Below are 57,671 nucleotides of genomic sequence, written 5' to 3'. Positions count from 1 at the left end.
GAGCAGGGTCCGGAAGTCGGCAGCATGGTTGAACACCTCGCCCACGGCCAGCGGGGTGGTGGTGTGGTGGCGGATCAGGCGGAAGGCTTCCTGGTGTTCGGCGGGTGTGCTGTCCTCCAGCCAGAACAGGTCGTAGGGCTCCAGGGCCTTGCCGAGCTTGGCCGCCTGGATCGGCGTCATCCGGTGGTGGCCGTCGTGCAGCAGCGGAAGGTCAGGGCCGAACTCGTTGCGTACAGCCTCGAAGACGGTGGGCAAGTGGTGCAGGTAGGCGCGGGTGTTCCAGACCTCCTCGGGGGGACGGCTGCCCCGCCCGGCCGGTTCGTGGTCATAGCGCACGCCGCTGGCCTGGGGTTGTGCCGCCACTCCGTACAGCGCGCTGATGCCGGGGACGGAGCTCTGGATCCGTACGGCCTGGTGGCCTTCCTCGATGTGCCGGCGCACCGAGTCGAACAGTTCCGGCAGGTCGCGGCCGGAGGCGTGGCCGTAGGTCATCAGCCCGGTGCGGGAGGCGCCGCCGAGCAGCTGGTAGACGGGCATGCCCGCGGCCTTGCCCTTGATGTCCCACAGCGCCATGTCGACGGCTGCGATGGCCGCCATCGTCACCGGGCCGCGTCGCCAGTACGCGCCGCGGTAGAGGTACTGCCAGGTGTGCTCGATGCGGTGCGGGTCGCGGCCGATGAGCAACTGGGCCACATGGTCGCGCAGGTAGGAGGCGACGGCGAGTTCGCGGCCGTTGAGGGTGGCGTCGCCGAGGCCGGTGATGCCCTCGTCGGTGGTGATTCTGAGGGTGACGAAGTTGCGGGTGGGACTGGTGACGATGATGTCGGCCGAGGTGATGCGCATGTCTACCTTCTGGGTTGTGGGGAGCGGCGGATCCGGTTCACGGCGGTCAGGACCGCCGGATCCTCCCCCCAGGCCGGGCTGATCACGGAGAGGAGCGCCGCCAGGCGACGGTTCTCGCCCGCCAAGGCGCAGGCACGGGCCAGAGCGGGGGCGGCAGAGTCGGGCAGGGCTGCGGGATCGGGTGCCGTGAGCACGTATTCGGCCCAGGCCGCCGCGCAGCGCAGGGCGGGTTCGGGGTCATGTCCGGCGGCCTGTTCGGCACGGACCACCGGCAGGAGGCGGGCGCGCAGTTTGGTGCTGCCGTCCATGGCGATCTGGGCGAGGCGGTGGGCGATCCGCGGATTGCGGAACCGGGCCAGCAACTGCCCGCGGTAGGCGGGGATGCCGAGCCGGTCGTCGTCCAGGTGGCGGGCGGCGGCGTCCCACAGCTCGTCCACCGCCCGCGCGCAGCCGGGATCGCGGATGGCCTCGGCCACCGTTTCGTGGCCCCGGGCGAGGCCCAGGTAGGCGAGCAGCGAATGCGCCCCGTTCAGCAGCCACAGCTTGCGCCGTTCATAGGGGCCGATGTCGTCGACGAACAGGGCACCCGCCCGCTCCCACGGCGGGCGCCCGGCCGGGAAGCGGCCGGCCAGGACCCAGCTGTGGAACGGCTCGGTGACCACCGTGTTCAGGTCGCGCAGACCCAGGTGGGCCGAGGCCAGGTCGGAGTCGATGTCAGTGGTGGCCGGTGTGATGCGGTCGACCGACGTGCTGACGAAGCTGACCTGGGCGTCGATCCAGTCGGCCAGCTCCCCGTCGAGGGCGGCGGCGAGGCTGCGGACCGCCCGGTGCGTCAACGCTCCGTTGCCGGGCAGGTTGTCGCAGGGGATGACCGCCACGCCACCGGCTCCGGCACGGCGGCGCGCGGACAGAGCGTCGAGCAGGCGTGCGGGGGCCGTGACCAGAGCGCCGTCCGTCCCTCTGCGCAGGGTCCGCAGATCGTGCCGTACGGGCGCCGCGGACACGTCCAACTCGCCGTCGGCGCCCAGGTGGTAGCCCGCCTCGGTGACCGTCAGCGTGACCGCGGCAATCTGCGGGGACGCCGCGAGCACACGCAGCCGCATCCGGTCGGCGCCGTCGTGCGCCTCGGTGATGGAGCCCACCACCTCGACACGGTCCTGCGCGGCGGAGCGCTCGATCACCGAGTACAGGCCGTCCTGTGCCGCCAGCGCGTGTGCGGCGGCCGGGCGGCGACCGGTGAAGGCCGCGATGCCCCACTGGCGCTCATGGTCGGCCCGGTGGGTGTACCAGGCCTGGTGTGCGCGGTGGAAGGCGCCGAGCCCCAGATGGATGATCCGCACCGGGGCCCGCGAAGGGGCCCCGGCCGTCGTCTGGTTGAGCACGTGCATGCGGGGGCTACTCCTGCGGATAGGTGACCCCGCCGCCGCCCTGCACGGAGGGCAGAATGAGCAGGCTCTGGTAATGGTGCATGGCGATGCCGGCGAAGTACTGCTCGTCCGGGGCGTAGGCGGCGTAGACCTTGGCCAGTTCGGCCTCCATGTAGGTGCGGCCCTCTTCCCAGAAGGTGACCGTCTGCGGGTCGCCGCCACCGGTGAGGTCCTTGGTCTCGACGCCGACCACCACCGATTCCGGCTTGCCGATCTGGCGGGCGTAGGCGACCTCGTGGGCCGCGCGCGCGATGATCCCGCCGGGGCCGTCGGCGTGGTCGACGTAGTCCATCAGCGAGACGTAGTCGCTGAGATCCTGCACGTGGTCGCTGAGCGGGGCGGTCCTGCCGTGCCAGGTGACGGCGGTGCAGCAGGCGGTGGAGGAGTCGAACCAGCTGGGGATGGCGGGCCCGAACAGCAGCGGCTGGCCGGAGGCGTCGCGCAGGTGGACGAGCTCTTCCAGCAGGTCGAGCCAGACGACGGGGATGTCGCCCGAGTCCGGCTCCTTCCACTGCGGCAGGATGTAGGGCTCGATGTCGACGTTCACGCCGTCGAAGCGCGCGTCCGCGGGGGCGGCCAGGTTGTAGTCGAGAACCTTCTGGAACTCGCGGACGGCGTGGTCCTGGTACTGCGGCAGGACGCCCAGGTACGGCGGGACGGTGCCGGCGGCGACGACCGCCTGGACGTGATAGCCGCGGCCGCGCGCCCAGCGGATGAACGAGGCCACCTGCGGGCGCGCCTCGCGCAGCATGTCCTTGCCCTGGTAGTCGTCCACACCGAGGTAGAGGGTCCGGACAGGGGCCGAGCCGGGGAAGGTGGTGGTGTCGTCCATCATCCTCCCGAGCCGGTCGCGGGCGGCGGTGTCGAACACCGCCGGGTAGGAGTTCTGCTCCCACACCCACATGGCGCGGTCCTGGTCGTAGTTCTGCCGCGGGGCGGGCGTCGCGCCGCCGAGCGAGACATAGGTGGAGGTCGAGGTGCCAACCCGGCCGCTCCGGTCGGTGGCCCGTGCCTCAAGGCCGGCGAAGCCGGGGGTCAGGGAGCGCACGTCGAGCAGCGCGGCGTACCGGTTCGGCGAGCCGGGGACCCGTGAGGCCGACTTCCAGGAACCGCCGTTGGCCCGCACCTGCACGCTGCGCAGTCCCTTTCCGGAGGCCACCTCGATGACGGAGCGCAGGGTGGTGCCGTGGAGCTTGTCGGACATGCGCGGGGAGACGATGCGCACGGCCGGCTTGGCGGCGGCGGGGTTGTGGACGTCGACCGACAGGAACGAGGACCACTGCGTGTACAGCGTCTGGTTGTTCTTGCCGTATGCGGCAAGGCCGAGGGTGCCGTCCTTGTCGCTGATGTCCACGGTGGCCGACCAAGTGCCGTTGTCCGGATCGGTGGTGACCGGGACGGTCTGCTGCGCGTCGACGACGAGCTTCAGGTCGCTGGTCTCGGCGTAGCGGCCGTGCACGGTCATCGTGCGGCCCCGGACGGTGGTCCCGTCGCCGGGTGACTCGATGGAGATCACGGGAGTGGTGGCCGCGTGGCTGGTGCCGGCCGGTACCAGCCACACAGCGGTCGTACAGGCAAGAGCCAGTCCCAGGCTCCAGAGCTTTCTGCCTCTGCGCACGGTGATACTCCGTTCTCTTGGTGGGAGGAGTTGGTTCAGAGCTGCGAGGCGCGGTCGGCGCGGTGGACGACCGTGCCGGCGACCATCGTCTGCAGGACGCGGAAGTCGTCGTCCAGGAGCACCAGATCGGCGGCCGCGCCGGCCGTCAGGCTGCCCCGGTCCGCGAGGCCGGCGAGTTCCGCGGGGTTGGCCGCCGCCAGCGACAGGAGGTCCTCGTCACTCAGCGGGGTGTGCGTGCGCGCCCAGCGCACGCAGTCCAGCAAGCAGGCCGCCGATCCGGCCAGCAGTGTGCTGCCGGCCAGGACGAGGTCGCCCTCGTCGGTGACGCTCACCCGGCCGCCGACCGCCGTGGTGTAGGTGCCGGGCGGGGAACCCGCCAGGGCCGCCGAGTCGCTGACCAGGAAGGAACGTGGTATCCCCTTGGCACGGACCATCGCGGTGAGGGCGTCGGCGGGCAGATGGTGTCCGTCGGCTATGAACGAGGCGGACAGCCGGTCGTCGGCGAGTTGCGACCAGATCTGATTGGGGTGGCGCGGCAGCAGTGGCTGGATACCGTTGCCCAGATGGGTGGACAGCGACGCCCCGGCCGCCGCCGCACGGTGGATCCGGTCGGGTTCGGCCGCACAGTGCCCGATCGACACCCGGACTCCGGCGCGCGTCGCGGCCTCGATGTACGCGGTCGCCCCCGTACGCTCCGGCGCCAGGGTCACGATGCGCAGCAGTCCGTCGGACGCGGCGACCCAGCGGGCCAGTTCGGCGGTGTCGGGGTCGCGCAGATGCCGTGCGTCATGCGCGCCGCGTGCCCCGTCCGCCGCGGACAGATAGGGCCCTTCGACATGGATGCCGGCGACGGAGTGGGCGAGCAGCGGATCGGAGCGCACGGCGGCCGCGATGGTTTCCAGCGCGTGGACGATCTTGTCTTCCCCGGCGGTGATGACGGTGGGGAAGAACGTCGTGGTCCCCGCGGCCCAGAGGGCCTCGGCGAGCCGGTGAACGGTGTCGACGGTGATGTCGTCGGCGTTGATGTCGTGGCCGCCGTAGCCGTTGACCTGGAGATCCACCAGGCCGGGGAGCAGAATGGGCAGGCGTTCCGGCCCGTTTGGTCCACCGTGTTCGACCGAGCGGATGCGCCCATGGGCGTCGGTGATCACGCGGGCGGTGCGCCCGTCGAGGAGTCGTCCGTGCATCAGCCCTTGACCGCCCCCGCCACCAGGCCCGAACTCATCCGGGAGTGGACCGACATGAACAGCGCGATCACCGGTACGGCGATCAGGGCGGAGCCGGCCATGACGCCGCCCCAGTCGGTGGCGGAGGTCTCGCTGCTGAAGCTGCGCAACCACAGCGGCAGCGTCGCGTGGTCCGTCTTCGTCATGACGATGAGGGCCAGGTTGTACTCGTTCCAGGTGTGCAGGAACGCGAAGACCGACGAGGTGACCAGCCCCGGTCCCAGCAGGGGCAGGGTGACGCGGAAGAACGCGCCCACCCGGCTGCAGCCGTCGACCATGGCCGCCTCCTCCAGCTCCGCGGGAATGTTGTCGATGAAGCCGCGCAGCAGCCACATCGTGAACGGCACGTTCCCGCCCAGACACAGCAGCGACAGGCCGGTGACGGTGCTGAGCAGATCCCAGTCGTCCAGCATCCGGAACTGGGAGATGAACAGCGCCTCGGCCGGCAGCATCTGCACGACGATCACCAGCATGACCAGTGCGCCGCGGCCCTTGAAACGGAACCGGCTGGCGGCCACCGCCGCCATGAACCCGAAGAGCACGGCGAGGACGACCACCACCGAGGTGACGGCGGCGCTCATCCGCAGGGCCGACCAGAACTTGTCGTCCTGGAGGACCCCGGAGAAGTGCTCGAAGGTGCCGGGGAACGGAACGAACTTCGGGGTGAGGCCGAACAGTTCGGATGTCGGCACGAACGCGGTGTTGACCATCCAGTACACCGGGAAGACCCACACCAGGGAGGCCAGGACCGCGAGTGCGTTGAGCGCGGAGCGTCGACGGGTGCGCCGCCTTTGCGCGCTGGTCAGAGCCTTGGGCCCGTCGACGGGAGAGGGCGGGGGCTTGGCCGGGCCGCTGGTGCGGGTCATGGTGGATGCGCTCATCGGTCCGTCGCCTCCTTTTGCTGCTTGAGCAGCGTGGCGATGTACTTCCAGGTCAGCAGCAAGGTGAGCAGCAGAACGACGGTCGCCAGAGCGGAGGCGACACCGTAGTTGCCCTGGCCGATGCCGAGCCGGTAGACGGCAGTGCCCAGCAGGTTGGTGTCCTCGGTGGAGCCGCCGCTCTGCTGCAGGACGTAGATCTGGGTGAACACCCGCAGGTCCCAGACGATCTGCAGCAGTCCGACGATCATGATGACGGGCAGCACCAGCGGCAGGGTCACGCTTCTGAAACGGCGCCAAGCGGAAGCCCCGTCCAGGGAGGCCGCCTCCATGACCTCGGCGGGCACCTGGCTCAGGCCCGCATAGCTCATGAACGCCACCAGCGGGATGCTCATCCAGATCACGATCAGCGCGGCCACCGTGAACAACCCCATCGGTTCCGCTGTCCAGGCATGCCCCTCCATCCCGGACATGCCCAGGTGGGACAGCAGCCAGTTGACGACGCCGTAGCGGCTGTCGAACAGCCACTGCCACACGGTCATGGTGACCATGACGGGCATGGCCCACACCAGGAGCAGGCAGACCTGCAACATCAGCCGGGCCCACCGGCTGATCGCCGTCATCAACGCGGCAAGGCCCACTCCGACCACCATGGTCAGGCTCATGCAGACGAGGCAGAACGCGACGGAGCGGACGAGGACCTTGAGCATCGCCGGGTCGCTGAGCACGGTCCTGTAGTTGTCCAGCCCCACCCATGCGGGCGGCTGACCGAACTGCTGGCGCAGCCCGAACTCCTGGAAAGACATGAGGAGCTGCCGGACCAGTGGATAGCCGAGGGCCACAATGACGGCCAAGAACATCGGCGCCGCCAGCAGATACGGCGTCACGGAGGTTCTGGGCCGGCGCCGGCCGGGCGGCGCGGGTACGTCCTTCGGGGCGGTGGTCATTTCTTGTTCAGGACTTCCTCGATCTTGCCGTCCGTGGCTTTGGCCAGCTTCCCGGCGGATCCGCCGCGGGCCAGCTGTGCCCAGAAGTCGGCCGGGATGTTGTTGCCCTGGACCACCGCCCAGTTCTCCGCGGACGGGGTGAGCACGGAACTCGCGGCGATCTGCTGCTGCAGCTGCCCGCTGGCCATCCCCTCGGGGACCGCGTCGGCGTAGGCGATGTTGCCCGGGATCCATCCCTGTGCGGCGACCCGGGTCTGGAACTCCTTGCTGTAGATCAGCTTCAGCGCGTCCTGCGACAGTGACTTGACCTGCGACTTCGCCGAGATGCCGATGCTGGAGCCGCCGGAGAAGGAGTGGCCCACACCGCCCGGCTCGACCGGCGGGATCGCCATCACCGCGGTGTTCTTCTTCATCTCCGCCGAGATGTTCTGCTCGGCGAAGGTGCGGCCGGACATGATCGCGACCTCGCCGTTGTTGTACGGGACCCAGGGCGCCGCACCCTGTTCGGAGGAGTCCTGCGCTCCCAGAGCAGCGGTCTTCCACAACTGCTGCAACATGTCGAACCCCGCCTTGGCCTGGGGAGTGTCGAGCGTGCCCTTCCAGGTGCCGTCGGAGTTCCGCTTGGCGTAGTTGGCGCCGTGGGAGAAGATCCATGCCTCCATGAAGTGGTTGTCGGCGGCCGGCAGGTAGATGCCCTGGAAGTTCTTGCGCTTGTCGGGGTTGGCCGCCTTCACCTTCTGCGCGGCACCGACCAGCTCGCCCAGCGTCTCGGGCGGAGCCACGTGCGCCTTTTCGAACAGGTCCTTGCGGTAGTAGATGACGCTCGCCCCGCCGTACAGCGGCAGCGCGTACTTCTTTCCGCCCGATGTGCCCGCCTTGACGAAGCTGGGGATCAGCTTCTCGCCGCCGAGCTCCTGGTAGATGGGGCTCAGATCGGCGAAGGCACCGATGCCGGCGAAGGTCGACGACGTCGTGTTGCCGATCTCGACGATGTCGGGTGTTTCCTTCTCACTGGCCATCGAGGTCTGCAGCTTGGCGACGATGTCGTCCCACTGCTGGATCTCGATCTTGAGAGTGGAGCCGGGGTGCTGCTTCTCGAACTGGGACGTGAGGTAGTCCTGCGCGGGCTGCGGGATCGAGTCCTTCATGAACCACACCCGCACGGTGCCCTTCTCAGGGCCGCCGGACAGGGAATCGCTACCGCTGCCGGAGCCGGTCGAACAACCGGCCACCAGCAGTCCGGCGGCCGCGGCCGCCGCCGTCGTTCTGACAATCTTTGCGTCCATCGCTGGTCTCCATCGGTGAAAGGCGGTGAGTGGGCGTGCCGCCCTACAGAGCGGCGCTGATCTGCTCCAGGACAGTGATCGGAGCCAGCAGGGTCTCGGTGGACAGCGGCGGCCTGCCGGTCTCCAGCATCTGCAGGAAGACCTTCAGGCCCGGCTCCACGTAGTCGGCGTTCAGCTCGATGTCGCGGCTGACCAGCCCGTTCCGGCCCACGATCTCGACGTGGAACGGCACCCGCCCGGCCTCGGTGGGGGTGACCATCTGCAGCGTGACCAGCACACCTGCCGGGCTGCGGTACCGGGCCACGACGGTGCCCGCCACCCGTTCCACCTCCACCGGTCCGGGGGCGCCCGGGGCCAGGCGCTGGGCGAGGTCGGCGGCATGAATGCCGTAGAAGAAGATCCCGCTGTGTTCGCTGTCCGGGTCGGCCGGGCCGGTCACGGTGACGGTCTGGAGGTCACCGATGCCGGTGGCGGCCTCCTCGGCCCGGTCGGCGTCGGGTACCCACCGCACCGCCGAATACGAGGTCATCGGCGCCCCACCACGATCGGCCGCCTCGATGATCGCCTGCGCGTCCCGGACGCCCGCAGCCAGCGGCTTGTCCACCCAGACCGGCTTGCCCGCCTCCAGGTACGGCACCGCCTCCGCCCGGTGCGCGGCACCGTCGCGGTTGGTGACGATCAGGGCGTCGACGGAGTCGATCAGCTCGGCCGAGGTGGCCACGACGGGCAGGCCGCCGCCCAGCGCGGCAAGTTCCCGGTTGCGTTCGTCGTCGGGGCCGACGAGGGCGACCACCCGGACCCGCGGGGAGATCGCCTTGACGTTGAGGCAGTGCAGGATCTCCTCGGCGTGGCTGTTCTCGGTGCCGACGATCGCGATGCGCAGTGTTTCGCTCATGGTTCAGCTCTCCTGGAGGTCGACGGGGCGGCCGGTGCGGGCGGATTCGTAGACGGCCAGGACGACCGCGAGCGAGCGGCGTGCCGCCGCGAGCGTGACGCCGGGTTCGCGACCGGTACGGATCGCGGCCACGAAGTCCTCGTACTGGGCCAGGTGCGCGTTGTCGACCAGGCTCCAGCCGTCGCGCAGCGGCTCCCCGGACAGCGGCGGCGCGGGGACGTGGTCCGAGGAGTGGAAGTACTCCAGCCGGTCGTCGGCCATCACCGCGGTTCCCCGGTCGCCGTGGACCGACAGCCGGACCGGAAGACCGGGATAGGCGGCGGTGCTGGCCAGCAGCAGTCCCACCGCGCCGTTCTCGAACCGGATGGTGGCCGCCGCCAGGTCCTCCACCTCGATGTCCTGGTGGGCCACCCGACCGGTCTGCGCGCTGACCTGCACCGGCTTGCCCAGCATCCACAGCAGCAGGTCCAGGGCGTGGATGCCCTGGTTCATCAGGGCGCCGCCGCCGTCGACCGCCGCCGTGCCGCGCCAGTCACCGGATTCGTAGTAGGCCTGCGGGCGGAAGAACGCCGACTCGGCGATCCCGGAGGTGGTGCGTCCCAGCCGTCCCGCGTCCACGGCGTCCTTGATGAACGCGGCCGGCGGCTGGAAGCGGCGCTGGCTTATGACGGACACCGTGCGGCCGCTGCGACGCTGGGCGGCAATGATCCGATCGGCCGCGTCCAGCGCGATGTCCACGGGTTTTTCGATGAGTACGTGCTTGCCCGCGTTCAGTGCCTCGATCGCCGCGTCCGCGTGCAGGGCACTGGGCAGACACACGGCGACCGCGTCGATCTCCTCGGCGGCGTACGCCTCGGCGGCGTCGGCATAGGCGCGGGAACTGTGCTCCTCGGCCAGCGCCGTGGCCTTGTCCAGGTCGCTGTCGATGACGGCGGCGAGTTCGGTCCGGGGATCGCTCTCGTGGAGCGTGCTGATCAACCGGGCATGTACGGCACCGATGACACCGGCGCCCAGCAAGGCGAAACGCATGGTTGTTCCGTCACTTTCGAGAGGTACTGAGGTTTGCGCGGCTCACGCACAGGGCGTTGGAGGGGAGGGGCGGAGGGAGGAGGCCGGGGGCGCCGACCAGGCGATGCCCGTACCACCGGCGTCGGCGGACTGCTGAGCCAGCAGCGCCAGCCGGGTGGCCAGAAGGCTGTGACCGGTGGAGATGTCGGGCGCCTCGCCCTGTGCCAGGGCTCGCAGGGGGAGTTGGGCGGGCCGAAAGCCCCCGGGCAGTTCGACGTCGTGCGTGGCATCGTCGTCGGTGGTCACCACCAGGCGGCGACGGGCCCACAGCAGGTCGGCGGTGCCGCGGGTGCCGACCAGCCGCATCCGGTAGTCGCCGTGCACCGCGGAGGCCGCCGGGGTCATCCAGCTGACCTCGGTCGTGACCAGGACATCCGCGCCCGTGAGGGTCGCGACGCCGTAGGGGGCGAAGTCCGTCGTCCCCGGCACCGTGCCGGCGACGTTTCCCCGCACGGTGCCGGTGGTGAGGCCGGTGAAGCACAGGGCGGCATCGATGTCGTGGACGACCAGGTCGGCCAGGATGCCTCCGTAGCGGGCCCGGTCGAAGAACCAGCCGGGCCGCCGGGGCCGGTTGAGCTTGTGCGGCGCGGAGGACAGCACGCCGGTGATCTTCCCGAGGGTATCCGCCCGCACCAGGTCGAGCGCGGCGAGCGTCTCCGGGTAGTAGCGCTTCTCCAGCATCAGCACCACCTGACGCCCGCTGCGCCGGGCCGCCGAGGCGATGGCATCGACCTCGTCGAGGGTGGTGCACAAGGGCTTGTCCGCCAGCACGTGGCAGCCGGCGTCCAGCGCGTCGACGACGATCCGGCCCCGGTCGCCGTAGACGCCTGCCGTCACGACCACATCGGCGCGCACCTCATCGAACATCCGGCGGTGATCGGTGAAGACACGCGCCCCGTACGGCGCAGCGCACTTTTCGGCCAACTCGCGCACCGGATCGGCGACGGCGATCAACTGCAGATCCGGGGACCGGCTCACTTCGTCGAGCACGTAGTCGACATGAGGATGGGCTGCACCTGCAACAACGATCCGTGTCATGGCCCGAACTGAAACATGCAACCGTTTGCACCGTCAACGGGTTACGCAGAGAAAGTTCTGCCGTGACGCATCCGTCACCTCGGCGCGGGTCCCGTGGTGGCGCGGATCACCAGGTGGGTGGCGACGGTCAGCCGTTCCGGTTCCGTGTGCCCCGTCTCCAGCATGCGCACCAGGAGGTCGGCCGCCGCGGTTCCCGCGGTGGCCGACGCGGCCGACACGCTGGTCATGGCCGGTGTGGTGAGGGCGGCGAGTGTGTCGTCACAGCCCATGAGGCCGAAGTCGTCGGGCACGCTGATACCCCGCAGCTCCAGGCCGGCCAGTACCCCCTGGGAGACCACGTCGTCGAACGCGACCGCTGCCGTCGCCCCCGATTCCACCAGCGCGGATACCGCGTCCCGGCCCGCCGCGTAGCTGGGGCGTCCGACCTCGACGATCTCGACGTGCACGCCCACGTCGGCGGCTGCCTGCCGGATGGCAGCCCGGCGCTGCTGGTCGGACCAGGAATCGCGGGGGCCGGCCAGATAGGAGATCGTGCGGTGCCCCAGCCGCTTGAGGTGCACGACCCCCTCGATCATCCCGCCCGAGGAGTCGATGAGCACCCGGGGGATTCCCTCGATGTCCCGGTTGACCAGGACGGTCGGGCGGCCGGCGGCCAACTCCCTTACCACCTCTGCCTCAAGCCGTGAGGAGGCCAGGATGAACCCGTCCACCTGCGGGCTGAACCGGGCGGCCAGTTTGGCCTCCCGGGCGGCGGACTCGTCCGAGTCCCCGAGGAAGACGGCGAGGTCGGCCTGCTCGGCCCGCGCCTGCACCGTGCGCACCATGGGAGGGAAGAACGGGTTCGCCACGTCGGGCACGACCATGGCGATGTTGCCGAACCGCCCGGTCGACAGTGCCCGTGCCGCGGGGTTGACCATGTAGCCGAGCCGCTCGGCGACGGCCCGGACGTGGTCGACGGTCTCGCGGCTGAGCAGGTCGGGACGGCTGAAAGCGCGTGACACCGTGGAGCGTGAGACCTCGGCGGCGACGGCCACGTCGCCGATGGTGATTCCGGAGGAAGAGCGTGGTCGAGTCGACATGCGCACACCTTAAGGGGCTATGCCTCTTGACGTGCAAACGGTTGCACTCCAGACTCCCGGTCATGTCACTAAACGACCTTGATGACAGACTGAAGGTGTTCCCGGACAGGCAGGCGCTCGGCGAGACGGCTGCTGCGGAAATTGCGTACCGGCTCCGCCTGACCTTGGCCGAAAAGCACTATGCGCGCATGATTTTCGCCGCGGCGCCCAGCCAGACCGAGACGCTCGCCGCTCTGATCCGCCAGCCGGGCATCGACTGGAACCGCGTCACGGCCTTCCATATGGACGAGTACCTCGACCTGCGGCCCGAGGCGCCGGAACGCTTCGGCAACTGGTTGCGCACGGCCCTGTTCGACCGGCTTCCCTTCGCAGCCGTCCACTACATCGACACGACCGGCGCAGAGCCCCCCCAAGCCTCCGCCGACCGCTACGCACAGCTTCTGCTGGAAGACCCGATCGACATCGTCTGCCTGGGAATCGGCGTGAACGGCCACCTGGCGTTCAACGATCCGCCCGTGGCGGACTTCGCCGACCCCCAGGCGGTCAAACCGGTCTCCCTCGACCAGGCATGCCGCGAGCAGCAAGTCGCCGACGGCTGCTTTCCCGCCCTTGCCGATGTGCCCGCGACCGCGATCACGGTCACGATCCCGACGCTCATGAACGCCGCCCACCTGTTCTGCATGGTTCCCGGCGCACTCAAGGCCGACGCGGTGCGGGCGACGGTGCGGGAGCCCCAGACCGTCCAGTGGCCCAGTACCATCCTGCGCACCCACCCGTCGTGCACCATCTACACGGACGTCCACGCGGCCGCACTGCTCGGCCAGGACATCCCCGCCGCACCGTAGCGCCCCTCGCCTGCGCGGCCCCGAGGCCGCCGGGCCTGCTGTGCCGTCCCCCGGATCCTCGGCTGTGCCCTGCACGGCAGGGTGCAGCCGACGCAGATGCCCGGCCCCACCGGTGCGTCGGCCGCTCGTGCCCTCGCGTGCGTCCGGGCAACGGGCAGGACCGTGCAGTCCCGTGTACCGCCCCCACGCTCAGGAGACCGGTTGTGCCTGTCATTCCCTATCCCCGCCCGCGTTCGATGACCACGCGGGCGGGCGGCGCCGCGTTCGACGCCCCCGTGGTCGTGGCCGTGGACAACTCCCTTCCGGCACAGGGCTATCGACTGCGCACCGGACCGGCCGGCACCGAGCTCCACCACCGTGACCCGGCCGGTCTGCGCTACGGCCTGCAGACCCTCGATCAGCTGCGAGCCGACCAGGACTTTCCCGAGACCGGCTACGAGATCGCCGACCACCCCGACTTCGCCGTCCGCGGCTTCATGCTCGACATCAGCCGCGACCGGGTACCGACCCGCCGCACCCTGGAGCGATGGCTGTCCCTGCTGTCCCTGGCCCGCTTCAACCAGCTCGAACTCTACTGCGAACACACCTACGCCTACCGAGACCACCAAGAGGTCTGGCAGGACGCCTCCCCGCTCACCGCCGAAGACCTTCGATGGCTCGACGCCCGTTGCGCGGCGCACGGCATCGACCTGGTCGCGAACCAGAACACCTTCGGCCACATGGAGCGCTTCCTGCGCCACAGCGCCTATGCCCACCGGGCTGAGAACCCGGACGGGTTCGAGCGCGGCGGGGCCCACTGCCCACCCGGCACGCTGGCACCCACGGCGGACAACGCCGCTTTCGTCACAGCCCTGTTGGAGGAAATGACCGGCAGCCTCCGCACCAGGCGTGTCAACATCGGAGCCGACGAGCCGTTCGAACTCGGCACCGGACACTCCCGTGAACAGACCGCTCGCGACGGCGTCGGCGACGTCTACCTGACCCACCTGGAGCGCATCGCGCGGCCCTGGCTGGACGCCGGGTACACCGTGCAGTTCTGGGCCGACGTCTTCGCCGAGCACCCCGAACTGATGGACCGTGTGCCGCAAGGAGCCGTACCCGTCATCTGGCAGTACGACTCACCGCGGCAAGCCGCCGATGTCATCGCTGCCGACGCCGAGGAACTGAGGTCCTGGCAGCGCACGGGCTCGGACGTGGACCAGCTGCGCGACGGCTTCCGCGGGCGGGCCGAAGTGCTGCGCGAGGCCGGAATCGCGTTCTGGGTCGCTCCCGGCGCCGGCAACTGGAACTCGCTGATCGGCAGGCTCGACAACGCCGTGGAGAACATGACCGACGCGGCGGAAGCGGGACTCGAACACGGAGCCGAGGGCTACCTGCTCACCTCCTGGGGCGACCAGGGCATGTGGGACCCGCCGTCGGTCACTTTCGGGCCTGCCGTCTTCGGCGGCGCCGTCAGCTGGTGTCTTCGGAGCAATCGCGACCTCGACATCGCCGCCGTCCTCAACGAGCACGTGCTGCTGGACGCAACCGGCCTCGGCGGAAGCGTGCTCGACCGCCTGGGCCGCATCGCCCGCGCCCTCAACTCCCCGCTCCTCAACGCCTCCCCGCTCACCCGCGCCCTGCTGCCGGACCCCACCTGCCCGATGCGAACCTACCCGTCGCCGCAGGACCTCGACGCCGCCGACAGGACACTTGCCGCCTGCCGCCTCGACCTCTCCGCCGCCGAGCCCGCGGCCGGCGACGGCGATGTGCTGCTCCGTGAACTCGACCACGCCATCGCCCTCGCACAATTCGCGGTGCGGCTGCTCCGGGCTCGCGCCCAGGCACGTGCCGAGGCCAGCGCGATCGACCCCACCACGGCCCATCGCCTCCTCCGGGAACTCGAACCACTCCTTGCCGAACAGCGTTCCTGCTGGCTCCTGCGCTCCCGGCCAGGAGGTCTCGACGACAGCATCGCCCGCTTCGGCCGTCTCCGGCGCCAGCTGCAGGTGGCTGCCCGGCAATGACCGTCTCAGCGCGCCGACGGATCCTTGCGGCGAGCGCCGACGGGGCTTTCGGTGTCCGGACGGGTGGGGCCCCCGGCTGTCGCGTCGGGTATGCGCCGGGTTCCATGGCCCCGGTGGGCTCGTGTTGCTCGCAGGGGCGGGAAGGTGCTGGTCAGCCGGGGTCCGGGAGGGCTCGCAGCCGATTCGGGGCGCGGGTGGGCAGACCGGTCCAGGGCCGGAGTCCGGCGGGCGGAGGACGCGGCGAGGGGGCCGGCGGCGACGAGCCGGGCGGCGGCGGAGCAGAGGCGGGTTCGCGGGCGGCGGGCCCGGTCGCCCGCGCCGCGGGTTCCGCCGCCGCCGTCTTCTTCCGCTCCCGCGCGTGCTCCTTCGTCGCGGCCCGCTCCTCGGCGGTGAACCCGTCGTACTCCTCGATGACCGTGCCGGAGTTCTCGGCGGGCGACGCGACGCGCTTCGCCACGCATATCGGGCATCCCTTCCTCCGTGATCGCCAGGAAGGAGCCCTTCCGGAACCGTTGACACCGTGAAACAGCCCGAGTAGCGTCACTGATCATCAGGTTGATAATACGTATTATCAACCGATGGCTCATCAGCTTTCGGAGGAGTTCCGTGTCAAGGATCACGCAGCGTGACATCGCCCGCCTCGCCGGCGTGAGCCAGGCGGTGGTCTCGCTCGTGCTGAACAACAGGACCGACGCGACGACCCGCATCGCGCCCGAGACCCGGCAGCGCGTCCTCGACGCGATCCGGGAGACCGGGTACGCGGCCGACCCGGTGGCCCGCCGAATGGTGCGTCAGCACAACCAGATCCTCGGCGTATTCACCTACGAATCGGTGTTCCCGAGCACCAGTGCCGACTTCTACTACCCGTTCCTGCGCGGCATTGAGGAGTGCGCCGAGCAGCTCAGGTGCGACCTGCTGCTGTTCACCAGCGCCCCGGTCACCGACGGGCGGCGCAAGGTGTTCCACGAGAACAACCGGCTGCGGATCGCCGACGGCTGCCTCCTGCTCGGCCGGGACATACCGCACGACGAGCTGGCCCGGCTGAACAGCGAGAACTACCCGTTCGTGGCAGTCGGCCGACGCGACGACGCAGGCGGCCCCGTGCCCTGCGTGGGCGCGGACTACGCCGCCGCCACCCGGAAGCTGGTCGAGCGGGCCCGGCGGCTCGGACACCGGGAGTTCGCCTACGTCGGGGCGGGGGAGGGAGCGGAGTCCGCCGACGACCGGATGAACGGGTTCCGCGCCGGTACCCGAGGGAGCGGCCGACACGAGCGGACAGCCGGCCGGTCCGCGGGGGAGACCCTGGACGCGCTGCTCGCCGCCGGGGTGACCACCGCCGTGGTCGAGGGTTACGACGACGGGGTCGCGCTGATCCGGGCGGCCCGGGAGCGCGGCGTCGACGTGCCCGGTGACCTGTCGGTCGTGGTGACCGGCGTACCGGCCGATTCGGCGGACACCGACATCGCGTGCACCGGCTTCCGCATTCCGCGTCGGGAGATGGGCTGGCAGTCGGTGGAACTCCTCGCCGCCCTGCTGGAGGACGAGCCAACCACCATGCTCCAGCGGCTTCTGCCGTGCCACTTCGTCGAGGGGCAGACCCTCGGCGAACCGAGAAAGGACCTTTCTTGACTGAGATACGCAGCGATGTGCTGGTGGTCGGCGGAGGGCTGGGCGGTGTCGCCGCGGCGCTCGCCGCGGCCCGCGCAGGCCGGACCGTGGTGCTGACCGAGGAGTTCGACTGGCTCGGCGGGCAGCTCACCAGCCAGGCAGTGCCGCCGGACGAGCATTCCTGGGTGGAGCAGTTCGGCGTCACGGCCGGCTACCGGGCCCTGCGCGACGGCATCCGCGACTACTACCGCCGGCACTACCCGCTCACCGAACGGGCCAGGGCCCGCCTCGACCTGAACCCCGGCGGGGGCTGGGTGAGCAAGCTCTGCCACGAACCGCAGGTTGCGGTGGCGGTCATCTCGGCGATGCTCGCGCCCTACCGCGCCTGCGGGCGGCTCACCGTCCTCCAGCCGTACCGGCCGACCGCCGCCGACACCGACGGCGACCGGGTGACCGCGGTGACCCTGACTCACCGCGACACCGGCGAGAAGATCCACGCCACCGCCCCCTACGTGCTGGACGCCACCGAGACCGGCGAACTGCTGCCGCTCACCGGCACCGAGTACGTCACCGGCTTCGAGTCCGCCGCCGACACCGGCGAGCCGAGTGCCCCGCAGGTCGCCCAGCCGCTGAACATGCAGGCCGTATCGGTGTGTTTCGCCCTGGACCACGTCGACGGCGACCACACCATCGACAAGCCCGCGGACTACGACTTCTGGCGGTCCTACCAGCCCGACTTCTGGGGTGGGCCGCTGTTGTCCTGGCAGTACCCGCACCCCAGGACGCTGGAGCTCGTCAGGCACGACTTCAGCCCCAACCCCGACGACGACCCCCTGGCGGTCAACGCCGACCAGCGGGTCAACCCCGGCAACGCCAATCTGTGGACGTTCCGCCGGATCGCCGCCCGGGGCACCTTCACCGACGGCGCCTATTCCAGCGACATCACCCTGGTCAACTGGCCGATGATCGATTACCTCGAAGGCCCGGTCCTCGATGTTCCCGACGCCGCCGACCATCTGCGCCGGGCCAGGGAGCTGAGCTTCGCCTTCCTGTACTGGATGCAGACCGAGGCGCCCCGCCCGGACGGCGGCACCGGATTCCCGGGGCTGCGGCTGCGCGGCGACATCACCGGCGGCACCGACGGCCTGGCCCAGGCCCCGTACATCCGCGAGGCTCGCCGGATCAGGGCCGACTACACCGTCGTCGAGCAGGACCTCTCGCTCGCCGTCCGCGGGGAGCGCGGCGCCGTGCGGTACCCGGACAGCGTCGGCCTCGGCATGTACCGGATCGACCTGCACCCCTCGACGGGCGGCGACAACTACATCGACGTCGGCTGCAGCCCGTTCGAGATCCCGCTGGGCGCGCTGCTCCCGCAGCGGGTCGAGAACCTCCTGCCCGCCGGCAAGAACATCGGCACCACCCACATCACCAACGGCGCCTACCGGGTCCACCCGGTCGAGTGGAACATCGGGGAGGCCGCCGGCACGCTCGCCGCCTTCTGCCTCGCTCACGGCACCCGCCCCCGCGCGGTCCGGGAGACCCCCGAACTGCTCTCGGCCTTCCAGGACCAGCTCACCGCAGCCGGCGTCGAGCTGCGCTGGCCCGACATCACCGGCTACTAGTGCCGCCCCCGGCAATGTCTGCCCCGTCCCGCCGCCCGGCACCTCCCCGAGCCCCCGACTTCGTCCGAGCAGGGGAGACCCCATCCGAGGGCTTCCGGCCGCCCTGCGATCACACGCACCGGGCACCGCCTCTTCCGGGCAGACATTGCCGGTCACGGCACCAGGCCCCCATGCACCACCGAGGGAGAACACCATGTTGATACGAAGAGGGTTGGCCACGGTCGCCGCTGCGATGTCCGCAACGCTTGTACTGTCCGCGTGCAGTGGAGGCGGCTCGAAGGGCGACGGCGGTCCGGTGACCCTGCGGATGACGGTCTGGACATCCAACAAGCCGCACCTGAAGCTCTTCGACGAGATCGCCGCCGCGTACAAGAAGAACCACCCCGAGATCAAGGACATCAAGTTCGACCCGCTGCCGTTCGAGACCTACAGCACGGCGCTCACCACCCAGATGACCGGCGGCAACGCCCCCGACCTCGCGTGGGTCTTCGAGACGGACGCGGCCGACTTCGTCGGCTCCGGAGCCCTGGTGCCGCTCGACGACACCCTGAAGCAGACCAGCGGATACCAGTACGACGACCTGCTCCCGAGCACCACCGAGCTCTGGAAGAACGACGACAAGCTGTACGCGTACCCGTTCTCCACCTCGCCGTTCGGTGTCTTCGTCAACCGCGACCTGCTGAAGGAGGCCGGCCAGAAGACGCCGGACCAGCTCATCGGCGCGGGCAAGTGGGACTGGCCGACCGTGCTCGCCGAGGGCGCCGAGGTGCACCGCTCCACCGGCAAGGCCGGCATGGTGATCCGTGACTTCGAATACAAGGAATGGGGCAACCTGGCCACCTTCTGGGGCGGCTGGAAGGCCGAGCCCTGGAGCGCCGACGGCAAGACCTGCACCTTCAACAGCAAGCCGATGGTCGACGCGATGACCGCCCTGCACAAGGGGATCTTCGAGGACAAGGCGATGCCGGGCCCCGGCGAGGCCGCCGACTTCTTCACCGGCGACGCGGCGATGACCATCACCCAGATCAGCCGGGCGTCGCTGTTGGAGGGCGCCAAGTTCGCCTGGGACCTGGTGCCGCTGCCGGCCGGGCCGAGCGGCGACTACTCGGTGATCGGCCAGGCCGGCATCGGCGTGGTCAAGCAGGGCGGCCACACCGAGGAGGCGAAGGACTTCCTCGCCTACTTCACCAACCCGCAGAACTCCGCCAGGCTCGCCGCCTACTTCCCGCCGCCCCGGGCGTCCCAGCTCACCGCGGAGAACCTGGCCAGGACCAACCCGCTGCTGAAGAACGACCAGCTCGACAGCGTGGTCGTCGGCGGCGTCAAGAACGGTGTGGTCAAGCCGGGCCACACCGGCCAGGCCGAAATCGCCCAGCAGGTCCGTGCCGGACTGGACCCGCTGTGGGAGCCGAAGGCCGACGTCGAGGGCGTTCTCGGCGACGTGTGCGACAGCATCTCCCAACTGCTGGAGAAGTGACCATGTCCGTCTCCCCGCGAACAGCGGTGGCGGACCCGCCCAAGAGCGGATCCGCCACCGCAGGGCAGCCGACGCGACGTCCGTTCTGGACCCGGCGCCGACGCGACCAGCTCGCCGGTCTCGCGTTCATCTCCCCCCAGCTCCTCGGCAGCGCCGTGTTCGTGCTGCTGCCCATCGCCCTGGTCGTCCGGTTCAGCCTGCACGAGTGGAACGTGCTGGCCGGCGAGTTCCACTACACCGGCGGCGACAACTACACCAAGCTCCTGGACGACGCCAACCTGCCCCAGGTGCTGAAGTCCACGGCCCTGTTCTCGGTCGGCCTGGTGGTGCTCAACCTCTGCCTGGCCCTCCTGCTCGCCGTCCTGCTCAACCAGAAGCTGCGCGGGATGACGGTGTTCCGCACGCTGTTCTTCTCTCCCGTCGTGGTTTCGCTGGTCGCCTGGACCATCGTGTGGGGCTTCCTGCTCCAGGCCAACGGCGGCATCAACGGCATGCTGCGCACCGTCGGCATCGACGGCCCCAACTGGCTGCGGGGCGAGGGCTCCGCCATGTTCTCGGTCATCGTCGTGCAGGTGTTCAAGAACGTCGGTCTGAACATGGTGCTGTTCCTTGCCGCGCTCCAGGGCGTGCCCAAGGAGCTGTACGAGGCGGCGCGGGTCGACGGTGCCGGCGCGTGGACCCGGTTCCGGTCCATCACCCTGCCGCTGATCAGCCCGACGGTCCTGCTGACGTCGGTGATCACCATTGTGGGTTCGCTCCAGGTGTTCGCGCAGATCGCGGTGCTCACCCAGGGCGGCCCGAAGCTGTCCACCACCGTGCTCGTCTACTACCTCTACCAGCAGGCTTTCCAGTTCCATCACTTCGGCTACGGCGCAACCCTGTCCATTCTGCTGCTGCTGATCGTGCTGGCACTCACCGTGTTTCAGTGGCAGTTGCGCAAGAGGTGGGTCTTCTATGAATCGTAAAGTCCCGCTGCGCGCCCGAGTCGCCCTGTACGGCCTGCTCTGCGTGCTCGCGATCCCCTTCGTCTTCCCCACCTGGTGGATGGTGACGTCGTCGTTCAAACCCGTCAGCGACATCTTCTCCTACCCGCCACAGCTCCTGCCGGCCAACCCGACGGTCTCGGCCTACCGGGAGGTCTTCGACGGGCGCCCGTTCGTCCAGCAGTACGTCAACAGCGTCTACATCGCCGCGCTGGTGACGGCGGGGACGATGATCGTGTCCTCGCTCGCCGGGTACGCCTTCGCCCGTATCAAGTTCCGCGGCCAGAACGTGCTGTTCCTGGTGGTACTGGTGGGCCTGCTCATCCCGAGCGAGGTCACCATCGTCCCGCTCTTCCAGATGTTCAACGACCTCGGCCTGATCAACACCCACTGGCCGCTGATCCTGGTGCCGATCTTCGGCGCGCCGAGCGTCCTGGCCACGTTCATCATGCGGCAGTTCTTCATCAGCCTGCCCAATGAACTGGAGGAGGCCGCCCGGATCGACGGCATCGGCTACTTCGGCACGTTCTGGCGGATCGCCCTGCCGCTGGCCAGGCCTGCGCTCGGCGCCGTCGGGATCTTCACCTTCCTGCAGAGTTGGAACCTCTACCTGGAACCGGTGGTGTACCTCTCCTCGCCGGAGAAGTTCACCCTGCCGCAGGCACTCACCCAGTACATGGACGCCTACGGCGGGCCCATGTGGAACGTCCAGCTCGCCGCGGCGTCGCTGACCGCGATCCCCGTGCTGGTGGTGTTCGTCGTCGCCCAGAAGCAGTTCATCGAGGGCCTCGCCCACACGGGGCTGAAGTGAACGCCACACTCGGCATCGACATCGGCGGAACCAAGACGCTGGCCGCCCTCGTCGGACCCGACGGCGCCGTGCTCGACCGGGCGCGAGCCGACACCCCGGCCGCGCAGGGCCCGGACGCGGTGCTGCGGACCGCCGCCGACCTGGCCCGGCGCCTCGGCGGCACCGGTCCGGTCGGCGTCGGCGCCGCGGGCGTCATCGACCCGGCCACCGGCGTCGTCCGGTACGCCACCGACTCCCTGCCCGGCTGGGCCGGCACACCGGTGGCGGAGGCGCTGGCCCAGCGCATCGGCCGGCCCGTCGTGGTCGACAACGACGTCAACGCCGCCGCCCTCGGCGAGAGCTGGGCCGGGGCCGCCCGCGGTCACGCGCACGTGCTGCTGGTCGCGGTCGGTACCGGCCTCGGCGGCGGCCTGGTCCGTGGCGGCGCCGTCGATCACGGGGCGCGCGGCGGCGCCGGAGAGATCGCTCATCTTCCGGCGCCGGACGCCGACGAGCTGACCTGCGGCTGCGGGCGCACCGGACACCTGGAGGGCGTGGCCTCCGGCACCGGGCTCGCCCGCGCCTACCGGCTGCGCACCGGGGCGGACGTCACCGGCCGTGAGGTCGCCGCCCGTTGCGCCGCCGGCGACGCGGCCGCCGCGGAGGTCCTCGCCACCGCCGGCCACGCCCTCGGCCGGACCCTCGCCGGCCTGGTGGCACTGCTCGACCCGCAGACCGTGGTGCTGGCCGGAGGCGCCGGTGAAGCACTGCTGCCGCACACCCGCAGCGCCTACGCCGCCGAACGGCTGCCGGTCCACGCCGACGTGACGCTGGTCCCGGCCGCGCTCGGTGCCGCGGCGGTCGCCGTCGGCGCGGCCAGGGCGGCGATGAACCGGCGGGCCACGCGCCCGTCGGCCGGTCCCGGACCGGACGATCCCGGCAGCCGGCTCCGGTCGGCCACCTTCCCGCACTCCACCGAGACGGAGCCCCAGTGAACGTTCTCGACACCCTCCGCGGCGGCCTGGTGGTCTCCTGCCAGCCGCTGCCGGACGAACCCGCCGACCCGATGCGCGACGCATCCGTGCAGGCAAGGGTCGCCGCCGCCGCGGTCCTCGGCGGCGCGGCCGGCATCCGCGCCAACACCCCCGACCACATCGCCGCCGTGCGGGCGGCGGTGCACGTGCCGGTCATCGGCCTGTGGAAGGACGGCCCCGGGCCGGTGACGATCACGCCGACCAGCACGCACGCCCGAGCCGTTGCGCAGGCCGGGGCCCACCTGGTCGCCGTCGACGCCACCGACCGGCCGCGGCCCACACCTTTCCCGGCCGTCGTCGCCGCCGCGCACGCCGTCGGCGCCCTCGTCCTGGCGGACGTGTCCACCGAGGCGGAGGGACGCGCCGCCGCCGACGCAGGCGCCGACGCCGTCGCCACCACGCTCTCCGGCTACACCCAGCACTCCCCGAGGACCCCGGGGCCCGACCTCGGCCTGCTGGAACGCCTGGCGGCGCGGCTGGCCGTGCCGGTGCTCGCCGAGGGCCGCTACCGCACCCCGGACGACCTGCGACGCGCCTACGCCGCGGGGGCACACGCCGTGGTGGTGGGCAACGCCGTCACCTCACCCCTGTACCTGACCAGGGAGCTGGCCCGGACAGTTCCCGCTCACGCCGATGCGAACGGAGAGCACCCCCGATGAGAAGACGCACCGTCCTTGCCGCCGGAGCCGCCGTCCTGGCCGCCCCGCTGCCGGGCCTCACCCCGCAGATCGCCGCCGCGGCCTCACGTCCCGGCCGCCGGATCGCCCTCGTCCCTCTCGACGACCGGCCCGTCAACGTCTACTGCCCGACCATGACCGCCGCCGTCGCCGGCGTCGACCTCACACTGCCGCCGCGCGAGGCCCTCGGCCGGTTCTTCCGGCCCGGGGACGGCGCGGCCGTCGCCCGCTGGCTGGGCTCGGTCGGCGCCGACGAGTACGTGATCTCGGTGAGCATGCTCGCCTACGGCGGCCTGATCGCCTCCCGCACCGGCACACCCACCCTCGAATCGGCGCGGGCCAACATCGCGGCGATCCCGGCGCTGCGGGCCGCCCGGCCGGGCGCGCAGATCGTGGTCCACGACACCATCCAGCGCCTCGCGCTGACCCCCGGAAATCCCGACCTCGAACAGTACGTGGCCCCGCTGGTCGAGTGGGCCAAGCTGTACGACCAGGTCGAGAACCTCGGCCAGGAAGAGCTGCGGCCCCGGCTGGAGGCGGTCCGGGCCACCATCCCGGACGCGGTGGTCGACGACTACCTGACGGCGCGGGCCCGCAACCATGAGGTCAACCGGCAGATGGTCGAGTGGGCCGCCGACGGCACCATCAGCCATCTGGTGCTCTCCGAGGACGACACCGCCCCGGTCGGCCTGGCCCGGGCCGAACGCGTCGAGCTCGAAAAGCTGGTCGGGCAACTGGGGGTCGGCCGGCGGGTCGAGGTCTTCCCCGGCGCGGACGAGGTGGACGCGCTGCTGGTCGCCCGGCTGATCGCCGCGGGGACCGCTCCCACCTGCCGGGTGGAGTACGCCGGGATCTCCGGCGAGCAGTGGACGGCGGACCTTGAGGGCATCCCGTTCGCGGAGAACATCCGCCGGCACGTGAAGTCCGTCGGCGGCACCGTCGTCCACGGCCGCGCCGACCTGGTGCTCATGGTCAACACCCCTTCGGCGAACGGGAACCAGCGGGCGGCCGACCTCGCCGCCTTCGCCCGCAGGGCCGCCGCGCTGACGGCGGCCGGGGAATCGGTCGCCGTGGTGGACCCGGTCTTCGTCAACCGCGCCGACCACGACCTGGTGGCCGAGCTGGAACAGCGGGTCGACCTGGCCGCGCTGCTGTCGTACTCCGGCTGGAACACCGGCGGCAACGCCCTCGGTCTGGCCCTGGCCCATGCCACCGCCCGCTGGGCGTTCCTGCGCCGCTCGACCAGTGGCCTGGGGGTACCGGCGCTGACCGGACCGGGCCGGGCGCACGCGGAGTACCTGCTCTACCGGTTCGTCAAGGACGACCACTGGAAGAACGTCATCCAGAAGGCCGCCTACGCGGAGGCCACGTCCAGGGGGTGGAACCCCATGAACCTGACGGCTGAGCAGAAAGCCGTCCTCGACGGCTGGGTCCGGGACCGCCTCGCCCCGGTGACCCGTCAGTACTTCACCGACCACTTCGCCGGCCACCACCTCGTTCTCGGCCGCCGCGGCGCGACCACCCGCACCGCGAAGCTCGCCGACATCACCGGCATCCGCATCGAACTGCCCTGGGACCGCCTCTTCGAGGTGACCCTCGAACCCCACCTCGCCCTGGCCTGAGAGGAGAACGAACGATGCAGCACAGCCCCCGTCGCCGCAGCATCCTTCTCGCCGGCGCCGTCGGTCTCGCCGGCGCCGCCCACCTCACCTCCACCGCCGCCGCGGCCCCCGCCCGCACCGACCCCGTCACGCCGCCCGCGCCCGCGCTCATCCCCAAGCCCCGCTCGCTGCGGATGACCGGCGGCCGGCCGTTCGAGATCACCGCCGGCACCGTCGTCGCCGTGCGCCACCGGGCCCACGAGGCCCGCCGCACGGCCGAACACCTGGCCACCTGGCTGCGCCGGGCCACGGGTCATGCCGTCCCGGTCGTTGCCTCCGGCGCCGCCCCGGGGGCCATCACCCTGGCCGACGACCACGAGACCCCCTCTGCCGAGGGCTACCGGCTCGACGTCACCCACGGAGGCGTCCACCTGCGCGCCGCCGAGCCGGCCGGCCTCTTCCACGCCACGCAGACCCTGCGCCAGCTGCTGCCCGCCGCGGCGGAGTCCGCCACCCCGCACGCCGGCCCGTGGACCATCTCCCCCCTGCACATCGACGACGCCCCGAGGTTCCCCTGGCGCGGGTCCATGCTCGACGTGGCCCGGCACTTCTTCACCGCCGACGAGGTGAAGAGCTATATCGACATCCTTTCCCTGTACAAGATCAACCGCCTCCACCTGCACCTCAGCGACAGCCAGGGCTGGCGCCTGGAGATCAAGAGCTGGCCCCGCCTGGCCACCTACGGCGGCTCCACCGAGGTCGGCGGCGGCCCCGGCGGCTACTTCACCCAACGGGAGTACGCCGACATCGTCCGCCACGCCGCGGAACGCCACATCATGGTGATCCCCGAGATCGACATGCCCGCCCACGTCAACGCGGCCCAGGCCAGCTACGCCGAACTCACCTGCGACGGCGTGGCACCATCGCTCTACACGGGCGAGACGGGCATCCCCAACTCGCTGTGCATCGACAAGGACCTCACCTACCGGTTCATCGGCGACGTCCTCGGCGAAGTCGCCGACCTCACCCCCGGCCCCTATCTGCACATCGGCGGCGACGAGGCGCTGGCGACCGAGCCCGAGGACTACCGCTCCTTCATCAGACGCGTCCAGCACACCGCGCACGGCCTGGGCAAGCGGACGGTCGGCTGGGAGGAGGTCGCTCTCGCCGACATCGCCCCCGGCACCGTCGTCCAGTTCTGGGCCGACGCCGCGAAGGCACGGGGCGCGCTGGCACAGGGGGCCGAGCTCGTCCTCTCGCCCAGCAAGAAGGCGTACTTCGACATGAAGTACGACGCCGACACACCGTACGGGCACGACTGGGCCGGATACACCGACGTCCGGGACGGCTACACCTGGGACCCGGTCACCTACATCCCCGGCGTCGCCGAGAGCCAGGTGCACGGCGCCGAGTCCGCGCTGTGGACGGAGCGGGTGGCGACGTTCGAGGAGGTGCAGTACATGACGCTGCCGCGGCTCCCCGGCATCGCGGAGACCGGATGGTCGCCGGCCGACGGGCGGGACTGGGAGGAGTACCGGGTACGGCTCGCCACGCACGCGCCGCGGTGGACCGGGCTCGGGTGGCGCTACCACCGATCGGCGGAGGTGCCGTGGGGGTGACCCGGTGACCCGGGGATCGCTCTCGGCCGTCCCCGCGCGCACCTGCCCCACGGAGGACGACTGACCGCCCCCGGCCGCCCGGCTCGGCGCTTCCGGCCCCGTGGACCTGGGCGTGACCGTGCCAGGCGCCCACGAGCGGGGCCGGGCGGCAACCTGATCCAGCAGATCTGCGCAGACCGGGACCGGGCAGCCGGCTGCCGTGCATCCACCGGTTCGACACGGCGCCGGACCGGGTGCCCCGGCCGCCGCGAGTGCACCGCGGACCGAACCGCGTTGTCAGTGGTCCTCGTTAGTCTCCCCTCATATCGCAGTTCAGGGGCTTGGCGGCCCTTGGTTCGGGCTGCGCCGAGATCTGATGGACAGGCAGAGGGGCACGGCTGATGGCGTGGCTGGCAGCGGGTGAGGGGTACGAGATCACCCTTGAGGACGGGCGTGTGGTCGCACGGCGTGCCGGAGGACGGCAGTTGAAGGCGCTGCCGAAGGCGTTGCGCGACAGTCCCGAGGCCGACCGGCTGAGGCAGCTGACCGAGTGGCTGGACCGGCACGCGGCTTCGTGCGTGGCTCAGGTGGATGCCTGGATGGTGTCGTCGCTTCCGGTTCCGACCGAGCTGATCGCGCGGGTGTGGCCGGACGAGGCGTGGCGGGCGGCGCTGCGGGACATGGCCGTCGTGGGCGACGATCCGGACGAGGTCGGCTTCCTGCGGGACGTCACCGGCGACGGGGAGCTCAAGGCGGTCGACCTCGACGGCGAGACCGTGCGGCTGTCGCCGCGCACGGTGACGCTTCCCCACCCCGTGCTCCTGCCGGACCTCGACGACGTACGGGACTTCGCGGCCGACCTCGGCATCACTCAGAAGGTGGAGCAGATCCACCGGGCGACCTGGGCCAGGCCGGACGGGCCGGCTGCCGGGCGTCCGGAGACGGCGACGGAGGTACGCGACTACGCGGGCGGGAAGTTCGCCTCGCGGTTCGGTCTCGCTGCGCGCGCCACGGGCCTCGGCTACCGGGTGTCCGGTGGCTACGCCACGTGCAAGGTGCGTGAGGGTGGCCACAGCACGGAGGCGTCGGTGTGGATCGGCGAGCCGTACTGGGACGGGGAGTCGGAGACGGGCGGGCTGAGCTGGCACGACGAGGACGGCCGCGCGGTGCGGCTGACGGAGGTCGGGCCGGTGGCCTGGTCCGAGGGGATACGCATGGCCGCCGCGCTGTACGCCGGCCGAACGATCGAAGAGGGTGGGGAAGCGTGACCGGGACGGTTGGGAACGACAACAAGGAACTGCTCGCGGCAGGCGCGGTTCTCCCGGCCGACGCGCGGGGTGCGGGCCCTTCGGCGGTCGAACTCACCGCGCGGGCCTATCGCCACGCGGTGCTCGGTGAGGATCGGGTCGTCGTGCGGCTGGCCGCGGCCGAACTGGGCCCCGCCGAGGACCTCGCCGCCGGCTTCCTCGGACTTGAGCCGCAGGGCGAGCCGGCCGTGGTCGGTCTCGGCCGGCGCCAGGAACTCGGCTTTCCCGAGTGGGTGCTGGTGCACCACCCCGAGGACGGGCACCACGCCCTGGCGGTCGTGCCGGAGCTGGACCGGCTGGCCCGGCAGGCGAGGACCAGGCCCAAGGCCGCCCTGGACGCCTGCCACGAACTTGCCGGGCGGCTCGCCGCGTCGGTCCCGCACTTCCTGCCCGTCTTCTACGAGCAGGCCGCGCGGGTCTTCCTCGGCGTCGAGAACAGCACGTACGCCGGCCAGCTGTTCGGCCGTGCCCGCACGAGCGAGGCACAGTACGGGCTGACGGTCGACGAGGAGCGGCTGGACGCCGTGTTCCTGGAGTTCGCCCTGGCCGGCGCGCTGCCGGTGAAGGTCCTCACCGGTTACGGCAAGGACCTGTCGGCCCGGCTCGCGCCCGTCGAGGCGTACGAGCGGTTCCGGCGGCTGTGCGTGCGCCGGACCGCCGGTGGTCTCGCGCCGTCCGCCCAGGCCGCGGTGGAGCTGAAACGGCTCGCCCGCGCCGCGGCCCTGTCCGGCGACGAGACGGAGCAGGACTATCTCGCCGAGCTCCTTCCGCTGCCCGCCACCTTGCGGGCCGCCGCCGGTTGGTGGAAGTCGCACCGCGGCGCGCTGGTCGCGCTGGCCCGGCGCGTTCCGTCCGTGCGGGGCACGCTGCTGTCGATGACCCCGCCCGGGGACAACGGGGAGATGACCGAGCTGTGGCCCGGGATCCTGGCGGAGTCGGGGGCCGACGCCGGTCTCGCGGACGCCGCCCTGCCGCAGGAGGAGCAGTGCTCCGACGGCGCTGCGGGCTGGCTGGAGCGCTTCCACTGCGCCCGGCATCGCGGCTGGGGACCGCGCCCGACGCCGCCCGCCCTGCTGGAGCTGGTCGAGCGGGCGGCAGGCCGGCTGCGCGCCGATCTGGCGGCGCGGCCCGGGAACGAGCGGTTCCTGCGGATCGGTGTCGAGGACGTGAACCTGCTGGACCTCCTGCTCTCGCTGGAGATCGCGGTCGCCGACCCCGAGGAGAACTCCGCCCACCGCCGGCGCGGCGACGCCCTGAACCTGTCGGACTGGGCGGGCGGCGAGGAGCCGCGGGACCTGGTCGCGCTGGCGGCCGACCCGCGCTTCCGGCCCGCCTTCGGACGCGGGGCGTACAGCTACAACAACGCGTCCTCCGGCGCGGACGTGATGCGACGGCTGGCCGCCTCGCCCGGTGGCCGGCCGATGCTCACCGAGTGGATGCGCGAGGTGGCCACCTCCTCGGTGGCGGCCGGGCTGCCCGGACTGCCGGAGGCGATCGAGAGGCTTTCGTGGCTGCCCTCCGAGGCCCTCGCGCTCGCGCCGCAGGAGGTCGCGGCCGCGGCCGGCGCCGATCTCGGCGAGGCCGTGGCACACACGCTCCGGGGCGGTCTGTGGGAGGAGCTGCGCTGGCCGGCGTGGGAGGAGGCGCTGAGGGAACTGACGCCGGGGCACCACAACGCCGAGGGCCTGACGGTCGTCGAGGCCTGGCCGTATCTGATCGTGGCCAACGCCACGCAGGCGCGCGTCATCGACGCCGACTCCACCGTTCTCGTGCACGATCTGCGGGTGCCCACGACGTCCGTGTGGCGGACGGGCTTCCACTACGTGGACGGTGCGCTGCTGGTGTTCTGGAGCACATACGGCCGCGGCGGGCCGCAGGGCTACTGGCACACCGCGCCCGACACGGTGTTCGCTCTCACCGACGCCGGTTCCTGGGCCATGCGTTCGGACCACCTCAGCCTGCAGCTGCCCGGCGGCGGCCGCACCACCGGCGGCGGGGTACTCCACAGCGGTGACACGAAGCTGCCCGCGGAGCGCGCGCTGCTGTCCGACGGCACGTCGTACTGGGTATGGCAGGACAGGGACGGGGAGGACAAGGGCGGCTGGTTCGAGTACGACCCCGTGGGCGGCGCGTACGGCCGACGCTCGCAGCCCGGTTTCCTCGCCGACGCGCTGCTGCGGCACGCCCCCGGGGCCGAGTTGGCCGCCGACTCGTGCCGGCTGCTTCCCGCCCCGGTGGTGGCGGGTTCGGCCCAGGGGGCGCCCGCGGACGGGCTCCTCGGCTGGCGTGTCGTGCGGCTGCCCGACGGCGGCCACCACGGCGAGGACACCAGCGGACGGTTCGTCACCCTCCCGAAGGGCGCCGACAAGCCGGTTGCGGCGCTGACGTTCCCCGGCGACGACCGGCCGCGGGCACTGACCCAGCAGCGGCACGAGCTGTCGCTCAGCGACCCGGAGGGCATGGTCACGACGACGGCCCGGTACAACCACCGCAGCGAGCTGTACGAGACCGCGGCCCAGGCCCTGCCGCCGCTGCCGTACCTGTACACGCTGCGCGCGCGTGATCCGCAGGGGTCGGCGGCGCTGCGGCGCGCCGACACGGAGACGGCCGACGTCCTGCTGAAAGCGGCCGTGCTCGCGGAGCGGGTGGCGGACCTGCCCGAGCTGGTGAGCGCCGCGCTGCCGCAGCTCTCGGCCCCCGAGCTGATCGCCGGCGTGGTGAAGGTGCTGCGCTTCGCGGTGCGGCAGCAGAAGGTGCTGGACGCCGTGGCCGCACGGCTCGACCCCGCCGCCGAGCCCACGGAGGCCCGGGCACAGGGACCGAGCGACCGCGTGCTCGCCAAGGCGCTGGACGGCATCATCGACACCGGTTACTACCGCTACGGTGCGGACGCCGACGTGACCCACCGCTACCTGGAAACACTGGCATCCGTGCGCGCGGACACCGCCGCCACGGCGCTGCCGGGCCGGCTGCACTTCGATCTGCCGCCGCTGCCCCACTCGGCACTGCCGTTCGCCTCGCTCCTGGACGAGCCGGCCGCGATCGCCTACCGGGCCGTCGCGCCCGGCAACGACCCGGAACACCGGGCGGCCCTGCTCGACATCCTCGACCGGGTGGACGCGCTGGGGCTGGCCTCGACGGCGGCCTCGGCCGGTCACTGGCGCCGGGTCCTGGTCCGCCTGGCGACACCCCACCTGCACACGCCGGACGGCCAGCGGCGCAACCTCGCGCACCGCGGCGTGCTGCCCCTGGGCGGCGGCGCTGCGCTCGGCTTCACCGGGCACGGCTCCGGCGTCGACGACGGATGGGAGTTCGGCGCGCTGCTCCACGACCCGAGCGGCGGTTTCGAGGTGCCCGGCCCCTACACCGTGAGCGGTGACGTGCCGGTGGGCGACCGGGTGCGCGGCGCCGACTGGCTGACCGGTTTCCTCGGCGAGGCGCGGTCCCGCGAGGCGGTGGCCTTTCCGCCGGAGGCCGCCGACGAGTTCAGCCGCCTCACCGGTGTGTCCCGGGCGCTGGCCCGGATCATTCTCGTGGGCATGCCCGACGTGGACAGCTGGGAGAACAACTTCCTGCCGACCGAGCTACGCAAGACGCTCGGGCTGAAGGTGACCGAGGCGGGACACGCCCGCGACGAACTGCGCGCGCTCCCGGTCGCGGTGCGCCGGTCGGTGCTCGCGGCGCTCCTGCCCGACGACCCGGCACGACTGTGGAGCGAGGGCCCTGACGTGGCGTCGGCGGCCGCCGTGTGGAACGAGAGGGTGGGACGGCGCCGGCAGGTGCCCGACTGGCTGGCGGCGGAGGCCGCGCGCGCCGCGCGCAGCGGCTGGCCCGTGCACCGGGCACTCCCGGCGCTGCTCGAACCGGCGTCGTCGCCGGAGCTCGGCGTCGACGTGCCGTGGTGCATCGAGGGCGATCACCCGGCGACCGCGTCCCCCGCCGATGCGCCGTTCACCTCGGCGGTGCTGACCGGCTCGATGAGCCTGACGGCCTGGCTGGCCCACCGGCTGCCCGCCGGCGACCCGGTGCGGGCGGCGCTGCCGAGTGCGCTGACCGCCGTGCGGCAGCGTCTCGCGGCACCCGAACTGCTGCTCTCCGCCGGGCACTACACGAGCCTCGCGGACTTCCGGAAGGTGGCCGGCGCCCCGACAGAGACGGCACCGGACCACGAGCGGTACGGCGCGGTGCTCATGGCCACGCAGGACGGCCAGCCCCAGCCGGCCGTCCGGCCCGTCCTGCTGGACTCCACCGGCTCCGACCCGCACCTGGTGGCACTGCGCGGCGCCGATCAGCAGCAGACCGGGATCGAGGCGGCCCTCCGGCGGGCGTACGACCCGGTGTTCGCACGTCTGCTGGCCGACCCGGGCGCGCCCGCGGCCGGCGCGACGGACGACGAAGGCCTGTGGTGGCCGCAGGATCCGTCTCGTTCGGTGCCCGGGCTGGTGGCCGAGGTCGCCGAGGCGCGCGGTCTGACCGCCGACGCGGCGACGCTGTACCTGATGCTGCTGGCCATGCCCGACCCGACGGACCGCAACACCGCGCGATGGACGGGGTGGAAGCCGGCCCGTCTCAAGACGGCGCGGGCCGAACTCGCCGGGACCGACCTGGTGGTGTCGGTCGTACGGGCCCGGGCAGGACGCTCGCTGGTCCTGCCGGGCGCCTGGGCGGAGCAGTCGGCACCCGTCCTGCCCGTCGAGCAGTGGAAGCTGCCGATGTACGGGGTGGTCCCGGGCAGCCGGCCGGTGCTGGGAGCCCTGGTGCCGGTCGAACCGGCCGCGGAGCTGTTCACCCGGGCCTGGCAGCGGATCCTCGACGGCGACCTCCCGCGCTTCGAGGAGCTGAAGGTGCGGCGAACGAGACGCCGCCGCTGAGGCGCCGCCGAACGGCACCTGATCCGCCGCCGACCGGCCGCCCGTCGTCAGCACGGCGCGGCGCACCCGCCCCGGGTGCGCCGCGCCGGTTCCCCCACCCCGTACGCAACACCTGCCGAACCATGACGAAGGAAACCCGCATGACCGTCACCGAACCCGCACCCGTCCGGCAGGGCCAGCCGGCCGAGGAGCGCCACGCCGCCGAACTGACCTTCCTCGCCGCCCAGGACCCCGGGCCGCGGCCGCCCGGCTGGGCGCTCACCCCACGCGCGGTGGTCACGTTCGTCTGCGGCAGCGACGGCGTGGAGCTCGCCCTGCCCCGGCGTCGCGCCGGTCTGCCGTCGAAGCTGGTGATCGCCCCGAAGTTCGTCGGCGAGCGCGCGCTGGTCGAACGCTGTGTGGTCACCCTCGCCGGTGAGCGCGGGCTGCTGCTCACCGGCGAGCCCGGTACGGCCAAGTCGATGCTGTCGGAGCTGCTCGCGGCCGCTGTCGGCGGGACCAGCGCCCTGACGGTGCAGGGCACGGCGGGCACCACCGAGGACGCGTTCCGTTACGGCTGGAACTACGCCCTGCTCCTCGCCCAGGGCCCCACCCCGCAGGCCCTGGTGGACTCCCCGGTCCTCGCCGCCATGCGGGCCGGACGGGTGGTGCGGGTCGAGGAGATCACCCGCTGTCTGCCCGAGGTCCAGGACGCCCTCGTCTCCATCCTGTCGGACCGGCGGATCACCGTACCCGAGCTGACGTCCACCGAGGACGCGGTTGTCCGCGCCGCCCCCGGCTTCACCGTCATCGCCACCGCCAACCTGCGCGACCGGGGCGTCTCCGAAATGTCGGCCGCGCTGAAGCGCCGTTTCAACTTCGAGACCGTCGACCCGATCGCCGACGCCGACGCCGAGGCGGCCCTGATCCGCCGCCAGGCTGTCGCCGCCGTGCAGCGGTCGGGCGCGGCCTTCGCCGTCGACGAAGCCGTCCTCGACGCCCTCGTCACCGTCTTCCGCGACCTGCGCTCCGGCCGCTCCACCGAGGGCTGGGACGTGGAACGGCCGGGCACGGTCATGTCCACCGCAGAGGCCGTCCAGGTGGCGGCGTCGCTCGGCGTCGCCGCCGCCTACCTGCCCGGCGGGGACGTGCTCGACCTGCTGCCGGGACATCTGCTCGGCGTGGTCCGCAAGGATGACCCCGCCGACCACGCACGACTGCTGGGCTACTGGGACGGCCCGGTGCGCCGTCGCGCGGAGAACGGCTCGGCGATGTGGCGCCGGCTCTGGGACCTGCGCGGGAGCCTGCGTTGAACATCGTCGATCCACGCACGGCCGTGGACGCGCTCGTCGCGTCGCGCGCGCCGTACCTGCTGGGAGTGCGCCACCACAGTCCGGCGCTGGCCGCGGTGGTACCCGCTCTGCTGGACGAGGCACGGGCCGAGGTGGTCTGCGTCGAGCTGCCGGCCGACTTCCAGCCCTGGCTCGAACACCTGGCGGACCCCGAGACCGTCGCCCCGGTCGCCCTGGCCGGGGCGGGCGAGGGAGGACGGCTTTCGTTCTACCCGTTCGCGGACTTCTCACCGGAGCTCGCCGCGATCCGCTGGGCCGGAAGCCGCGGGGCGGAGGTCGTGTGCTGCGACCTGCCCCTCGGCGACCCGCGCTGGCCGGCGGGGGCACCCGGACCGGTGCGCGAGCCGGACGGCAGCGAGGCCGTACGTCTGCGGACCGATGCTCCTCCGGTGGCCGCGGGTGCGCCCGACGCCGGTCCCGACCCGGCGACCGGCGACGGGACGGCGCGGGTGCGGCGCTCGTACGCCGAGGCACTCGCGGCAGCAGGGACCGGCAGGGACGGTGACGACCTGTGGGATCGCGCGGTGGAGGTGCTGGCTCCGGGGTGCGCCCCGGACGCGGTGCGCCGAGCCGCACTGGGCGTGGGCTGGGCCCTTCGGGCCGACACCGCCGTGTCCGCCGCCGACCTGGCGCGGGAGGAACGGATGCGGCGGGTGATCGCCGCCGCCTCGGCGGACGGGCGCCGGGCGGCAGCCGTGATCGGCGCCTTCCACGCACCCGCGCTTCTCGCGTCCACGGGGGCGGACGCCGGAGCGGAGGCCGGGACGGCGGGCGTCTGCGGCGCCACCGGGCCGCGCGGTGCGGGGCCCCGCACGCAGGGGTCCGGGACGGACGCGACAGAGGTCCGGGCGCCCGGCAGGGCCGGGGAGGACCGCACCGCGGCGGCCGAGGCCTCGGCCGTGACCTCCCTCGTGCCGTACTCCTTCGACCTGCTCGACTCCCGGTCCGGCTACCCGGCCGGAATCCGCGACCCGCTGTGGCAGCAGGCGGTGCTCACCGCCGCCGGCGACACGGAACGCATCAGGGAGGCGGCGGCCGACGCGGTGACCGCCCTGTGCCGCGAGATGCGCCGCGGCGGCCACACCGCGGGGACCGGCGAGGCCGCCGAGACGCTGCGCCTGGCCTGCGACCTGGCGGCCCTGCGCGGACTGCCCGCACCCGGACGCGGCGAACTCCTGGAGGCCGTCACCACCGTCCTCGGCCAGGGCGAACCCCTCGGCCGGGGCCGGGCCCTGGCCCGCGCGCTGGAGGCCGTGTTCGTCGGCACGGCACGCGGCCGGATCAGCCCGCACGCGCCCAGGTCCGGCCTCGGCCCCTCGGTCGAGGCCGAGCTCGCGGAACTGCGGCTGCCCCGGCCGGACGACCCCGACCGCCGCGACCTGCGCCTGGACCCGCTCCGTTCGCCGCTGGACGGCCGCCGCGAAGTACTGCTCCAGCGGCTGCTGGTGATCGGCGCCTCGTACGGCGAACCCCTGGACGTGGCGGGCACGGGCGACGGCACCGCGCTCGGCACCAAGTGGCGCCTGACGTGGACGCCGTCCGTGCCCGCCCGCCTCGACCTCGCCGGCGCGCGCGGGGTGACCGCGGCCCAGGCCGCCGCCGGCACGCTCGTCGCGACCGCGCGCCACGAGGCCGCCGAGGGCGGCCCCACCCCGGCCCAGATCCTCACCGGGCTGACCGCCGCCGCGTGCTGCGGCCTGCCCGAACTCGTCGACGCACGCCTGCACGAGGCCTCCGCCGTGCTGCCGGACAGCGCCGACCTGCCCGAACTCCTCCGGGCCCTGGACCTGTCGGAGGGACTGCGGCGCGGCCACTACCCCGGCACGACGCAAGACGCCCGCACGACGGCCGACGCGCTCACCGAGGAACTCCTCGGGGCCGCGGTCCGCTCCCTGCCCGGCCTCGCCGGGAGCGACAGCGGCGCCGACGCCGCGGCGCTGGTGGCACTGGCGGACCGGACGGCCGCCCGTCACCTGGGCCTGCGACTGGACCGGGCGCTCGCCGAACTGGCGACCGAGGGTTCCCCGCTCATCCAGGGCGCGGCCCTGGCCGTACGCGTGCTGCTCGACCTGGACGACACGGCCGGGCTGGGCGAGCGTACGGCCGGCTGGATCGACGGGGCCACGACTCCGGACACGCGCCGGGCACTGGCGAAGCGTCTCACCGGGCTGCTCACCGCCGCCGGTCCCCTGCTCCAGGCCTCGCCGGACGCGCTCGCCGCGCTCATGGACCGGGTCGACGCGCTGGCCGACCAGGACTTCCTCGACCGGCTCCCGGCCCTGCGCGGCGGCTTCGACACGCTGGCCCCGGCCGCGCGCGACAGGCTGCTCACCACCGTGACGGAGCGGCTCGGCGACCGGCTCGACCTGACACTCGACGCCCCGCCCGAGCTGCTCGCCCTGTGGGCGGCGGCCGACGCGGCCGGATCGGCGGCGCTGAAGGCCCTGGGCCTGCCGGACGCGGACTCCGGCGCAGGAACGCACCCCGGCTCGGACGCGGCAGGCAATCCCCGGCCCGCACCCCCACCCGTCGCCGGCGGCGCCGCCGCGGACGACGCGGACCGACGGCTCGACCGTGCCGACCGCTGGCGGCTGCTGCTCGGCCGCCACAAGGAACGGCTCACCGGCGACGCACGCCGCTACGCCCACGCCCTGGAGGAGCTCTACGGCCGCGGGCGCGGCGAAGGCGCCCAGGACCCGGACGGCGGCGCACCGGGTCAAGGCGGCGGCCAGGACCCGTCCTTCCCCACCGCGCGGGAGTGGGCGCAGGAGCTGGAGGCCCTCTTCGGCACCGACGTACGCGAGGAGGTCCTCGCGGAGGCCGCCGACGCAGGGCGCACCGACGTGCTCGCGCAGCTCGATCCGGCGTCGGTACGCCCGTCGGTGGAGTTGCTCGGTTCGGTGCTGTCCCTGGCCGGAGGCATGCCCGAGGCCCAACTCGCCCGGCTGCGCCCGTTGGTGAAGCGGCTCGTGGACGAACTGTCCCGGGAGCTGGCCACTCGCCTGCGCCCGGCGCTCACCGGCCTGGCCACCCCGCGCCCGACCCGACGGCCCGGCGGGCGCCTGGACCTCGCCCGTACCCTGCGGGCCAATCTCGCCCACACCCGGCGGACGGAGGACGGCCGGGTCGTCGTCGTACCGGAGCGCCCGCTGTTCAGCACCCGGGCGAGCAAGGAGGCGGACTGGCGCCTGGTCCTCGTCGTCGATGTCTCCGGCTCGATGGAGGCGTCGGTGATCTGGTCGGCGCTGACGGCCGCGGTTCTCGGCGGGGTTCCGACCCTGTCCACGCACTTCCTGGCCTTCTCCACGCAGGTGATCGACCTGACCGACCGGGTCGAGGATCCGCTGTCGCTGCTGCTGGAGGTCCGGGTCGGCGGCGGTACGCACATCGCGGCCGGTCTCGCGCACGCGCGTTCGCTGATCACCGTGCCGAGCCGCACGCTCGTCGTCGTGGTCAGCGACTTCGAGGAGGGCGCACCGCTCGGCGGGCTGCTGGGCGAGGTGCGCGCCCTGGCGTCCTCCGGCGCCCACCTGCTGGGGTGCGCGGCGCTCGACGACACCGGCACACCGCGCTACTCGGTGTCCGTGGCGCGCCGACTCGTCGCGGCCGGTATGCCGGTGGCCGCCCTCAGCCCACTCGAACTCGCCCGCTGGGTGGGCGACCGCCTCCGTGGAGAACCCCGTTGAGCACCGAACTCCTGCCTCCCGTCGCCCCCGACGTCCTCGCCGACGCCGTGGAGCAGCTCAGCGCACGGCTGCGCAAGAAACTCGACGCGGCGATCCCGGGCTGCGCCGACCGGGCCGCCGCCACGGCGGACGGGGCGGTCGAGGTCCGCTTCGGGGAGGACGCCGCGGTCACGCTGCGCCCGGGGCCTTCCGGCACGGTCGCGAACGCGGAACAGGCCGTGTGCACCTGCCTGCTGGCTCCGCGCTGCCTGCACCGGGCCGCGGTTCTGGGCGCGGCGCCCATCGCCGGGGGGGAGGGTGGAGCGGGCGGGGGCGACGACGCGGGTACGGGTGGGACCGCGAGCTCGGGTACAGCCTCCGACACGGGTACAGCCTCCGACACGGGCGCGGAGCCGGAGAAGGCCGCACCCGCCGCGGACGTCGCGGCCATGGCGGTCGCACCGGCCGCCCTCACCGCGGCGCAGGTCCGCGCCGCGACGGTGCTGTGGGACGCTGCGGCCGAGGCCCTGTCCGCCGGCGTCACGGCGGGCGGCGCGGTGGTGCAGGCCGAGCTGCTCCGCGCCGCCCACACCGTGCGGCTGGCCGGGCTGCCGCGGGCCGAAGCGTCCGCGCTGAGAGTCGTGCGGAGCCTGAGGGCCGCGCGGGAGCGGAGCGAGGGACAACGTCTCGCCGACCTCACCGGAGCCTTCCGCGAACTGCTGGCCGGCGCCGCCCTGCTCGCCTCCGGGTCGGCCGACACCGGGGCGGCGGGTTCCGCGCGCCGGGTCTACGAACAGGGCGGCAGCCTGCGGGTGTACGGCCTGTGCCGGGAGCCGGTGCTGTCCGCGACGGGGTACGGCGGAGTGACCACGCACCTGATCGGTTCGGACGGCGCCGGATACACGGTGTCCGACGTGCGCCCCGGTGGCCTCGCCCGCGCGAAGGGCGCGGGGTCCGCAGCCGTGGCGCTCGGCGGTGCCGTCCTCGACCACGCCGGGCTCGCGCGCGGGGGCCTGCGGATCGTCGGCGCGACCGTCTCCGCCGACGGGCGGCTCGGGGCAGGGCGGGGTGTCGGCGCGACGCCGCTGCACGGGGTGGACTGGTCCGGGGAACCCGCCGCCGCCCTCTTCGCCCGACCGGTGCGGGAGGCGATGGCCGCCGTGCTCGCCGACGCAGTGCCCGGGACGGGCGGGCCGGGCAGTCCGGCGTCGAGCCTGCTGGGCTGCGACGTCGAGGTGATCGGTGCGGCCGGAGACTCTGTCGTCGTCCGCGTCGCCGGTGGGGGACCGCTGCTGCGGCTCCGCCCCGCACACCCACACCCGGAGCTGTCGCACGCCGCCAACCTGCGCCGGATCGCCGAACACCCAGGGCTCGCCCTGCGGGTGCTCGGCCGTCCCGACCTGGAGCGGACGGCCACGCTCCGGTCACTGGCGGTCGGGCCGGTTCCGGGGGCGTCCGCCACGCTGCGGCTGCCGGACGCGTGGAAGGGCCGTGCCGATCTGGGCTACGACCGGCTCCAGGGTGAGCACTTCCCCCGCGGGACGGGCGGAACCGCGGTCTGCGGGCCGGTCACCGTGGGCCCCGACGCGCTCGCGGAGGCACCTCTGTGGCGTGTCCGGCGCCTGCTGGAGACGGGTGTCGCGGGCGGTCGCCGTGCCGTGGCCGAGGTGGGCCGCGGGACGGACGCGGACGCGCTCTCCGCACGCCTGACCCGGGCGGGACTCGGCGGAGCCGCCCACCTCGCACGGGCCCTGACAGTGGAGGCGGGCCGCCGTCCCCGCGACATCTTCGGCCGCCTGACCGACCCCTCGGCCGACGCCTACACGAGGGCCTGGCTCGCCTCCGCCGTGCACCTGGCGGCTGCGGAACGCTCGCTGGTGGCCGCATCCTGGTCATGACCCGTCGCTGAGCCCACCGGGCCGACCGGTGGGCTCAGCGGAGGCCGAACGGCCCGGGGGCCCGGTCCTTCCGGCTTTCCCGTACACCGGGTACGGCAGCCCGTCTGCCGACCCCTCCGTCAAGCCGCTCCCGAGCCACCGGTCCGGCATCCCGCTACCCGTGTTCGCCGCCCACCGCGGGGGTGTACACGCGCGGCGGCCCCATGGCAGCAACCGACCGTGCCGAGGCCGTGGCGGGGGAGACGGCAGGGCGCCGGGCGAGTCGTCCAGTGGTGTGACCGACCGGAGATCCCAGGGTCTCCCGCTCCCGGACCACGGCGCTGGGCCACCGGGCATCGTGCGCGGCTCGGGCGGCCCCTCCCGGCACCGGCGACGGGCCGTCTCCGCTCAACCGGTGCGCCGGGCGGCGGCGACCGCGGTCGATGTCGCGAGCGCGAGGCACAAGGGCGAATAGGCACGTCGGTCGAGGCGCCGGAAACGGGCCGAGACCGATCCGGGGGACAACAGATCCGTCCGCCCGACGAGTCCTGCCGCACCGCGCACACCGAGCACTCCCGCGACGCCGGCCGCGCCCAGCCGGGACAGCGCCGGGTACCGCCGCGGCCGTCCGGCGACCAGTAGGGCCGCGGCCCCCAACGCGCCCGCCACGACACGGCAGGCGACCGGGCCGGGCATGTCCGGTCGGCCGGTCACCGCGTCCGCGAGGGATTCCCGGTCGGGCATCGGCCACGACGAGCCCCGGCCCCAGGCGACGTGCATACCGGCAAGAGCGGTCAACACCGTGACGGAAACCCGGCGGGCAGTGCGTTCGATCTTCATGGCGTTGACGCTATCGCCCGCGCCCCGGGGAGGTCCGAGCAGGTGGTCGGCCACGGTACCGATGAGGCTGATGTTCGGGCCGGGCGTGACCACCGTGTGCCGGAGTCCCGGACCACCCCCGGCGGGGCCACTCGAAAATGGCTCTGCCCGGATTCTCCGTGAACGATCTTGAGGGTTCATCGAGACCCGAGGCACGGCCGGGCTGCGGTGCGCCGCCGACCGTGGCCGGGCATGAACGGCCGTCGGCCGTCGGAGCAGGCACAGTAGGGTGAGCGCATGGCCACGAACGCGCTCACACCTCCCGAGAAGGGCGCCGCCGCTCCCGGGGATCTCGTCCGGCAGCTGGGGGTCATCCTCCGGGGATTCCAGACCCGGTTCGAGACCGCGATGGACGGGATGCCTGCGGGCGTGCGCGGATATCACATCCTGTCGACCGTCGTGTACGGGAACCCGCCCAACCAGCAGGCGATCGGCACGCACCTGGGGATCGACCGCACGGTCCTGACCTACCTGATCGACACCCTCGTCGACGCCGGACTGGTCGAGCGCGTCCCCGACCCGGTGGACCGCCGTGCCCGGAAGATCGTGGCCACCGCCTCGGGCGCCGGGACACTGACCCGCTACGAGGAGCGCGTGGCCGCCGCGGAGGCCGATCTGCTGTCGGTCCTGTCCCCGCAGGAGGCCGCGACGCTGATGGCCCTGACGGGGCGTCTGTCCATGCACATCCACCGCGCGCACCCGGGGGTCAACCCCTGCGAGGCGATGGACCACCTCTGACCCCGCCCCCACCGGGGGCGGGCAGCGCGAGAGCGCGGGCGATACGGAGCGGGCCGCCGACATGGCGGCCCGCTCCAGCACTTCACGGAGCCGCCGGTCGAGCGGTGCCTCCGTGGATCACATACTGGCGGCGGCAAGCGCGAGCTCGGCCGCCGAGGCGACGAGGAGAACGCCGGCGCCGGGCGTTCCCTTGACATCCTTGACCCGCAGGTGGGCGATCACGGCGCCCAGGAAGTACAGGACCACACCCACGGCCGCCGCGACGCCGAGCGGACGGTAGCCGATGCCGACGAGCAGGCCGACCGCCCCGGCGAACTCCAGAACGGCCAGCACCGGCACCATGTCGGGCGAGACCCCCACGGTGGTCATGGCCGGCATGATCTTCGGGTCCTTGACGAGCTTGCCCCGCCCCGAGACGACCAGCATCAGCGACAGCAGGACAGCGAGAACGACATAGGCGACAGACATGGATTCTCCGGTGGTGAAGGGCGGGCCGGACAGACCCGGGGTCGAAGTATGGTCGACCAATCATCTGCATGGCAACATATCTGTTGAGCAGAATATATGCGAGGCGGGTCCTGTCATGTCTTCGCCGGTTCCCAGCCCGTGTCCGGGCGGTGGAAGGCGCTGTCGTTCATCGGCATCGCCCGGCCAGAACCCCAAGATCTTCATGAGTCTTCTAGGGCTGACCTGTCGCCGCGGCACAGCCGTGGTGGAGGACCGGGTCGACGAACTCGGCTGCGTCGCAGGATCCTGACACCGTCGCCCCCTCCCGGCCGGCTGCCGCTCGATGGGCTGAACGCACGACCAGCTCACATGCGTTGACCTGGGGAAACGTGGAGAACCAGGGGTACGGGACCGCCTGGGCCACGCTCACCGAGACCGCCCTTTCGGGCGCGCGGGCGTGCCATGGAGGTCACCCCGGAGCCGTACTGGATCTCCTGCGAGCTGTCGGCGGGCGACAGCTTCGTCACCCGGAAGCTCCGCCGGCTGTGCCCCCCGGGCCGCGGCCGGGCTCCCGGCATGGGCGTGCGGGGTGGGCCGACGCGTGATCCGGCCCACCCCACACGGGTCCTCAGCCGCTCAGGCGTTCACCGCCCCGCGGTGCGGTGGTGACCCTGTGTACGTGACCGTGGGCGGATGAACGCAGGAAGGTGCCCGGCATGGACGGCGCACGGCCCCCTGGAACGGGGCCGGCACCGCGCCGCCCGACTGCCCTACGGTGCCGCCGACGAGGGGGTGGTTGCCCAGGAACCGACGCCCTCCTTGTCGGGGCCGAGCACGTCCGCACCGTAGAGATCCTGCAGCCAGCTGGTCCGGTAGATGGTTTCGAGGTAACGCTCGCCGAGGTCCGGGCCGATGGCCACTGCGGTGAGTTCGCGCGCGTCATGCCGGGCCATCCAGTCCGCTGCGCCGCTGATCACCGTGCCGGTGGAGCCGCCGAACAGGAATCCGCGCCTGGCCAGCCGATGGCAGGCACGTACGGTGTCCGCCTCCTCGACACGAATCACCTCGTCGACGTAGGACTCGTCGAGCAGCGGCGGTCGCATGCTCGTGCCCAGACCGGGAATCATCCGGCGGCCCGGCGAACCGCCGAAGGATACCGAGCCGACGCTGTCCACCGCGATGATCCGCACCCGCCGGTGCCATCTCCGGAAGTAGCGCGCACAGCCCATCAGGGTTCCTGTGGTGCCGGCCCCGACGAACAGCACGTCCAGCTGTGGGAACCGACGGGCGATCTCCGGCGCGGTCGTGCGGTAGTGCGCCTTCCAGTTGCTCGGATTGGTGTACTGGCTGAGCCACACATACCGGTCGTCGGAGGCACACAGCGCGCGGACGTAGTCGAGCCGTGCGCCGAGGAAACCGCCGTTGGCCTCCTGTTCGGTGATCACGTGCACCTGGCTGCCCAATGCCTCCATCATCATTCTGTTGGACAGATTGACGCGGGAGTCGGTGACACACAGGAACCGGTAGCCCTTGCTCGCCGCGATCATGCTCAGCGCCACGCCGAGGTTTCCGGACGAGGACTCGACCAGGATCGATTCCGGCGTCAGGCTTCCATCCCGCTCGGCGTCCTCCACCATCTCGGTCGCGGCCTTCAACTTGATCGAGCCGGCGAAGTTGAACCCCTCGCACTTCAGGAAGAGCGAGTGCCCGAAGATCGACCGGAGGTCGACATAGAGATCCTCTTCGTTGAAGGCGTAGGGAGCGGAAATGACGGGCACGATGGTCTCCTCTGTCTGGAGCAGAGCGCTATCGGAACTTCCTTCCGGCCGTGGGCGCGTTCCTCGCTTGTGCGGGCGAGGCCCCGTGCCCAACCGGGCGGGACGGGGCCCTGCGTCAGTGGCCGCTGTCTCATGTGTCAGGACCTGCTACGACGTGACCGGTGGTCAGCCTTGAGGGAGCCTCCTGGACTTTCGGCCTGCTCATCCGTACCGGCTCATCTCGTGGAAGAAGTCGTCGACGATGTGCAACTCTCCGCGTCGGGCCACTTCGGAGTACACGTACTTGCCCACCGCGAGGTCGAGCACTCCGAGGCCGAAGGGCGAGAACACCACCGGCCGGTCCGTCGGCACCGTCACCCGCCCGGCCATCACGTCGTCCACCGTGCCGTTCAGGAAGTCCCGGTTGCCCGTGAGTTGCTCGGCCAGATGCGGCGACGTATCGGCCTTGAGGCAGTGCTCGACGTCGTCGACGATGTTGGCCGAGGCGAGCAGGATCTCCGGCGCGAGGTCGCGCAGCGACACATGCAGCACCAGCGGGTTGTGGGCGAACCATGAAAGGTCACTGACATGCGGTTGACCGGCGACCGTGGCGAAGACCACCAGGTCGCTGTTTCGGATCAACTGCTCGGCGCTGTCGTGCACGGTGATTCGACCGGGGGTGTCCGACTGCTCCAGGTAGCATCGGAAGCCCGCCGCGCTGTCGGCGGACAGGTCATGTACGCCGATCTCGTCGAACGACCAGCCGGTACCGACCAGGAAGGTGTGGATGTAGCGGGCGATCAGGCCCACCCCGAAGAAGCCGACGCGCCTGGGGCGTGGCCGGTCGCGGCTGAGCCAGTCGGCCGCCGACGCCGCCGACGCGGCCGTCCGGGTGGCGCTGATGATCGAACTCTCCAGACAGGCGAACGGGTAGCCGGTGTCATGGTCGTTGAGAATCAGCACGGCCGATGCCCTGGGGATGCCGGCCACCACGTTCTTCGGGAAGCTGGAGATCCACTTCAGGCCGTCCACCTGTGTGTCCCCACCGACCGAGGCGGGCAGGGCGATGATCCGGGAGGACGGGCGGTCGGGGAAACGCAGGAAGTACGACGGCGGGTTCACCGAATCACCGGCGCCGTGCACCCGGTAGGTGGTCTCGATCAACTCCGTGATCCGCCTCTCGCGGCCGTGCAGCGTGCGCCGGACCTGGGCGCCGGAGATCACCGCGAACGGTGGCACGGTGATCGGTGCGGCACCCGCGGGCTCTCCCGCGGTGGAATCGACAGTGGTCATCGCGTGGTCACCTCCACGGTCGGTGAGCAGTCGGCCAGACGCACCGGTTCCGCCATGGCGACGAGCACCTCGCGCGGCCCCCCGAAGGGCTCCCTGCTGTGCGCGGTGCGGACGTTGTCGACGAGCATCAGGTCGCCGGCCTGCCACGGTTCGCGTGCGGTGTTCGCCTCGTAGACGCTGTTGAGCAGCTGGACGACGTCCTCGCCGATAGGGTCGCCGTTGCCGAACCGGGTGTTGAACGGCAACCCGTCGGCGCCGTAGACATCCACCAGGTACTCGTGCACCTCGGGGGTCATCGTCCACTCGTTGAGGAACGCGATCTGGTTGAACCAGCAGCGTCGGCCGGTGACCGGGTGGCGCACCACGGCGCTACGGCGCTGTCTGGTGCGCAGTCCACCGTCGGGCTGCCACTCGAACGCGATTGCGTTGTCGCGGCAGTAGCGCTCGACGGCGCCCCGGTCGTCAGTGCCGAAGGCCTCGGCGATGGACGCGCCGATCTCGTCGTTGTAGCTGCGGGTGAGCAGCCAGCCCTCGCGCTCGAACCGGTCGGTCAACTCGGTGGGCAGTGCGTCCAGCACGGCCGGTGAGTCGGCCACCGCGGTCGCTCCGCCGTCGGTGGGCGCACTGAGACAGGCGAACATCATCAGGCCGGGGAACTCAAGCGTGTAGCTCAGTTCGTGGTGCATGCACATGGGCTGGTTCGGCGGCCACTTCGATGAGGAGTACAGCCCGTGGGAGTAGGCCTGCCGGGGTGCGAAGGCCTCCTGCTCGGTCATCAGACCGGTGGCCAGCTCCGAGAAGACGGCTCCGGTCCCCGCCGCATCGCGCAGCCCGAGGCCACGGACCAGGACCGAACCATGCTCGGCGACGACCGCGCGCAGCGCGTTTCGGTGCGCGGCCGCCCAGGCCGGCGCGTCGCCGGTGGTTTCGGCCCGTACCCGTGGGGGTGCGCCGGAATTCAGTTCCACGTCGACCAGTGACGCCGTGGATGTGAACGACATCTCGTTTTCCTTTCAGCCGGTACTCAGGAAGAAGCGGACAATCCGGCGGCGTGCAGCACGGCCTTCGCTGCCTCGACCGGACGGGTACGCAGGAAGTAGTGGCCGCCGTCGGCGAGCTCGTGCAGATCGACCCGCTCGGCCAGAAGCTGCCAGTCGAGGTACCGGCGCGGGTACTCCGCCGTGCTCGGGTCGTCCGCGGCAACGACCACGGTGACCGGCGCGGAGAGCTTCTGCGCCGGCGGGTGCTCCAGGGCGTCGGCGAAGTAGTGGTGTGCGGACACGCAGTCGTGCCGGTAGGCGGCGCCGATGTGCTCGGCGTGCTGCTCACCCGGCTCACCGGGCGAGGTGTGGCCGCCGTGCGCGCTCAGGCTCGCGGCGATCTCGGCGTTGCTCCGCCCGGTCAGCTCGGTGATGGTGGTGCGCCGGTCGTGGGCGTCACCGAGCAGTTGCGCGCCGAGGAAAACCCGTTGGACGTCCACCCCGCGCTCCGACAGCCTTCTGGCGGTCTCCACGGCCGGCGCGGTTCCCGAGGAGTGGCCCCACAGCAGGACTCTGGTCAGGCCACGCCCGGTGATCTCGTCGACGACCTGCTCGACCACCTGCGTCATCGGCAGGAGCGACTCGCTCTCGGCGGCCACGTCGTGACCGGGCAGTTCGACGGCGTAGACCGCCGGTCCACCGTCCGGCAGCGCTCCGGCCATCGGCTGGAAGTTCACCGCGTTGCCGCCGGCGTGGGGGAAGCACACCAGGGCCGTGGTCTGCGCACCGTCCGGTTCCGACAGTGGCTGAAGCAGCCCGGCACGCCGCACGGACCTGCCGTCGATCAGCCCGGCCAGATCGGCGAGGACCGGGTGACCGGTGACATCCTTGAGGGACACCGCACGGTCCAGGACGATGGCCAGCTTCACTGCCGACAGCGATGTGCCGCCCCGGTCGAAGAAGTGGTCCCGCCGTCCGACCTGGTCCTGCGGGATGCCGAGGACCCTCGCCCATGCGGCCGCCAGATGCTGTTCGGTCGGCGTATTGGGCGCGCGGTAGTCGTCCCGGACGACGTCGAGTTCTTCGGCGCATGCCTGCAGGGTCCTTCTGTCGATCTTGCTGTTGGCCGTCAGCGGCAGAGCCTCCCGCCAGTGAAAGGCCGACGGGACCATGTACGCGGGCAGCGACTCACCGAGCCGGTTCAGCAGGACGTCGGCCTCGACCGGCCGCCGACCGGAGTAGAACGCCACCAGGCGTCTGCTCCGGTCGGCCCGCTCGGCGACCACGACCGCACCGTCGCGAACACCGGGTACCCGCAACAGGGTGTTCTCGATCTCGCCGATCTCGATCCGGAAGCCACGGATCTTCACCTGGGTGTCGCGGCGGCCGAGGAACTCCAGCTTTCCCCCGGGCGTCCAGCGGCCGTAGTCGCCGCCCCGGTAGAGGCGGGCGCCCTCACGGTGCGGATCGGCCAGGTAGGCCTGCCGGGTGCGCTCGGGGTCATTGACGTATCCGCGGCCGACGCAGACGCCGGAGAAGACGATCAGGCCGGGGGCACCGAGCGGCACCGGGATCAGGTGCTCGTCGACGACGTAGACGTGCACGTTGTTGACCGCAGGACCCAGCAGGACCCGGTCTCCGCCGGGCACGTGGTCCATGACCTCGTGGTTCGTGTCGTCCGAGGTCTCGGTCAGCCCGTAGGCGTTGACCAGCCTGATCCCGGGCTGGGCGGCGAACCAGCGCTGCACGAGCTCCTTCTTGAGCGCCTCGCCCGTGACCGACACGCACCGCAGGTCCGGCAGCTCGCGGGGGTGCTGCTTCAGCCAGGACACGACCACGTCCAGGTAGGAGGGTACGACCTGGAGGACGGCGACCCGGCCTTCGACGATCTTGTCGACGAACCGCTGGACGTTCAGGATCACCTCCTGCTCCACCAGCACGGTCCGCCCCCCGACCAGGAGCCCGGACACCAGCTGCCACAGCGAGATGTCGAAGCACTGGGGCGCGGTCTGGGCGACCACCTGTCCCGCGCCGATCTCCAGGTCGTCGATCTTGGCGTAGAGGTGGTTCAGCATGCCCGCGTGCTCGCACATCGCGCCCTTGGGCTCACCAGTGGAGCCGGAGGTGAAATAGATGTAGGCGAGCTGGTCCGGTGCGACGCGGAGGCGCAGATCATCGTCGGCGTGGTCTTCCTCGTAGGCCGCGCAGACGAAGAGTTTCCGGACCCCGGACAGCGAGTCGAGGGCCTGGTCGAGCGTGGAGGTGCTGCCGGGTTCGGTCAGCACGAGCCCGCATGCGGCCCGGGAGAGCATGGTCGCGAGACGGTCGGCCGGGAAATGCGGCTCGATGGGCAGGTACACGCCGCCGGCCTTGAAGACCGCGAGGACGGCAGCCATCCAGTCCAGGTTGCGCTCGGTCACCACCGCGACGACCCCCTCGGGGCGCAGCCCCCGTGCCAGCAGGGCCCGTCCCACCCGGTTGGCGCGCGCGTTGAGTTCCCGGTACGTCAGTTCCTGTTCCCCATGCACCGCGGCCACGGCATCCGGGTGTGCCGCCACCCGCTGCTCGAACAGTTCGTGAAACCGGTGGTCCGGCAGTTCCCGGCGTGGACCGGCGAGTGATTCGAGCTGGAAATGGAGTTCCTCGGCGGAGAGCAGGTTCTGCCGCCCGTGCTCGGCGTCCGGATCGTCGGCGATCAGCGCGAGTGCGGTGAGGTGGTATCCGGCGATCCTGACGGCGCAGCCCTCGTCGAGCACGTCGGTCCGATGGCGCAGCCGCAGCACAAGGCGGCCGTCGCGTTGCGAAAATCCCACCCACAGTACGGTGCTGCCGGCGACTTCGCCGCCCACACCGTGTGGATCGAAGACAGCCTCGATCGACGGCTCTGCCAGGCCCAGTTCACACCTGAGCTCATCGACCGGGTAGTCCTTGTGCGACAGCAGTTCCGATGCGACTCGGTGAGCGTCCAGCAGCAGCGTCCGCCACGAGCCGGGTGTGGTCGTCAGCCGGCAGGGCAGCGGTCGGCCGCTCTCCGCGGCGACGTATCCGGTGGCGACCTCGTGCTCGCCGGACAGCGCGGCAAGCACTTTGGAGTGCGCTGCCAGCAGCACCGAGTCGAGCGGTACCGTCAGGTCCCCGGCCAGCCGGCCCAACGCCGCGACGACGTCGTCCGGGACCGGCGTCTCGTGTTCGCCGACGCCCCTCACCGGGTTGAGCGTCCATCGCGGGATCTCGGTGGATCCACCGGCGACGAGCACATCGCGCCAGAACTCCCGGTCGGCCTGTGTTTCCGTTCCCATCTGGTCGTCCCTCTCCATTCGCCTTCGCCACCGTGCTGTTCGGCGCCGACAAGGGCGGAGCCGTGGTCCCGTCCGGATCAGCGCCTCGGGCTGTCAGGGGCGTCTCGCAACTCCGTGGCGGGGTTTCCTCCCCAGCGTGCGTACCGCGGGATCTCCTCGCCCTTCATCAGGAAGGAGTCGGGTGCGAGCACCGAGCCGGTACCCATCGTCACGCCGTAATGGACGTGGGCTCCCACGCCGATGGTGCAACCGGCGCCGAGGGCGCTGCGATCGGATTTGAAGGTGCCGTCCTCCTGCGAGTGGCACTGGATCTTGCTTCCCGCATTGAGCGTGCAGTCGTTCCCGATGGTGGTGAGCGTCCGTTCCGTCAGATAGCAGCCGTCATCGAAGACCCTGCTGCCGATCCGGACCCCCAGCATCCGCCAGATCACGTTCTTGAAAGGGGTGCCGTTGAAGACGTTGAGGTAGGTGTCGGGCACCTTCCAGAGGCGCTCGTGCCACCAGAAGTAGGGGGCGTAGATGGAGCACACCTGCGGTCGCAGCGCGCGGAATGCCGCGATGCCGCGCTCCACCAGTACGAAGTAGACAACGGTGAACCCGAGGCTGAGCACCAGGAACGCGGCGATCAGTACATACCCGTAGGAGTCGTAGAACTCGGCGGCCAGGCCGAGCATCGTGAGCACGAAGAAGTGCAGCCACCGCACGAGCAGGAAGAAGATCATCGAGCGGATGTTGTAGCGGTTCTTCGCGGCGAGGTTGCGGCGCAACTCGTCGCCGGCGCGCAGATGGTCGAACCGGGAGTCGCGGTCGACCGACCGGGGAATCTCGAAGCACGGCGAGCCCAGCAGGCCCACCCCCTCGCGCACCTCGCCTTCGAGCGGAACCATCACCTTTGTCGCGAGGAGACAGTTCTCACCTGTCCTGGCCCCCGAGGGATAGGCGATGTTGTTCCCGAGGAAGTTGTGTGACCCGATCGAGGCCCGGGACACCCGGAAGGACGTGCTCGAATAGTCGGCGTTGATGATGGAGAGCCCGTCGGCGACCATCGTTCCGCTCCCGACCGAGCACAGAAACGGGGTCTCGTGCTGCACTTCCGTGCCGAAGTTCGACCCCGTCTGCTCGACCTGGGACAAGTCGTATCCGATGCCGCGCAGGTAGTGGACGATGTAGGAGCTGTCACCCAACAGCCATGTGAGGAACTTGATGTTGGTCATGCGGCCGATCGCCCGGTGCACCGAGTAGTGAAACCCGTACAGCGGGTAGACCTTGTTCGGCTTGACAACCAGGTTCAGCAGGCGGGGAACGGTGAGCATCACGGTCAGGCCCACGACGATGAAGCCGAGGAACAGCAGCAGGGAAAGGGCCAGCGCGTCGATGCAGAAATCCAGTGACGTGAGCTCCACCGTGCCTGTGCCCAGCTGATTGTGCAGCGCCGGGACCAGGGTCACCAGCATGTACACGCCCCCGACAGACAGCGGTACGTAGAGGAGGAACAGCTGAAGCACGGTGATGAGGCCGAAGCCTGCCCGGCGCAGCGTGCCGCATGAGGCCGACCCGATCCTCAGGTAGTCGTGCTGTGTGAGCTGTGCCGGGGACCCGTGCCAGCGCTGACCGCCCGGGACCGCCTGGCCGCTGTACAGCGTGGACGTGTGGCCGAGTTGGGCCCCGTCGCCCATCGACGTGTCGATGTCGAGCACGGTCTTCTCGCCGATGAACACGTCCCGGCCGAGGGTGACCGGGCCGGTCTGGATACGCCCGGCATGTGCCCGGTAGCAGAGGAAGAACGAGTCCTTGCGGATCACGGTGCCGGCGCCGACCGTGAGGAGGTCGGTGCATACCGGGACGTTGCGGGAGAGGATCGTGACCCCTTTGCCGATCCGCGCCCCCAGTGCTCGCAGGTACAGCACGAACAAGGGATTGCCGACGAAGAAGATGATCGGGTTGGCGTGGATCAGTACTTTGACGGTCCAGAAGCGCAGATACGTGAGACCCCAGACCGGGAAATCTCGTGATGTCCACCGACCGATGAGGAGCCATTTGGCTGCGATGGGGAAGGTGCACAGACCCACGAAGCCGATGCCTCCGAAGACGATCGATCGCAGGTAGATGTCGATCAAACCCGGCCCGGCGGAGACCCATGCGTAGCCCCGGTCGGCAAGGAGACCGGCGAGGAGGGAGTATCCCAGGAAGAGCAGGAACTGCAGGGTTCCGCAGAGGGCGTACCGCACCGTGCCGACTGGGGGCACCACCTCGGACGGCGCCGGGACCGACGGCTCGACGGGGGCGGCGTTCGCGAGCCCCGTCGCCAGACTGCGGATTGTCGGGTGTCGGTAGATGTCCTTCATCGACGCCGGAGGAAGGTCCGCTCGCTTTCTGACTCGTGCGCAGAAATGAGCCATGACCAATGAGTTGGCGCCGAGGTCGTCGAAGAAATGGCCGTCGACCGGAACCCGTTCGACGCGCATGACGTCGGCCAGTACCTCGGCGAGGTCTTTCTCGATACCGGTCTCCGGAATGGTGGGCCTGCTTGTACTGATTGCGGATTCAGCAGGTCCGGGCGCCAAGAAATCGAGGGATTTCTCCTCCATGCGAGCTCCTTGAGAACATTCGAGTGCCGTCGCCATTGCGGTGGGCGCTCCGTACCGTGCTTTTCGACGGCTGGAGCGAGTGGTCCGGGAATCGTGATGTCGGGGTCTGCGGTCCGATCCCTAACCGCTGCCACGGTCTTGGCTGTCCGCCGCCGCTGTCACCCGAAGCCGGTTGCATCGACCCGGCGGTGGCCCTCCCGGTTCACTCCTCGCCCAGGATCCTGCCCGGCGGGACGGCGATGAGCTGTGCGTGCGTCTCGCCGTGCCGCATGCGAGTGGTCCGTTCCTGATCCGGGAGGAGTTGAGCCGGGTTGTGGGGCGGTGACGGTGCCCCCGGCCGTGCTGTGCCCGAGGGGAAGGCCGCCGTGACCTGGGCCGGGAATACCTGAGTGATGCCGGTGGCCAGTGTCCTGCCGGATATCGCCTTGGTCGTGTGGGGCAGGTTTGTTCCTGTGATGGTCACCGGGGTTCCGCCGCCGGCGGAGCCCCGGTGGGGAGAGAGGTTTGTGCAACGCTCCTTGTTCTTCGATGGAACGCATGGGGACCGGCGGAACGTCCCCGGCCCAAGTGTTCGGCTTCCGCCGGAAAGGTCGGTTGTCGACGACGTCAAGTGACGCCACATGTGGTGGCACGCAACTGTTGGTACTGCCGGGAGTCCAGGGGAGCGGGCGCATAAGGCCGGGTCCCGGCCCCGCGTCTCAGCTGCCAGAACTTCTTCTCGATCACGAAGAAGAATTGGCAAGCGCTGTGTGTATTCAACTTCCTCGGCCAGGGATGTGCAGCCCGTCGTTCACCATTTCAGTTACCCACAGGGGGATTTGAGGGGCAAGGCTCGTAACCTCGTATCACCCGAAGGTGGTAGTGGCTGTCTTGTGCGAGCGGATTTCACGCTGAGGCGGCTTGAAACCGCCGGATGGCCACGGGTCTGCATCATCTCGATGTGGATTCATTTCTTCCCTATGCCGTTCGCCACCCGGTCGCAAGGGTTGAGTCCCGGCCCAGCCCGACTCTGTCGGGGATCTCGGATGACCGTGGCCGGCCGCCGAGGATTTGCCAGGAATTTGACCGGGGGATCACTCGCCGGTCTGGAAGGGGCTGGAAGGCGGTCGGTGGCCGAGGGCGGGCTACTCGGGAGCGGAGCCCCCGGTCGACTTCGCCGGGTCTCCTCGGCGGCCTCGGTCGCGAACCGTTCCGCGTCCGCGACTGCGGCCTCCACCAGGACAGCACTCTTCCCGGCAGCCTGGTGCCGGATCCCGGCTCGTGCCCGGACGGTCTCCTCGCTCGACCCGGGCCCCATACACGAAGTTCGTCTGCCGGAAAGTGCCGGTGCCCGCGGTGCAGTACCTCCACCCTGCCGGCCGCGCCCCGGCGCGGCCGGCACCAGGGCATTTCAGCCGCCGTCTGCGGTTGCCGTGGTGCAGGGAGCCATCGTGGCAGCGTGGCCCACCGGCCGTACCGCTCGGCCCTGGCGCGCATCGCCGATTTTTCCGAAGCGGCGATGGGGCGCGATCCGTGCGTTCGGGAATATCCGTGTGGCGTGCATCACATAGTGCTGGCGCGGTGACGCTGCCTCATGTTTCTCTCCAGATGTTCTGATGTCCAACATTTGGAGGTCTTTGATGGAGGGGCTGCGACAGCCGCGCCGGGCGTCGACTCTGGCCGCGCAAGTCGCCGATCAGCTGCGGGAACAGTTGGCGTCCGGGCGGTGGCCGGTGGGGACACGGATCCCGGGCGAACAGGAACTGGCCGAAACGCTCCAGGTGAGCCGAAATACCATTCGCGAAGCATTGCGAGCACTTGTCCATCTCGGCCTGCTGGAGGCGCGAGTCGGGGATGGTACGTACGTCCGGGTCACCAGTGAGCTGGAGGCGGTTCTACTACGCAGAGCGGCCACCACGGCGCCGGCGGACGTCCTGGAACTGCGGGCGGTTCTGGAGGAGCACGCCGCCGGACTGGCCGCCGAACGGCGATCGGAATCGGACACCGCTCGGCTGCAAGAACTCCTCGCCGCGGCCCGCGAAAGCAACCGCTCGGGATCGATGGCACAGGTCGCCGTCGCCGACATCGCCTTTCACCTCGCAGTCGTCCGGGCCAGCGGCAACGAACTGCTCGTGGAACTGTACGAATACCTGGGCAGCGCCCTGTCGGCTCTCCTGACGGCGCTGCCATGGGATGACGACGTTGCTGCGAAGCACGATCACTGGCACAGCGCACTCGTCGAGGCGATCAGCGCGGGCGATGTGGTCGCTGCCCGCCATGCGGCATCCATGTTGGTGCACGTGACCGCCGGGCTGACCGCGGGGCAGGACAGCGCGGCAGAACGGGACCTGTCGGCATGCGAGTGAGCCACTCCCACCACTTCCTGCACCAGGCGAGGCGGACCGCGCCGGGCAGGCGGTCCACGGTGTGGCTGCTGGTGGGAGTCTTGCTGGTCGCGGGGAACCTGCGCGCCGCACTGACCGGTGTGGGGCCGTTGCTTCCCAGCATCGAGAAAACGACCGGCCTGTCCGGCACCTGGGCCGGGTTGCTCGGCACTCTTCCGCTGCTGACGTTTGCCGCAACCGCCCCGTTGGTCGGCCGCACCGCGCACCGCTACGGGGCACCGCAGGCCCTGGGCGCCTCGCTCGCAGTGCTGGCAGCCGGACTGCTGGTGCGCTCCCTGCCCGGGGCGGTCTTCCTGTGGGTGGGCACTGTGGTGGTCGCAGCCGCGATCGCCTACGGCAACGTACTGCTGCCCTCGGTCGTCAGGAGCACCGTGCCGGAGGACCGTATCGGCCAGGTGACCGGCCTCTATGTCACCGCGATGGGCCTGCTGGCCGCTGTGTCGTCCGGGGTGTCGGTCCCGCTGGCCGACCATCTGCCCGGCGGATGGCGTACCGCCCTGGGCTGCTGGGCCGTACTGGCCGTGCTGGCCTTCGTGGTGTGGGCGCCGCAGCACCTGCGTACGGACTCTCCGGCACCAGTACGTGCGTCGCGAGAGCGCATCCCCTGGCGTTCCTCCCTCGCATGGCAGGTCAGCGGCTTCATGGGGCTGCAGTCACTCGGCTTCTACGCCACGATCGCCTGGCTGCCCAGCATCGTGCACGACCACGGGGTGGGGGAGGCCGCAGCCGGTTGGCAGTTGTTCCTCTTCCAGATCATCGGTCTCCTCTCCAGCGGTGCGCTCCCCCTCCTCGCCCGCAGGTGGAAGGACCAGCGGATCCTGGCAGCATCTGCATCGACGCTCGGCGCCCTGGGCTTCGCCCTGCTGGCGGTAGCCCCTCAGTGGGCCGTCGTGTCCAGCGTGCTCACAGGCTTGGGAGGCGGAGCGTGCCTGGTCCTGGCCCTGACCTTCCAGGGGCAGCGTGCGGCGGACGCATCACAGGCGGCGGCCCTGGCCTCGATGGCCCAGTCCGTCGGATACCTCGTGGCCGCCGCAGGGCCGCTCCTCCTCGGCGTTTTGCACGACCTCACCGGCGGATGGACGCTGCCGCTCCTGCTGCTGGTTGCCCTGACTCTCATCCAGGCCGTCGTCGGCTTCGGGGCAGGCCGTGACCTGCGTCTGCAAGCCACCTCGCGAACTCACACACCTACACGCACCGGAGAGTGAATGTCATGACCATGACTGCCCCTTTCAGCTACCTCGACACACCGACGGCAGCACCGCTGTCGATCAGCGAACTCATGCCCGGCGTCTACAACCTGCTGGAATACGCCGCAGTCGCGGCGGGCGAGCAAGTGTTGGTCCTTGCCGAGCACGGCACCGATCCGGTGGTCATCCAGGCCATCGCGGCGGCGGCCGCCTACCGCAACGCCGAGGTGTACGTACTGTCCCTGCCGCCGTTCAGCGCCGGCGGGTGGGACGCCGCAACGCCCTCACCGCTGCCGGCCTCCGCGCACGCCGCCGCGGACGTGGTGATCTCGCTGACCTGGTGGGGCGAAGTGCACACAACCCAGCTTTTCTTCAACGAGATCGCCAAGCAAAAGGCGCGATTCGTCTCACTGCACCAGACAGCGACCGCTGCGGCGCTGGCCACCGGGGCGAGGTTCCCACTTGAGCTGTACTTCGCGCTGGAGGCCAGGGCGTACGCTCGGATCGCTGCGGCCCAGGAAATACGGGTAACCACCACCCTGGGGACAGACGTAACCTTCCGCGCCTTCACCACCCCCGGTCACCCGAGCACCCCCCTCACCAGCGGCATGTGGCGGCCCTTTCCTTACGGAGGCGCTAACTTCTACCCCGACCGGACCGACGGTGTCGTCGTGATAGAAGAGTCCACGGTCACCGGTGTACCCGCAGAGCGGGTCACTCTCCAGCTGGCCGACAACCGCGTGACCGCCATTGAAGGGAGCGCGGCTGCGGCCGAACTGCGCCGCTACGCACCTAACGGCTACTACATGCGCCACGCTCTCATCGGCCTGAACCCCAAGGTACGGTCTGCGGGCGGCACCCAGTTCGAACGTGAGAAGCATGCCGGAGCGTTCTACTTCGGTCTTGACGGCCTCACCACACAGGGCACGATCGACCGCAACGGTCCCGGACACGCGCACTGTGACTGCCAGTTCGATGCACCCACCATCACCCTCGACGGCGAGCGTTTCGTCGACGACGGTCACCTGCTTCTCCTCGATGATCCGGAAATCCACCGACTCGCCCAGAAGTTCGGTCCCGCAGAGGTCCTCCTCAATCCCAATCCGCGGCTCGTTCTGCCGCCGCGCCACAGCCGCTGACCCGGCTGCGGCCAGGGCATGTCCTGAGTCGTGATCAAGATGAACTCACGGACAACAAACGGGAATTGAGCGGGTCGTTCCTGCCGATAGGCAGGTCCGGCCCGTATCCGGGGCATCTACGGAAGCAGTTTGAGGGCGTGATTCGGAAGTTCCGCTCGGGCGGCCAGCGGCGGGAGATTCCGGCCCATGGCCGTGCAAGCCCCGCGTCAAACAGAAAGCAGGGCAACTACCAGAAGATCAAAGCAAGCTGATGAAGGAATCCTCCGTGAGGACCGGCCGGGAACTGCCCTCGACGTTCCCGAAGAGGGACCCGCAGTCATCTCGAAAGTTCCATAGTTTTTCTGCTTCCGTAAGACAGGCCGGCCTCTTGCCGAAACTGACCACGAGTCACCGGTATAGAGACACCCCTGTCAAGCAGCCAGGCACACCCGGGCCCGGATCTCCGGGACGAAGTCCCGAAACCACGCACTCCGTGCGTGGTCGGTTTGTTGCTGATGGCTACGAACCACCAGAACTGCTCCACAGGGAGCGTTCTGCGTCGTCTCAAACTGACACTGCATCAGATATGGCGATCATCGAGGCGGCACCCCACCCTGTAGAGGGCCCTTGGCCCGGATCGCGGACGTCGAATCAATTATGTTGCGGAGCAATATAGTCGGCAGTGCGGAGCACTGCTCAAACTGGCACTGCATCAGATGGAGCGGTCATGGAGGCGGCACGGCACCTGCGAATGTGCGTGTGGGTGTCACTGGGGCTGCAGGTGATGTCACTGGTGCCGCTGTTTCTGGACGCGCTCTGTCTGACCTGGGATGACGGCTTTGAGTGGTGTCGATGAAGTGACGTCGTAGCGGTGACGGCTTGCTGCAGACTCGCTGGTTGCCCGGTGTCGTCGGGCCGTAGCTCGCTGAGCGGGGCCGGGGAGTGTAGCGCTCGATGATCTTGCACGCTTCAAGATCCTTTATGTGCCCCCCGATGGCGTGAACTACCAGTGTTTTCACTGGTGTTGAGGGCGGGCCAGCCGTGACAGTGCCCGGTATGAACGAGCACGGGGCATCGAAGCCACCAGACACATGGCCTGGGTGGTCCAGCCGTAGCCGGGAGGACGCCCCACCGGTGCCGCGGTTGTTGGGCCGGGAGCAGGCCGTCTCCAGGTTGTTGGCGTTGGACGAGACCGGTTCGCTGTCGACGGCGCATGCCCGGCTGGTCGCGTCGTCGATGGGGGTGTCGCTCAGGTCGGTGTGGCGGTGGCTTGAGGCCGCCCGCGTCGAGGGGCGCACAGGACCAGCCGTGTGAGGTTCGGGGAAGGTGTCACTGAGGTGTTCGGGTTTCTTCGCCGTTGACGAGGGTGTGCTTTTGCGCTGGTCGGTAGGCGTTTCAGTTGTG

At 71.0% G+C, this 57,671-nt stretch carries 41 protein-coding genes (1 of these 41 running past the window's edge); 21 read left to right on the top strand and 20 right to left on the bottom strand.

Going from position 1 to position 57,671, the window contains the following annotated elements:
* The 11 genes from manD to ACF1CT_RS19085 all read right to left on the bottom strand — a co-directional run.
* On the bottom strand, positions 1 to 843 hold the 5' portion of the coding sequence (gene manD, locus ACF1CT_RS19135; protein ID WP_391785050.1) for a D-mannonate dehydratase ManD. Its footprint begins 387 nt before the window's first position; the window shows 843 of its 1,230 coding nt (coding positions 1-843); its start codon is at positions 841 to 843; the stop codon falls past the left edge of the window.
* A 2-nt stretch (positions 844 to 845) separates the two neighbouring features.
* Positions 846 to 2,231, bottom strand: coding sequence for a mannitol dehydrogenase family protein (locus ACF1CT_RS19130; protein ID WP_391785049.1), 1,386 nt, complete (start codon positions 2,229 to 2,231; stop codon positions 846 to 848).
* 7 nt (positions 2,232 to 2,238) lie between these two features.
* A complete protein-coding gene (locus ACF1CT_RS19125) occupies positions 2,239 to 3,888 on the bottom strand; it encodes a hypothetical protein (protein WP_391785048.1) in 1,650 nt (549 codons plus the stop codon).
* A 35-nt stretch (positions 3,889 to 3,923) separates the two neighbouring features.
* Positions 3,924 to 5,075, bottom strand: a complete 1,152-nt coding sequence (locus tag ACF1CT_RS19120; protein ID WP_391785047.1) for an N-acetylglucosamine-6-phosphate deacetylase — start codon at positions 5,073 to 5,075, stop codon at positions 3,924 to 3,926.
* Positions 5,075 to 5,995 (bottom strand): carbohydrate ABC transporter permease, encoded by a 921-nt coding sequence (locus tag ACF1CT_RS19115; protein ID WP_391785046.1) that lies wholly within the window; start codon positions 5,993 to 5,995, stop codon positions 5,075 to 5,077. The genes ACF1CT_RS19120 and ACF1CT_RS19115 overlap by 1 nt, the downstream gene beginning before the upstream one ends.
* Positions 5,992 to 6,939: a carbohydrate ABC transporter permease gene (locus ACF1CT_RS19110; protein ID WP_391785045.1), complete on the bottom strand. Its 948-nt coding sequence runs from the start codon at positions 6,937 to 6,939 to the stop codon at positions 5,992 to 5,994. Before ACF1CT_RS19110 ends, ACF1CT_RS19115 begins: the two co-directional genes overlap by 4 nt.
* Entirely contained in the window at positions 6,936 to 8,225 is a 1,290-nt protein-coding gene (locus ACF1CT_RS19105) for an extracellular solute-binding protein (protein ID WP_391785044.1), read from the bottom strand. Before ACF1CT_RS19105 ends, ACF1CT_RS19110 begins: the two co-directional genes overlap by 4 nt.
* A gap of 43 nt (positions 8,226 to 8,268) precedes the next feature.
* Entirely contained in the window at positions 8,269 to 9,120 is an 852-nt protein-coding gene (locus ACF1CT_RS19100) for a Gfo/Idh/MocA family protein (RefSeq protein ID WP_391785043.1), read from the bottom strand.
* Between the two features lie 3 nt (positions 9,121 to 9,123).
* On the bottom strand, positions 9,124 to 10,149 hold the full coding sequence (locus tag ACF1CT_RS19095; protein ID WP_391785042.1) for a Gfo/Idh/MocA family protein: 1,026 nt from the start codon (positions 10,147 to 10,149) through the stop codon (positions 9,124 to 9,126).
* Between the two features lie 42 nt (positions 10,150 to 10,191).
* On the bottom strand, positions 10,192 to 11,226 hold the full coding sequence (locus tag ACF1CT_RS19090; RefSeq protein WP_391785041.1) for a Gfo/Idh/MocA family protein: 1,035 nt from the start codon (positions 11,224 to 11,226) through the stop codon (positions 10,192 to 10,194).
* Positions 11,227 to 11,300: 74 nt separating this feature from the next.
* Positions 11,301 to 12,305 carry a LacI family DNA-binding transcriptional regulator gene (locus tag ACF1CT_RS19085; RefSeq protein WP_391785040.1) on the bottom strand — a complete coding sequence of 335 codons (1,005 nt, stop codon included), beginning with the start codon at positions 12,303 to 12,305 and terminating at the stop codon, positions 11,301 to 11,303.
* A 95-nt stretch (positions 12,306 to 12,400) separates the two neighbouring features.
* On the opposite strand from ACF1CT_RS19085, the gene ACF1CT_RS19080 reads away from it, so the two are divergent.
* On the top strand, positions 12,401 to 13,150 hold the full coding sequence (locus ACF1CT_RS19080) for a glucosamine-6-phosphate deaminase (protein WP_391785039.1): 750 nt from the start codon (positions 12,401 to 12,403) through the stop codon (positions 13,148 to 13,150).
* A 203-nt stretch (positions 13,151 to 13,353) separates the two neighbouring features.
* Positions 13,354 to 15,156, top strand: coding sequence for a glycoside hydrolase family 20 zincin-like fold domain-containing protein (locus ACF1CT_RS19075; protein ID WP_391785038.1), 1,803 nt, complete (start codon positions 13,354 to 13,356; stop codon positions 15,154 to 15,156).
* Between the two features lie 151 nt (positions 15,157 to 15,307).
* On the opposite strand, the gene ACF1CT_RS19070 is transcribed toward ACF1CT_RS19075, so the two are convergent.
* Complete coding sequence (locus ACF1CT_RS19070; RefSeq protein WP_391785037.1) at positions 15,308 to 15,613, bottom strand: hypothetical protein; 306 nt, start codon at positions 15,611 to 15,613, stop codon at positions 15,308 to 15,310.
* A gap of 149 nt (positions 15,614 to 15,762) precedes the next feature.
* On the opposite strand from ACF1CT_RS19070, the gene ACF1CT_RS19065 reads away from it, so the two are divergent.
* The 14 genes from ACF1CT_RS19065 to ACF1CT_RS19000 all read left to right on the top strand — a co-directional run bounded on the left by ACF1CT_RS19065 (position 15,763) and on the right by ACF1CT_RS19000 (position 39,618).
* The gene (locus ACF1CT_RS19065; RefSeq protein ID WP_391785036.1) at positions 15,763 to 16,785 is read left to right on the top strand and encodes a LacI family DNA-binding transcriptional regulator; all 1,023 of its coding nucleotides are present in this window, start codon (positions 15,763 to 15,765) and stop codon (positions 16,783 to 16,785) included.
* A 5-nt stretch (positions 16,786 to 16,790) separates the two neighbouring features.
* The gene (locus ACF1CT_RS19060; protein ID WP_391785215.1) at positions 16,791 to 18,386 is read left to right on the top strand and encodes an FAD-dependent oxidoreductase; all 1,596 of its coding nucleotides are present in this window, start codon (positions 16,791 to 16,793) and stop codon (positions 18,384 to 18,386) included.
* Positions 18,387 to 18,618: 232 nt separating this feature from the next.
* Entirely contained in the window at positions 18,619 to 19,863 is a 1,245-nt protein-coding gene (locus ACF1CT_RS19055; RefSeq protein WP_391785035.1) for an ABC transporter substrate-binding protein, read from the top strand.
* Between the two features lie 2 nt (positions 19,864 to 19,865).
* Entirely contained in the window at positions 19,866 to 20,828 is a 963-nt protein-coding gene (locus ACF1CT_RS19050) for a carbohydrate ABC transporter permease (RefSeq protein ID WP_391785034.1), read from the top strand.
* A complete protein-coding gene (locus ACF1CT_RS19045) occupies positions 20,818 to 21,657 on the top strand; it encodes a carbohydrate ABC transporter permease (RefSeq protein WP_391785033.1) in 840 nt (279 codons plus the stop codon). Before ACF1CT_RS19050 ends, ACF1CT_RS19045 begins: the two co-directional genes overlap by 11 nt.
* On the top strand, positions 21,654 to 22,631 hold the full coding sequence (locus tag ACF1CT_RS19040) for an ROK family protein (protein ID WP_391785032.1): 978 nt from the start codon (positions 21,654 to 21,656) through the stop codon (positions 22,629 to 22,631). Before ACF1CT_RS19045 ends, ACF1CT_RS19040 begins: the two co-directional genes overlap by 4 nt.
* Positions 22,628 to 23,329 (top strand): N-acetylmannosamine-6-phosphate 2-epimerase, encoded by a 702-nt coding sequence (locus ACF1CT_RS19035; RefSeq protein ID WP_391785031.1) that lies wholly within the window; start codon positions 22,628 to 22,630, stop codon positions 23,327 to 23,329. The genes ACF1CT_RS19040 and ACF1CT_RS19035 overlap by 4 nt, the downstream gene beginning before the upstream one ends.
* Complete coding sequence (locus ACF1CT_RS19030) at positions 23,326 to 24,969, top strand: DUF4127 family protein (RefSeq protein ID WP_391785030.1); 1,644 nt, start codon at positions 23,326 to 23,328, stop codon at positions 24,967 to 24,969. Before ACF1CT_RS19035 ends, ACF1CT_RS19030 begins: the two co-directional genes overlap by 4 nt.
* A 14-nt stretch (positions 24,970 to 24,983) precedes the next feature.
* Positions 24,984 to 26,567: a beta-N-acetylhexosaminidase gene (locus ACF1CT_RS19025; RefSeq protein ID WP_391785029.1), complete on the top strand. Its 1,584-nt coding sequence runs from the start codon at positions 24,984 to 24,986 to the stop codon at positions 26,565 to 26,567.
* A 380-nt stretch (positions 26,568 to 26,947) separates the two neighbouring features.
* Positions 26,948 to 27,814, top strand: a complete 867-nt coding sequence (locus ACF1CT_RS19020; RefSeq protein WP_391785028.1) for a DUF4132 domain-containing protein — start codon at positions 26,948 to 26,950, stop codon at positions 27,812 to 27,814.
* On the top strand, positions 27,811 to 32,724 hold the full coding sequence (locus tag ACF1CT_RS19015) for a DNA-binding protein (protein WP_391785027.1): 4,914 nt from the start codon (positions 27,811 to 27,813) through the stop codon (positions 32,722 to 32,724). The genes ACF1CT_RS19020 and ACF1CT_RS19015 overlap by 4 nt, the downstream gene beginning before the upstream one ends.
* A gap of 140 nt (positions 32,725 to 32,864) precedes the next feature.
* Positions 32,865 to 34,016: an AAA family ATPase gene (locus ACF1CT_RS19010; RefSeq protein ID WP_391785026.1), complete on the top strand. Its 1,152-nt coding sequence runs from the start codon at positions 32,865 to 32,867 to the stop codon at positions 34,014 to 34,016.
* Positions 34,013 to 37,741 carry a DUF5682 family protein gene (locus ACF1CT_RS19005; RefSeq protein ID WP_391785025.1) on the top strand — a complete coding sequence of 1,243 codons (3,729 nt, stop codon included), beginning with the start codon at positions 34,013 to 34,015 and terminating at the stop codon, positions 37,739 to 37,741. Before ACF1CT_RS19010 ends, ACF1CT_RS19005 begins: the two co-directional genes overlap by 4 nt.
* Positions 37,738 to 39,618 carry a hypothetical protein gene (locus ACF1CT_RS19000; protein WP_391785024.1) on the top strand — a complete coding sequence of 627 codons (1,881 nt, stop codon included), beginning with the start codon at positions 37,738 to 37,740 and terminating at the stop codon, positions 39,616 to 39,618. Before ACF1CT_RS19005 ends, ACF1CT_RS19000 begins: the two co-directional genes overlap by 4 nt.
* A 387-nt stretch (positions 39,619 to 40,005) precedes the next feature.
* On the opposite strand, the gene ACF1CT_RS18995 is transcribed toward ACF1CT_RS19000, so the two are convergent.
* On the bottom strand, positions 40,006 to 40,437 hold the full coding sequence (locus ACF1CT_RS18995) for a DUF3995 domain-containing protein (RefSeq protein ID WP_391785023.1): 432 nt from the start codon (positions 40,435 to 40,437) through the stop codon (positions 40,006 to 40,008).
* 276 nt (positions 40,438 to 40,713) lie between these two features.
* On the opposite strand from ACF1CT_RS18995, the gene ACF1CT_RS18990 reads away from it, so the two are divergent.
* Positions 40,714 to 41,214 (top strand): MarR family winged helix-turn-helix transcriptional regulator, encoded by a 501-nt coding sequence (locus tag ACF1CT_RS18990; protein WP_391785022.1) that lies wholly within the window; start codon positions 40,714 to 40,716, stop codon positions 41,212 to 41,214.
* Positions 41,215 to 41,331: 117 nt separating this feature from the next.
* Here ACF1CT_RS18990 and ACF1CT_RS18985 read toward each other — a convergent pair whose 3' ends face one another.
* From ACF1CT_RS18985 to ACF1CT_RS18955, 7 genes are all read right to left on the bottom strand, one after another.
* On the bottom strand, positions 41,332 to 41,682 hold the full coding sequence (locus tag ACF1CT_RS18985) for a DoxX family protein (RefSeq protein ID WP_391785021.1): 351 nt from the start codon (positions 41,680 to 41,682) through the stop codon (positions 41,332 to 41,334).
* Positions 41,683 to 42,431: 749 nt separating this feature from the next.
* Entirely contained in the window at positions 42,432 to 43,439 is a 1,008-nt protein-coding gene (sbnA, locus tag ACF1CT_RS18980; RefSeq protein WP_391785020.1) for a 2,3-diaminopropionate biosynthesis protein SbnA, read from the bottom strand.
* Between the two features lie 201 nt (positions 43,440 to 43,640).
* Positions 43,641 to 44,711 (bottom strand): 2,3-diaminopropionate biosynthesis protein SbnB, encoded by a 1,071-nt coding sequence (gene sbnB / locus ACF1CT_RS18975; protein WP_391785019.1) that lies wholly within the window; start codon positions 44,709 to 44,711, stop codon positions 43,641 to 43,643.
* Positions 44,708 to 45,712: a TauD/TfdA family dioxygenase gene (locus tag ACF1CT_RS18970; protein ID WP_391785018.1), complete on the bottom strand. Its 1,005-nt coding sequence runs from the start codon at positions 45,710 to 45,712 to the stop codon at positions 44,708 to 44,710. The genes sbnB and ACF1CT_RS18970 overlap by 4 nt, the downstream gene beginning before the upstream one ends.
* A 23-nt stretch (positions 45,713 to 45,735) precedes the next feature.
* Positions 45,736 to 48,990, bottom strand: coding sequence for an amino acid adenylation domain-containing protein (locus ACF1CT_RS18965; protein ID WP_391785017.1), 3,255 nt, complete (start codon positions 48,988 to 48,990; stop codon positions 45,736 to 45,738).
* Between the two features lie 77 nt (positions 48,991 to 49,067).
* Complete coding sequence (locus tag ACF1CT_RS18960; RefSeq protein ID WP_391785016.1) at positions 49,068 to 51,578, bottom strand: Pls/PosA family non-ribosomal peptide synthetase; 2,511 nt, start codon at positions 51,576 to 51,578, stop codon at positions 49,068 to 49,070.
* A gap of 202 nt (positions 51,579 to 51,780) precedes the next feature.
* Positions 51,781 to 52,200: an IPT/TIG domain-containing protein gene (locus ACF1CT_RS18955; RefSeq protein ID WP_391785015.1), complete on the bottom strand. Its 420-nt coding sequence runs from the start codon at positions 52,198 to 52,200 to the stop codon at positions 51,781 to 51,783.
* Between the two features lie 997 nt (positions 52,201 to 53,197).
* Here ACF1CT_RS18955 and ACF1CT_RS18950 point away from each other — a divergent pair.
* From ACF1CT_RS18950 to ACF1CT_RS18935, 4 genes are all read left to right on the top strand, one after another.
* The gene (locus tag ACF1CT_RS18950) at positions 53,198 to 53,923 is read left to right on the top strand and encodes a FadR/GntR family transcriptional regulator (protein WP_391785014.1); all 726 of its coding nucleotides are present in this window, start codon (positions 53,198 to 53,200) and stop codon (positions 53,921 to 53,923) included.
* Entirely contained in the window at positions 53,914 to 55,167 is a 1,254-nt protein-coding gene (locus tag ACF1CT_RS18945; RefSeq protein ID WP_391785013.1) for a CynX/NimT family MFS transporter, read from the top strand. Before ACF1CT_RS18950 ends, ACF1CT_RS18945 begins: the two co-directional genes overlap by 10 nt.
* A 5-nt stretch (positions 55,168 to 55,172) precedes the next feature.
* Positions 55,173 to 56,288: a hypothetical protein gene (locus ACF1CT_RS18940; RefSeq protein ID WP_391785012.1), complete on the top strand. Its 1,116-nt coding sequence runs from the start codon at positions 55,173 to 55,175 to the stop codon at positions 56,286 to 56,288.
* A 1,113-nt stretch (positions 56,289 to 57,401) separates the two neighbouring features.
* Entirely contained in the window at positions 57,402 to 57,581 is a 180-nt protein-coding gene (locus ACF1CT_RS18935) for a hypothetical protein (RefSeq protein WP_391785011.1), read from the top strand.
* Positions 57,582 to 57,671: the final 90 nt, after the last annotated feature.

This window comes from Streptomyces sp. NPDC014734 (assembly GCF_043083325.1).
GTDB lineage: Bacteria > Actinomycetota > Actinomycetes > Streptomycetales > Streptomycetaceae > Streptomyces.
The sequence above is the reverse complement of the archived record's forward strand: the minus strand, read 5'-3'. Positions and strand labels throughout refer to the sequence as shown.

Coding starts and splice junctions, on each gene's coding strand:
- ACF1CT_RS19130 (WP_391785049.1), bottom strand. CDS start 2,231: ATGCACGTGCTCAACCAGACGACGGCCGGGGCCCCTTCGCGGGCCCCG.
- ACF1CT_RS19120 (WP_391785047.1), bottom strand. CDS start 5,075: ATGCACGGACGACTCCTCGACGGGCGCACCGCCCGCGTGATCACCGAC.
- ACF1CT_RS19115 (WP_391785046.1), bottom strand. CDS start 5,995: ATGAGCGCATCCACCATGACCCGCACCAGCGGCCCGGCCAAGCCCCCG.
- ACF1CT_RS19110 (WP_391785045.1), bottom strand. CDS start 6,939: ATGACCACCGCCCCGAAGGACGTACCCGCGCCGCCCGGCCGGCGCCGG.
- ACF1CT_RS19105 (WP_391785044.1), bottom strand. CDS start 8,225: ATGGACGCAAAGATTGTCAGAACGACGGCGGCGGCCGCGGCCGCCGGA.
- ACF1CT_RS19100 (WP_391785043.1), bottom strand. CDS start 9,120: ATGAGCGAAACACTGCGCATCGCGATCGTCGGCACCGAGAACAGCCAC.
- ACF1CT_RS19095 (WP_391785042.1), bottom strand. CDS start 10,149: ATGCGTTTCGCCTTGCTGGGCGCCGGTGTCATCGGTGCCGTACATGCC.
- ACF1CT_RS19090 (WP_391785041.1), bottom strand. CDS start 11,226: ATGACACGGATCGTTGTTGCAGGTGCAGCCCATCCTCATGTCGACTAC.
- ACF1CT_RS19085 (WP_391785040.1), bottom strand. CDS start 12,305: ATGTCGACTCGACCACGCTCTTCCTCCGGAATCACCATCGGCGACGTG.
- ACF1CT_RS19055 (WP_391785035.1), top strand. CDS start 18,619: ATGTCCGCAACGCTTGTACTGTCCGCGTGCAGTGGAGGCGGCTCGAAG.
- ACF1CT_RS19050 (WP_391785034.1), top strand. CDS start 19,866: ATGTCCGTCTCCCCGCGAACAGCGGTGGCGGACCCGCCCAAGAGCGGA.
- ACF1CT_RS19045 (WP_391785033.1), top strand. CDS start 20,818: ATGAATCGTAAAGTCCCGCTGCGCGCCCGAGTCGCCCTGTACGGCCTG.
- ACF1CT_RS19030 (WP_391785030.1), top strand. CDS start 23,326: ATGAGAAGACGCACCGTCCTTGCCGCCGGAGCCGCCGTCCTGGCCGCC.
- ACF1CT_RS19025 (WP_391785029.1), top strand. CDS start 24,984: ATGCAGCACAGCCCCCGTCGCCGCAGCATCCTTCTCGCCGGCGCCGTC.
- ACF1CT_RS19020 (WP_391785028.1), top strand. CDS start 26,948: ATGGCGTGGCTGGCAGCGGGTGAGGGGTACGAGATCACCCTTGAGGAC.
- ACF1CT_RS19010 (WP_391785026.1), top strand. CDS start 32,865: ATGACCGTCACCGAACCCGCACCCGTCCGGCAGGGCCAGCCGGCCGAG.
- ACF1CT_RS18995 (WP_391785023.1), bottom strand. CDS start 40,437: ATGAAGATCGAACGCACTGCCCGCCGGGTTTCCGTCACGGTGTTGACC.
- ACF1CT_RS18990 (WP_391785022.1), top strand. CDS start 40,714: ATGGCCACGAACGCGCTCACACCTCCCGAGAAGGGCGCCGCCGCTCCC.
- ACF1CT_RS18985 (WP_391785021.1), bottom strand. CDS start 41,682: ATGTCTGTCGCCTATGTCGTTCTCGCTGTCCTGCTGTCGCTGATGCTG.
- sbnB (WP_391785019.1), bottom strand. CDS start 44,711: ATGACCACTGTCGATTCCACCGCGGGAGAGCCCGCGGGTGCCGCACCG.
- ACF1CT_RS18970 (WP_391785018.1), bottom strand. CDS start 45,712: ATGTCGTTCACATCCACGGCGTCACTGGTCGACGTGGAACTGAATTCC.
- ACF1CT_RS18965 (WP_391785017.1), bottom strand. CDS start 48,990: ATGGGAACGGAAACACAGGCCGACCGGGAGTTCTGGCGCGATGTGCTC.
- ACF1CT_RS18960 (WP_391785016.1), bottom strand. CDS start 51,578: ATGGAGGAGAAATCCCTCGATTTCTTGGCGCCCGGACCTGCTGAATCC.
- ACF1CT_RS18955 (WP_391785015.1), bottom strand. CDS start 52,200: ATGTGGCGTCACTTGACGTCGTCGACAACCGACCTTTCCGGCGGAAGC.
- ACF1CT_RS18950 (WP_391785014.1), top strand. CDS start 53,198: ATGGAGGGGCTGCGACAGCCGCGCCGGGCGTCGACTCTGGCCGCGCAA.
- ACF1CT_RS18945 (WP_391785013.1), top strand. CDS start 53,914: ATGCGAGTGAGCCACTCCCACCACTTCCTGCACCAGGCGAGGCGGACC.
- ACF1CT_RS18940 (WP_391785012.1), top strand. CDS start 55,173: ATGACCATGACTGCCCCTTTCAGCTACCTCGACACACCGACGGCAGCA.